Genomic DNA, 47,737 nt, shown 5'->3' with positions numbered 1-47,737 from the left:
CCGCCAAGGCGGCGCGGCAGGCCGCCAAAGGAGCGACACCACGATCACTGGAACGGCTGATCACCAAAAACCCAAACTGGGGAACTTTAACTCGGCACTTCTGGGGAATCTTCGGTCAGCATTGACACATGTTGATCTCCCAGCCTTCACGGCGGAGAAGAACGTGGACGCGGCGATAGCCATAGCGGACGCGCGTCTCGCAGATCTCGCGGATGCGGGCTTCAATGCCGGCCTGCTCGCGGCGACGGGATTTGTAGTGGTAGGTCGAAGTGTCCATCTCCAGAACCCGGCAGGCCTGACGGATCGACACGCCCCAGTCACTGCGAACCCCGTTCACCAGCTCGCGTTTGCGAGCAGGCCTCACAGTTTTCGGCGGATGACGTCCTGCAGCATCTCCTTGTCCAGGGACAGGTCGGCCACGAGCTTGCGCAGCTTTGAATTCTCGTCCTCGAGCTGCTTCAACCGGCGCATGTCTGGCGGCAGCATGCCGTCGTATTTCTTCTTCCAGTTGAAGTAGGTCGCCTAGCTGATGCCTGCCTTGCGGCATATGTCCGCGACCGGAACGCCATCCGCTCCCTGCTTAAGAATGAACGCCTTCTGGGCGTCAGAAAACCTCGATGCCTTCATCGTCCTTCGCTCCTCCCAGCCAGGGAGATTACGGCGAAAAACTCTAACTCAAAGCAATTCAGTTTTCCGGGATCAGATCAATCAGACTGACAAGGGCAACAGATGCCGTCTGGGCGCGCCACGAAGCCGCCAAGCCAGCACGAACACCCCCAGGAACAACATCAGCCAGGTGGCCGGTTCCGGCACGACTGCGGCGGAGGGAAGGATCGCTCCTCCACCGCCACCAAGCGTTCCAGGTGTCAATCCCCCCAACGGCCCAGTCCCGCCCGTGTTTCCACCCGACGACGCCCCGCTTCCGCCCGGGCCGGGAGACCCTGCCAAACCAACGGGACCGCCGGCCGCCAGCACCCCAGGAGCGCCACCATCGGCAGCCGGGGTCAAGGCGGCCACAGTCGGGTCGGTTTCGGTGATCCCGGGGGGCAGCCCCCCGCTCAGCAAACCACCGCGACCAGGAATGCTGCGTCGGATCGTGGCTGGGGCGGTAAAGCGAAAGGGGCTGGTCAACCCACTGGAGCCGGACGTGTTGTTCCCAGCCAGACCGGCGCCCAAGGCAGGTACAGCGCTGGCTGCAAACGCCGACGGTACAAAGCCGTCGGTTAGCATCGTCCGCTGAATGGCCAGGCCGATCGACAGCATCGTCGTCACCAGAATCAGCAGCACCGATAGCCAGCGGCTGGAACGAGCTTCGGCGCGAATGTCAATTTCTGGGGTGGTCATAATCCACGGCTATACACGCCTGCCAAGGTGCCTACAAACTCGGTAACCATAAATTACGGTCTGGGATCAGGCTTGGACCCAACCGGGTCCGCTTCGGCATCTGCCGACTGCGGCTGCGTCATGTTGGTGCGTGTGGCGACGGGATCGGGAATGTCGCCAAAGGCATAATCGAACAAGCGGGATCCGACTGTGCGGTAATGGGCATTCGAATCATAGTAGCGGTCCAGGGGCAGCCGCAGGTCACGGGCCTCAGCCTGCCCCATCGCCGCCAGCAGCGAGAACGCGGCCACGAAGGCATTGCGCTCGGCCGAGGCCAACTGCGTCCGCGCCACCAGGGCCTCTTGTTCGGCATTGAGGATATCAAGGATGGTGCGGGTGCCCGCCCTGTTCTCCGTCTTCACACTTTCCAGCGACAGGACAGCCGAATCCACGGCCTTTCGGTTGGACTCGATCGACGCAAGTGAGGCCCGCCAGCTGGCAAATGCCGACCGTGTTTGCGCAATCACGCCGCGTTCAACTTCCGTGGTGCGCTCGGTCGCAGCAGCCTCGCGGTCGGTTGCCTGGCGCGCCAAGGCCCCGGGCAGTCCACCCTGATAAATCGGGACAGACACGTTTACCCCTGCGAAGGCATCGGTCGTGCGGTTCTGGAATCCGGACAAGATCGCGATCGACGACAGGGTATTGAGATTGTCGACACGGCTAGCGGCGAACACGCCTGAGACCCTTGGGGCAACCCGCCCACGCGCCGAGCGGACATCGAACCGCGCGGCCGCCTGGACCTTGCGTGCTGCCAGAATGTCCGGGTTCTTCTCGATCGCCGTTGTCACCGCATCTTCCACGCTGGCAGGGAGGCCTGTCAGGGGCGCCGGCTTCTGCAGTGCCACTGGGGCCTCCCCAACCAGCTCGACATACCGTTCCTTGCTGCCAATCAACCGAGCTTCCGCGTCCTGCAACTGGGATTCGGCCAGCGCCAGGCGAGATTCCGATTGGGCGACGTCGGTGCGGGTAAGGTCCCCGACCTTGAACCGCTGTGTGCTGGCACGAAGGTTGGCCTTGAGAGCCGATACGTTTTGCTTGTTGAACGAGACTATGGCGCTGTCCCGGATCACATCCATGTAGGCGGCAACGACTTCTGAGTAGACACCGGCCTCGGTGCCGCGCAGGTTATCCTGGCCTCCCTCGGCACGGGTGCGCGCGGCCTTGATGCTATTGCGTACCGATCCCCCGGTGTAGACCGGAACGCTGATCTGACCATTGACGGTCACCACGCGGGACGGCGTCAGCAACGGCTGATTGCGGATCACACGGTTCTGCAAAGACGCTTCCGCACTGACTTGTGGCCGCCCAGCGCTCAGTTCAACCGCAACCTGTTCGTCAACGGCACGTTGCGTAGCCCTTGCTCCGGTCAGCGTTGGATTGTTGTGGTAGGCCTTGACCAGCGCCCCCTCGAGGGTCTCGGCGAGGCCAGGTTGAGCGGCAAGGGCGAGGGCAAGCGCACAAACCGCATGATGCTTGGAAATCTTGACCCGTGTCATAACCCGCCTGGCTATCCCGTTGATAGAGGTGGTCCGCAAGGAACCGGAATTGGGTGAGGTGATAGCTGAAAAGTTAGCAACAATGGTTAACGCGCCAAAAATTTCTGCCTGCGTGCGATTGGCGCAGCGTGGCCTATTCCCAGCCCCTTTACTGGGGGACACGGCGGAAGAGAATCCCCCAAAAACCTTGTCCGAGACAAACTCGTAAACTGGCCGGTAAAGTTTGCTCCCGCATTGCCATCATGCGGACAATCGCCCCGACCGTATCACGGTACCGAGCCCTCTTACTTGAAGCATGAACACCGCGAGGGGGATCAGGCAGTATCCCCAGGCGAGCCCAAGAAGGCTGTTTGCCAGCAACGAGGCCATGACGCCCAGCCCAGCAGTCAGCGTCCAAAGAAAATGCCGGAGATCGAGCCCGATCATTCTGCGGACAAAATACGTCGAGCTGAATGCCGCCACCACCTCGCCCATGATCCCCGTCAGGATCAGCCAAAAGAGGTCTTGGCTGAATACGGTGGCAAGAAAAGCCAAGGGCACAAAAGCCCCGCGCACGATGTTGGCATAAAGCGGATTACGGGTTTCTGCCCGCGCCATAGCGACCACCGCAGGCACAGCCCGGACAAATCGGATCGACTGCATGACGACAAGGAGCAAAAGATAAGGGGCGGCTACCGCATACTTGGGGCCGAACAGCAACAATAGCAGCGGTACCCCCACCAAGGCCGTTCCCAGGGTGAAACACACGGCCAACAGGATGGTTCCGTCCCCAGCGCCATTGAAGAGCCATTGCAAGCGAACCTGATCATCCTGGGCGCGTGACATCCTGGGCAGAAACAGCGTCTGGACCACCCGTGACATCACCAGTGTGGGTGACATAGCCAGCAAGGCGGCCGCACTGAACGCCCCGAGCATTTCGGGCCCGAAACGATTGGACACCACCATGCGATCGCCGTTCATGACGAAGAAAAGAAAAACGCCGTTGAGTAGGATCGGAGCGCCAAAGCGCTTTGCGCGGGCGAGTACCTCAGGATCAGCGGCGAAGCGGATGGGTCGCTCTGCGCCGAGGTGGCTCGCCACAAACGCCACAGTATGGAAAATCAATATGCTCCCGATTGCCGTACGATAATCCCCAAACCACCAATGAAGCGGCCAGATGCTTGCAAGGCTGACCACCTGGGCTGAGAGGGAACGGATGATCATGGGCCAAAACTTGTTTTCCCTTTGCAACCGATACATGTCCAGGTTCTGGAGCGAGCGGAGCACAGGCAGCATAGAAAAGATCAGATAGGCCGCGACCATACCGTGGGTCCCCATCACCACCGAGTAAGGCCAACTGATCGCGAGAATGATCAGGCCGGAGCCGATCCCCATCACAAGTTGTGCTGTCTGCAGGGTTGCTTGTGTTTTGTCTAATTCTCCACTCTTTGCCTGAACTAGCATTCGATCAAGCCCAGCACCCTGAGTTACATCTATGAGCATCATCAGGATCGAAAAACTTGCGGCGATGCCGAACTGTTCGACGCTCAGCAAACGTGCCAACAGCAGATTTCGGCCGAGAGTAAGGGCGGAATCAGCGATCTGGCTGGCGAACAGCAGAGAGCCTTGTCGAACAATAGTCATGGATAAGGCCTGTCAACAAAACGCAATTGCGGTAGATGCTTGGCGCGCACTCAACGCGAATGGGGAGTAGGTCAAGCGAGCCGACGTGATCTCGACGGTTTGCCGCGACTCGGTGTGGACCCGGTCTGTCGCTCGTTCTCAACTCTCGCGGCATCGGGCTGCTGCCCCGTGAACAACCAGATCGTGGCCCCCAGCAGGAAGTTGAGCCAAATGTAGCTTGCGTTCCAGAGATGCACGCTAACCGCAGCAACCATTGTGCCGACGAGGCTGAAGATCATGCCCTGGCGAATTAAGTCGAGTTGCTCATCGCGCAAATCTGCCTTTGCTAGCTGCGTCAATCCAACCAGGAATGCACCTGCATACATCAGAAAGGCTGGAAAACCGTATCGGACGGCTTGCACTAGCCAGAAATTGTCCATGCTCCCGCTCATGAAGCGAGGGCGCTCCCATTCTCCTAGGCCAATTCCAAACCAAAAATGGTTGCGCACACTTTCGGTTCCGTATTGCCATATAAGAATACGGTTGTAGGACGACTGGCTACTAAAAGTGGCATAGTGGACAAAAGTGTGAAATGGAGAGCGGGTTGTAAAAATATCTAACACGAAGTACATTACAAAAACAAAAATCAGCAAAAACTTCCATCTACTTTTAAAGAATTTGAATATTCTTGCGTAAATCATAAGAAAAAACTGAATATTTAATGACAGAAGCGGCCCGGTAGATAGCGTGCAAACCACTCCAATTGAGGAAAGCAATATCGAGGTTGCAAAGCCAATCCGCCTTAGGCTGAACGCGAGAGAATAGGCTGTGATTGACATGAGGCTCGCCACAAAGATTCCCAGCAAGATGGGATGCTCAAAAGATCCCTGCGCACGCGCAAAACCCATTCGCCGGTTCATCTCGACCGGGGGGACGCCCCCGCCAAAAAGCGACATCAACTTCAGCAAAGGCTTGGTGCCCGTTATGGACTCGAAGACGAGAAACGGCGTCAGGACGATTAGCGTGACGAAAATCATGGTCGACAGCCGGTGCCAGGCCGTCCGATCACGAACGAGAACACGCCCCAGCAGATAGGCGCCAAATGAGGAAAGGAAAGCGATTCCGGCTGGCTGGTATGCTTCGGCGCTGCCATGATTTACGATCAGCGCCAAGGCGGACCACAATGAAAACCCGGCGACCAGTAAATCAGATAGAACAATAGAGCCATAACGACGCCTTAGCCATCCAAACGTCATTGGAATTATCATGATAATCAACATGATAATCATCGGGGTCAGCCGAAGTGATGCCATCTTTAACGAAAACGGGATAACAGTAAAAAGGACTGTAAGCAGTAAAGCCAATTTACGCCGCTGGCTTAGCTTAGGAAGCTCTGCAGATTGAGGCGGAACCTCAGAATTCGATGCTGCTGCGGACCCAGCCGCGGGATCTTCCGACGAACGGCGCACGACAAGCTTACCTTGGCGAATAACAGCTGGAGCACGACGGTAACTCATAGATCAATCAACCCGCCAGTAGGGCGTAGTCCTGGGCCTACGTCGATGCATGCAGAGCAAACCGGTCAAGAAATCTTGCACTAGGACCGTACTCCGAAATCGGATCGAAACTGCTCAAGGCATTGGGTCAGTTGCTCGAGTTTCCGTTCTCTCAAGCTGTCTGAACTCAACAACGAGGGTTCCTGGGCTATCGCCTGGAGAAGGTCAGCCAGTGCCTGGCTCCGCGGTCGGAACGCGGCACGAAGCGGAGCGGTCTCCCGCAAGGCATTTATAGCCCGCCATGCCCCGGTCCTTGCGGGTCTGGCCAAAGCCTTCGCCTTGACCTTCATGCGGTACTGCCAAGACACTGGAGTGTGCCTTGCACGGGGCACCTCCGCAAAGTCCGCTTCAACAGCTTCTGGCATGTAACGAACACCGCTGCTCCATTCGTCCTCTGGGGCAGGAACAATCGCACGCTCGATGGAGTCGGTGATCGGAAGATGGATCGGCCTGAAGCGCAGTCCGAGTGATAGACAGAAGTCAAGCCACTTGAAGGACAGCACGCGTTCACCGGTTGCTACCGGAATCCACGGCACGCGATAATAGTCTGCCATTATCGCGCCGTGAAGGGATTCAACGATGGCAAGCTCAGCCCCGGCAATGGAATCAAGAACCGCTGCCCCATCAAGGAATGGGCTGACATACCGAATACCAGCTTCTCGGCACGGTTGACGCCAGTTCGCATAAAGGTCTGTCGTCCAATGTGGGACAAAAACAGTCCCCCGCCGCTCACGCTCGCGAAACCTGAATTCCGGCAGCGAATCCACCAGCCACGCACCATCGACCACGGCCTTTTCCGCGGGCAAACCGAGCATTCGGGCGCTCAAGGGGCCGCGAACACAATAGACTCGCCAGTCGCGTACCTCAGACGGCAGCGGCATCGGTCCGTAACCCGACCCAGTCCCGAACACGATCTTGTTGCCCTGCAGCTTGCCCACATCGGCCTGGATCAATGATCCAATACCGATCAGAACATCATTGCTCTTCTGCGCCAAAAGTTCAGGGATAAGCCGTGGCCAGAGCCACGAATTCATGTGATCACCGAAATTGCTGGTGACCGCATAGTAGAAAACGCGCATAAAAATCTCTTCAGCTGGCGCTCGCGTGCGCGGAAACCGCCTGACACGGGCCGGTCAGCCCTGCGGTGCTTGGTCTGTTACGGGCACACCTTCAATCTTGAATCCGGCGGCTAGCTCTTCGTCCTAGAGGCTTTATGCCACAAATTCACCTTCCTGAAGAGCGCAGTGCCAAACCGGGAAGGTTCTTTGCTGCGTTCCGACATCATGGTCATGGAGTAGCACCTGGGTGGTGATCCGACCCCATCGTCTGGACCACCCGGGGCGGAGTTTCCCGGCCGGGGCCATGGTGACGAGTGGAGTGCGTCACGGGAACGCCTTCTCGGTGACAATAAACCCCGATGCCTTCAGCATCCTTTGCTTCTCCCAGCCAGGGAGACTACGGCGAAGTACTCAAATCAAAGCGATCGTGTTTTCCGGGATCAGATCATCGCCACTAAGGTAATCGGCATGGTACACTTGGCGACCGCCAGGTAATGGATCAGACTTGTCCGGGCCACCTAGTCGCGTTGAGGGTCTTGTAGATCAAGATCTTGCATGATCGACTTGAGCAGTTTGCCCGGACGGTCAGTCAATTCCCGGTGTTGCTGCAGCCACAGCGCCATCCGGGTGCGGGTCTCTTTGCTGCTAGGACTCCTGATCTTGTTGCCTCGTTCTTCGATCTGGCGACTGTCTGTAAACAGGAAGGTTGAAGCGCGGTTGTCGATCACGGTTGCATGGTCCACCGAACTCAGCCTGATCCAGGTTTTTTGCCCTCCGACCGAGATGACTTCATTCGCGATGATTCTGAGGCGCCTGCCGCCCTGTACCGAAATGCCATGGTACATCGATCCGACGATCAGATTGCCGCTGATCTCCAAGTCTTCGAACGGCAGTTGAAGCTTGTTGTCGCGCACGAAAATACCCTGGATAATGCCGCCGTTGCCGCGAAAAATCAGGTTGGCGCGAATGGTGATTGCCCGGGCCGCCTGGGTTTCGTTCGCGGTCCACAGCTGCACCCCGTCGGGGTGGTCGCCGGCATCAGGTTTGAGATTGCTGATAACATTGCCCTGAATCAGCAGATTGCTGACTCCGCCGCCCCGTATCGCATCAGTGCGCAGGTCATGAAACTCGTTACGCTCGATCTGCAAGCTGTCCCCTGACAGGAAGGCCAGCCCATAGCGGAAATGGCTGAATTGGCACGCGATGACCCGGATACTGCGGCTTTTGCGAACCAACATGCCAGTGCCGTTGCCGATCGCTCCGGCCTGCGGCGTCCCAGTCAATGTCACGCCTTCGATTGTGACGTCGCTCGAGCCACGGACGTTAACGGCGGCAAGAGCATCGGCTCCTTTGGTGGCAGCCGCCTCGCTCGAGAGCCGCGATGGCTGGATCACGACGTTGCGCACGATGACATTGCGTGACCCGGCGATGGTCAGCCCTGCCAATCGGGCTGGATCGTCCGCCCTGATCGATTCGATGATCAGAGGGCGCTGCCCCGAATAACTGCGAATAGTGATCGCTGAATAAGCACCCGAGCCAATCCTGATGGTTCCGCCATCGCTTCGGGCGATTGCACGGGCGACGTCATCGTCCGTCAGGGCATCGATGGTTCCGGAGTCGGAGATGGCTGGACTGCAATGGCTCAACCCCAGCAGGCTGGCCAAGCCGAGGGCTGCAGCGGACAGAATCCGCATCAAAGGCCTGGGGAACGTCAGGGTGGTCATCTCAACTCCGCCATTGGCCCCGACGGCTCGGAAATACTCAGAGTTCGTAAGGAGGGCAAGCCATTCTCACCAGGCACTGTTGAACGATCGGATCGGCCGCCTGGTAGCCATCTCGGTCACCGCCGAACGATGGATAATCGTGTCGCGCTTTCGATCGTTCCCATCACCAGGCCGCGACGGCAAAAGCGGCGGATCGAAATCATTGTCTGGGGTACTCCCGAGGCGGTCTTGCCACCAAAGTCCGTGCGGTCATCAACGGCCAAGGCCACCCTGTCCGGCTAGGCCTGACCATCAGACAAAGCCGTTACGAGCGAGTGACCATCCACACCGGATAGCGGTTTGCCCGGCCTCGGCGGGTTTCCCGCAGTCACTCTGTCCCCGGCCCCTGTTCCTGCGCCTCCGCTTCGACCCCCACCAGGTGCAGCACCGCCCGCTCGCCCTCGCCGTCGGTGCCGATCGTGACGGTGACCGGCGCGGCGAGGCGGACTTTCAGACGTTGCGCCTGTCCCGGGTCGAGTTGCACCGCATAGGCGCCGGGCACGACCTTCTCGAACCAGAACGAGCCGTCCGAGCCGGTGCGGGTGCGCGCCGCCGGCTTGCCGTCCGCGCCGATCAGCAGCACGATCACGCCCGAAACGCCTTTCTCGCCGCCCGGCGTGCGGTAGAAGGCCGTCCCGTCGAGCGCCCCCAGCGGCCGCACCGCGAAGGGTTGCACGTGGACATGTCCGGCGCGCGGGGCGAACTCGATCCCTTCGACCGCGGGGGCCAGGTTGATGTCGGGCAGGCTGTCGGAATCGATGCGCACGCTGGTCCGCGGCCCATCGCCGAGCCGCCCGAGCAGCACGTTTCCGGCCGCGTCGGTGGCACGGCTTTCGTTGCCTGCGAAGAAACGGACATCGGCCAGCGGCGGCTCGCCAGGGTCGGGCTGGCCATCGCCGTCGAGGTCACGGAAGGCGTGGATGGCAACCGCGCCGGCACTCGCCAGGCCGGGCGGGCTGAGGAACAGCCGTCCGTCGAGCGGATTGCGCCCGAGGCTCACGCTGAACCGGAGCAGCGCGGAGTATTGCGAGGGCCGCGTCGCATAGGCCGCGTCGAAGGCCAGGGCGAAGCGATCGAACCGGCGGATCGCCGAAAGCCCGAACCGGTCCTGCCGGGCTTCGAAGGTGTGCCCGGCCGAGGCGGTCAAGGTCATGCGATCGCCGATCCGGCGGTCGATCTGGATCGAGGCTGTCGAAATGGCGGCGGTCGGGGCGAGGGTGTAGCCGAGGCTTGCCCGCAGCTGGGTCTTGCCGCGCGAGAGCGAGGCCAGATCGAAGGCGCCGCGCAGTTGGGTGGTGGTGCTGAACAGCGGCTGGCTGGTCCGGTTGAACTCCACCAGGTTCGACAACTGGAGCGCCCGTGACAGCGGCACCGTCTGGTTGAGCGAAGCCGCCAGCACGCGGCGTCCGTCCGCGAAGGCCACGTTGCGGACCAGGCCGTTGGTCGGCAGGATGAACGATGATCCCGCGCCGCCCAGGAGGATCGCGCCGTTGAAGGCCAGCTCGGTCAGGCGGCGCAAGGGCTGGTCGCTGAAGGACCGGACCTCGTCGACGAAGCGGCCGCCATATTCGGCATGGTTCAGCGTGACGCTGAAACCGGCGACCTTGCGGGCGAGGCCCAGCCCGAGCGCACGACCGCCGCGATCGGCCAGCCCGGCGTCGAGCCGCACGGCAAACCCGGCCAGGCCCGTGCGCAGCCCTCCGGTCGCCAGCCAGTGCCGGGTGCCGAACCGTTCGTACCAGGCGGTGCCGAGCGTGCCGGTCAGGCCACTGCTGAAGCCGTACTGGACATCGGCCGTGGCCCGCAGCGCGCCGTCATCCGGACCGGGGATGTAATCGCGTCCCTGGAGGTTGAACAGCGAGCGGTTCTTCTGCACCGCGCTGGCGGCGTAGACCAGCTCGCCGGGGGCAAGCCGGCCATCGCCGACGCTGATCTGCCGCACCGTCTCGCGCCGCTGCCCCTGTGGGCCGTAGAGCACCACGCGGAACACGTTGAGGCCGAATTCCACCGGCACGTTGAGGAAGCGGTACTGGCCGTTTTCCGGGCCCGTGGCCGTGTCGATCAGGATGTTGTTGCGATAGAGCTCGGCCTCGAAGCCGTCGGGCATGTCGCCGCGCAGTTCGATCCGGTCGAACACCGAGGCCCGCTCGAGCGAGCCATTGCCCAGATAGAGGCCGCGCCCGGCGACACTGGCGGGGCCCATGGCCAGCGGGGTCGAGGTGACATCGCCCAGCCCGAAGGCGGTCGCGCCGAGCGGCCCGAGCAGGCCGCCATCGGGATCGCGCCGGCCCAGTTCGAGCCGCGCCGCGGTCACGCCGCGCTGGCTGTCGGCGGTCAGGAACGACCGCGCGGTCAGCCAGGCGAGATCGCCCGCCAGGCGCAGGTCCGTCTCGCTGCGGGTCCCGCGGGTGGTGTCCGATGCCAGGCGCAGCTCGACATCGGCCAGCGGCAGTTCGAGCGGGCGCCAGGGCGTGGCGATCCGGGTGAAGCTGCGCCCGTCGCGCCGGCCCTGGCGGCTTTTCAGCAGATCGCGCGCGGTCTCGCGGGCCAGACGCTGCTCGAAGGGAAAGGGCACCCGGGTCTGCACGGTCACGCTCTGGGCGCGCAGGTTGGTGGTCAGGGTCAGCGGGAAGAGATCGGCAAAGCGATCGGCCCGCAGGTAAAGCTCGCCATCGAAGGCCACGGCGTCATCCGGGCCCAGCTTGCGGGTCTGGCCGTCGACGGTGATCGTGCCTTCACGCAGGTTGATCGTGACCGGCTTGCTCGGATCGACCGCCCAGCCGGTGGCATAGCGGCCGTCGTCGCTGACCGTCACCGCCATGTCGAGGAAGCGCGCGATCTCGCCCAGCGGGAGGTAGGGAATGCCGCGTTGGGTGTAGGCGATGATCGTGCCGTTGAGCTCACGCCGGGCCGTGGTGATCTCGAGGATCAGCTCGTCGTCATCGGAAAAGCCGGTCAGCGGTGCGGCGGGCGCACCGATCCCGCTGGTGCGGGGGCTGGCGGCGGGCAGGACGGCGGCCGGTGGGGGTGAGGACGACGGCTGGTCCAGAACCCCGGCGGATGTTGTCCCGAGGGCAGGCGAGGGTGCCGTGGCCGGCCCGGGCAAAGCGGCTGGCGAAGGGGATGCGGCGGGGCGGGGCGGATCGACGGGGACGATCGGGGCCGCTGGTCCGGTGGCCGGGGTGGCCGCGCCGGCTGCAGGCTCCGGCGGCGGTTCCGGCTCGGCCGGCGGCGGGGAGGGTGCCGGAGGCTGAGCCGGGTACGGAGCGTTCAGCGATGGCTCTGCTGCCGGGGAAGCGAGGTCCGTGGCGGGGGCGGACGTCAAGGCCGGCGGCGGGGCAGGGCCAGGGTTGGTCGCGTCCGGTGCGGCCCGGGGTTCCGCTGCCGCGATAGGGGTGTTGTCGTTGGCCGAGGTCGGCTGCTCGACCGGTTCGGCCGAGCTCGGCGCTGCGGGTGGGGGCGCCACCCCGGGGGGCGGGGCAAGGCCCAGCAGAGGTTCGCGCGGGATGACCGTCGCGGCCAGGCTCTGCAGGCTGCCCGGGGTCGCAGCCGGCCCGTTCACAGGTGCGGCGGCGGACGGCGAGGGGGCTTGCGGCGGCAGAAGGGCGGGCGCCGTGACGCTGTCCGCCCTGGTGGGCTCCTGCACACCCGGTGGCGGTGAGGCGGGGGCAGCAGAGGCGGCATAGGCCGCCTCGGGTGACTGATCGTTCGCGGCCACCAGCGTCGGCCCGGCCCGCGTCGGCAGGGGCGCGACAAGGCCGTGCAGCGAGCGGTCCCCCGGTCCGGCTCCTGTCCGCGGAGCGGCCGGTCGCAGGATCGGGAGCGGATGGGACTCGCGCGGCCTGCTGGCCTGGTGCGGGATGGGCAAGGTGATGCGGGCCGACCCGCGCGGGTCGTGTGTGGTTTCCGTCGGCTGCGGCGCAATCCGCTCGGTATCGCGCCCGCACCGCTCGACCGCCAGCAGAAGGCTGGCGGTGATGACCACCCCGCCGACGCGCAGGGCTGCGCGGCGGCGCGCCGGGGTCACGGCAGGGTGAAGTCTTGCTTGGCCAGCACCTTGCCAGGCGCGCTGTCATCATCGGTGAAGGTGGCGGTCAGCCGCGCGCCGCGCGCCAGAAAGCGCGGATCGGCCTTGGGATTGACCGGTACCTGGACCGTGCGCGATCCGACCTCGGTGTAGACACCCACACCCAGCACTTCGGCGATTGGCTCCTTGCTGCCGGGGGCCAGGACGCGGATATCGCCGAAGGCCGAGCGGGTGCCGTCGCGCGTGACGGTAAGATTGATCACCTTGCCACTCCCGCCTTCGCCGAGCGCGAAGTCCTTCAGGCCGACGTTCAGCGTGGTTTCCCCCACACGGACGATGACCGGGATCGAGATGCCGAAGCGCGGCACGATGCGCACGCCGATCCCCTGGTTCTGGCCCTGGCCGGTGGCATTGTCGATGCTGAGCCCGTCCGCAGCGGGCGGGGCCGAGACGATGGTGAAGTGCGAACGGTACTCGCCCGCCGGAAGATCGGGGGGGACCCGGACCATCACCCGCACGGTCTGGGCCTCGCTGCCGCCCAGCGCCACGCGGCGCGGGGACCAGCGCAGCATGGTTGCGGCCGAGCGGACCCGGGCCCGCATCGCGGGATCGGTCACCGTTTCCAGATCGATCAGGGTGCCTTGCGGGGTCATCAGCTTGTCGCTGACGGTCACGTCGTATTCGCCCGGGGCCGGGCTGCGGTTGTAAAGGCCGATCGTCGCAAGGCGGTTGCGGTCGTCGATCACCACCCGCTTGGGATAGAGATTGACGTCACCCATGCCGCCGACCGATCCGGCTGGCGGCGTCGCGCTGGCGGGAGGCGGTGGTGCGGTCTGGGCCTGCGCCTGGGCCGGGGTTTGTGCGATCGGGCCGATCAGGGCCGCGAGCAGGGCCAGGGATGGTCCTGTCGCGTACGGCCGACGCGGCCCGGGACCTGGCGCGGTGCGGGTTCGGGCGGGCCGATAATGCTGGCTGGTCATGGGCCTCCCAAGTCGGTGCAAGTCGATCCGATTTGGGACGCTATGGGAAATCACGGATTCGAAGGCAATCCTTTGCCGCGATCCGGACTTAGTGATGCACAGTTTGCGCAAGCGGCAGCGGCGCTGGAGCGCCGCGCCAGAGTGACAGTCCCTGCCGAGCCCGGAAGGTTCGGCAGGGACCGCCCCACATGTGACCTTACTGGTAGGTCACCGTGACCGTGTAGCTGCCGGTATAGGCGCCCGCAGCCTGGCCGCTGCCGACCGTCAGGGTGCCACCGACGGCCAGCGCGAAGGTGCCGCCCGCCGTCAGCGAGGCGCTGTTCGCAGCCGAGACGCTGAAGGGCATGGTTGCCGGAGTGGCCCCGCCGGTCGAGACGGTGTTGCTGCTCGAGGCGGTGATGCCGAAGGCGCGGTTGGGAGTGCCGACCACGGTGAAGGCATCGGCTGTCGGGCTCGACCCCGTGACCAACCCGACATCGCCGGTGGCCGAGGCGACACCAGCCGAGGTCACAGTCACTGTGCCGCCGGTCCCAGCCGTGAAGCTGCCGAAGTTGAGCGCAGCGCCAGTGTTGTGGGTAATCTGCAGCGGTCCGACCACTACGGCATTGGCCGTACCGGTGCCGGTCGCGCTGTTGCCGGTGGCGGCCTGGGCCGCGCCTCCGGAAAGTCCGGCCGCCACTGCGGCCACGAGCAGGATCTTCTTCATGTTCCGTTCCCCGATCTGCGCCCCGACCCCAAGCCGGTGTGGAGCGCTCCAGTCCTGCGGAGCCCGGTGCCAGCGGCACGGGACGCCACGCCGGTTCTCTAGCCCGAGGACGGTTAACAGCGGGCTAAGGGCGAATTCCTAAGGAAAATATCCTTAGGTTTTCTACATATAAGACACGATCACCGGGACTTGCGCGGTGTAGCGTCCCTCGGCGGCGCCAGCCGGCAGATGGAGCGTGCCCCCAACCTCGAAGCTGTCGATCCCATCGGGCGAAAGCTCCCCACTATCGCCGATTCGTTGGCTGGCCGTGCCTATGGTCAGGGCATCGATCAGCACCGCATTGCCCGATCCCAGGCCGGGGGGCGTGATTGTCAGGCTGGGCGGAACGGTGACGCGATAGCTGCGGAGCGGTTCGCCGCGCACGGCGAAGCGCGCAGGGTGCGGCGGCGGGCAGGCCAGCAGGCAAATGCCCTGGGCGCTGCCGCCATAGCGCACACTTCCCCCCAGTGGCATCACGGTAACCGTCCCCGAGCCGTTCAGGTCGAGCGCGATGGTGCCGAAGTCGAGGTCTTCCTCGCGGGCCACGGCCAAAGGCGCGATGACCCGGGCCGCAGAGGCGCCGACCGCGGTGGAGCCGGGATCGGCGATCAGCGGCAAGCCCAGCGGGATGCACAGCGGAAGGGCGGTCAGGGCCGTCGCGCCCAGCAAGGCGGCGCGAGACCGAGGCGAGCCGCGGCCGAATGATGAAGGACGGACCATTCTAGAACTCACTGACCAGGCGCGCCGTGACCTGCAGCGGGAAGCTGAACGCCGCCTGTCGGGTGCCGCCGGCCACGGTGAGGGTGCCGCCGACCCGGAAGCTGGTTTCGCAAACGGTCTCGGCGCAGGGGGGCAGGCGCAGGGGGCGCGCCTCGCCCATCACGAGGCCCGGGCCGCCTGGCAGATCGGTGGCCAGCCCGGACAGGCTGCCGGTGCTGCCGGCAACGGTCTGGCTGGCCACGGTCGTGATCGAAACCAGCACCAGTGCGGCGCGGGTGCGCCCGTCCGGTCGATAGCGCAGAACGAACTCGCCCGGTCCTTCCCGGGTACCGGGAACACTGGCCAGGCCGTTGGCGCTGACCACCCCGTCAGGCGTGACCTGCTTGGTCCCGCTGCCGAAGACCACCACCGCTCCGAAATCGAGCGGGCGGCTGGCTACGAGCTCGATCGACCCGGCCCGGGCGGGCGAACTCGTCCCAGCGAGGGCGATCAGCCCTCCCACCAGGCGCAAGGCAGACAGGGCGAGAGGACAACGCAGCATCACGGTTTCCCTGAACGGCTGACCCGAACATAAATCAAGGGCAGCCGCCGTCACGGGAATTCGGCACGCGGACCGGTCGGGGGTGTCAGGGAGCCAACTGCAGGACCCTGACCTCGGCCGGGGGGAGGCCACTGTCCCGGGCCTGGCGGGTCAGCTCCGCTTTGCGGGCCAGCATGCGATCGCGCAGCTCGACGAGATCAACCCCGGCCGCCCGTGCCTGGGCGAACATGCCCTCCTGGCGGCGTTCCTCTTCCTGGACATGGTGGCGGATTTCCTCGCCCAGCACCTTGACCTTGGCCGCATAGAACGTGTCGTCCGGCGATCCGGCGACGATATCGTTGATCAGCACCTTGGCGCCATCGTGCTCGACGAAGGCCTCGGTCCAGGTCTCTTCCTCGATCTTGCCCTGCAGCGCGGGGTAGAAGATTTCTTCCTCAAGCATCGTGTGGATCTTCAGTTCGGCACAGATCTGCTCGGCGATTTTCTGCCGCGATCCGGGCCGGGCTTCCTCGAACTGGTCGAACAGGTCCTCGACCTTGCGATGATCGGCTTTCAGCAGGGCGATGGCGTCGGTGAAGGTGGGGCTGGCCATGGAAAGTCCCTTTCGTGCGCAGCAAGCGCGGTGGGAAAGGGAATGAGCCGGGCGGGATCGGGTTCCGGGCCATCCCCCCGGTAGGCCTACGGCACGACAGACCGCCCCCCGAGGGGAGGCGACACCGAACCCGTTCAAGCGTGATAAGTGGTCGGGGAGAGAGGATTCGAACCTCCGGCCCCTGCCTCCCGAAGACAGTGCTCTACCAGGCTGAGCTACTCCCCGACCGGAGCCCCACCGCAGGGGTGGGACAAGGCAGGAGCGCGCCTATAGTGAGGGTTCCGGCGGGTGGCAAGCGCTCAATCTTGTTCCGGCGCCGAATGTGTCGCGCCCGTGGAAAGGGAGGGTGCGAACGATTGGGGGGGCAGGCTTCGCGGGCTATCGTGGCGAGATGGTCACCCGCGTTCCGCCCGTCCCCGATTCGGCTCCGCGCCATTACGAGTGGCAGTACCTCGATCTGATGCGCCGCATCTGGGAAACCGGCGATCAGCGGGTGGACCGCACCGGCGTGGGCACGCGCTCGGTGTTCGGTGCCGAGCTGCGCTTCGATCTGTCCGAGGGGCAGGTGCCGCTGCTGACCACCAAGCGGGTCTACTGGAAGACCGCCACGCGCGAGTTCCTGTGGTTCCTCACCGGAAACACCAACATCCGTCCGCTCTGTGCCCAGGGGGTGGAGATCTGGACCGACTGGCCGCTGGCCCGGTTCCGGCGCGAGACCGGCGAGGCGATCAGCCGCGAGGACTTCTCCGCGCGGATCGTGGCCGATGCCGATTTCGCCGAGCAATGGGGCGATCTCGGTCCGGTCTATGGCAAGCAATGGGTCGACTGGCCGGTGTTCGAACCGCAGCCCGACGGCAGCTTCCGCAAGGCCGAGCGCGGGATCAACCAGGTGGCCCAGCTTGTCGAATCGCTGCGGAGCAATCCTGGCAGCCGGCGCCACATCGTCGAAGGCTGGAACGTCGCCGAGCTGGACGCCATGGCTCTGCCGCCCTGCCACAAGACCTACCAGTTCCATGTCGCCGATGGCCGGCTGTCCTGCCTGCTGTACCAGCGCAGTTGCGACGTGGCGCTGGGGTTGCCGTTCAACCTGTGGGGCGGGGCACTGTTCACCCGGATGCTGGCGCAGCAGTGCGATCTGGAGCCGGGCGAGCTGGTGTGGATGGGGGGCGACGTCCACCTGTACCTGAACCACGCCGACCTGGTCGCCGCCCAGCTTGATCGCGCGCCCGAGGGCAGCCCCCGGCTGACGATCGCGCGGCGGCCGGAATCGATCTTCGACTATCGGATCGAGGACTTCGCGGTGACCGATTACGCCCCGCAGGGAGCGCTGTCGGCGCCGGTCGCGGTCTGATCGCAGGGAGTCGGGAACCCGATTGACTTTTCAAGGTGGTGAAATAATATAACCGGAACGTGAAATAAATTTCGTGTCCCTCAAGGGCCGTCCGCTGCGGCCCGGAACGCGAGGAGAGAGGCGATTTCCGGTCCTGCCAATCCGCCAGAACCGCCTGCCGCCGGGCGCGGGGGCAATCTCGGTCCGCTGCGTCTGCATGTGCCCGAGCCGCACTATCGGCCCGGCGATGCGGTGGACTTCCGCCATATCGTGGTGCCCCCGGCCGGCGCCCAGCCCCGCCCGGACGAGACCTGTCCGCCGGCCGAGACCTTTGCCCTCTGCAACGACCTGATCCGCGTGCTGGACGAGGCGGGCCGGGCGGTGGGGCCGTGGAACCCCCAGCTCGATCCCGCCACGCTGCGGCGGATGCTGCGGATGATGGCCCTGACCCGCGCCTTCGATGAACGCATGTACCGCGGCCAGCGCCAGGGCAAGACCAGCTTCTACATGAAGTCCGCCGGCGAGGAGGCGACCGCGGTGGCCCCGGCCATGGCGCTGGACTTCGAGGACATGGTCTTCCCGAGCTATCGCCAGCAGGGCATCCTGATCACCCGCGGCTATCCGCTGGTCGACATGATCAACCAGATCTATTCGAACCGGGCCGACCGGCTGAAGGGCCGGCAGTTGCCGATCATGTATTCGGCCCGGTCGCACAACTTCTTCACGATCAGCGGCAATCTGGCGACCCAGTTGCCGCAGGCGGTGGGCTGGGCCATGGCCAGCGCCAGCCGGGGTGACACGCGGATCGCCGCGACCTGGGTGGGCGAGGGTTCCACCTCGGAGGGTGACTTCCACTCCGCCATGACCTTCGCCGCGGTCTACAACGTCCCGGTGGTGTTCAACGTGGTGAACAACCAGTGGGCCATCTCCAGCTTTTCCGGCTTTGCCGGGGCCGAGCGCGCGACCTTCGCGGCGCGGGCGATCGGCTATGGCATCGCTGGCTTGCGGGTGGACGGCAACGATCCCCTGGCGGTCTACGCCGCCGAACGCTGGGCCGCCGACCGGGCCAGGTCGAACATGGGCCCGACCCTGATCGAGCACTTCACTTACCGCGCCGAAGGCCATTCGACCTCGGACGATCCCGGCGCCTATCGCTCCGCCCAGGAACGCAGCGAATGGCCGCTGGGCGATCCGATCGCACGCCTGCGCGATCACCTGATCGCCCTGGGCGAATGGTCCGACGATCAGCAGGCCGCGATGGACCAGGAACTGGCCGAAGCGGTCCGCGCCGCGACCAAGGAGGCCGAAAAGAACGGCATCCTGGGCCACGGCCTGCATCACCCGTTCAAGACGATGTTCGAGGACGTGTTCGAGGAGCTGCCGTGGCACCTGCAGGAGCAGGCCGAGCAGGCCATCCGCGAGCGACGGATCAAGTGGCCGGAGTGGAAGGAATGACCCTGGAGGAAGCGCCCGTATCGCTGCACGACGCCCCGGGGCGGCGCCTGACCATGATCGAGGCGATCAACGAAGCGCTCGACATCATGCTCGCCCGCGATCCCGACGTGGTCATCCTGGGCGAAGATGTCGGCTATTTCGGCGGCGTGTTCCGCGCCACGGCCGGGCTGCAGAAGAAGTACGGCAAGATGCGCGTGTTCGACACGCCGATCAGCGAGGGCGGGATCATCGGCGTGGCCGTCGGCATGGGTGCCTATGGCCTGCGCCCCGTGCCCGAAATCCAGTTCGCCGACTACATCTACCCGGGGCTTGACCAACTCGTCTCGGAAGCGGCGCGGCTGCGTTACCGGTCGGCGGCGGAGTTCATCGCGCCGATGACGGTGCGGTCGCCGTTCGGCGGGGGCATCTTCGGCGGCCAGACCCACAGCCAGAGCCCTGAGGCGATGTTCACGCACGTGGCCGGGCTGAAGACCGTGGTGCCGAGCACGCCGCACGATGCCAAGGGCCTGCTGATCGCCGCGATCGAGGACAACGATCCGGTGATCTTCTTCGAGCCCAAGCGGATCTACAACGGCCCGTTCGACGGCTACTATGATCGCCCGGTCAAGCCCTGGGCCGAGCATCCCGACAGCGTGGTGCCCGAGGGCTATTACGCCACGCCGCTGGGCAAGGCCCGCGTGGTGCGGGAAGGCGATGCGGTGACCGTGCTGGCCTATGGCACGATGGTCCACGTGGCGGGCGCGGTCTGCGCCGAAAAGGGCGTCGATGCCGAACTGATCGACTTGCGCACGCTGGTCCCGCTCGATCTGGACACTGTGCAGAAGTCGGTGGAAAAGACCGGCAAATGCCTGATCGTGCACGAAGCGACCCGCACCTCCGGGTTCGGGGCCGAGCTTTCCGCCCTGGTCCAGGAGCGCTGCTTCTGGCACCTCGAAGCGCCGATCGAGCGCGTCACCGGCTTCGACACCCCTTATCCGCACAGCCTGGAATGGGCCTATTTCCCCGGTCCGGTGCGGATCGGGGAAGCGCTTGACCGTTTGTTGGGACACTGAACGACCATGGGCACCTACACCTTTCGCCTGCCCGACATCGGTGAGGGCATCGCCGCGGCCGAGATCGTCGCCTGGCACGTTGCCGTGGGCGACCGGGTCGAGGAGGACGGCCGTCTGGCCGACATGATGACCGACAAGGCCACGGTCGAAATGGAAAGCCCGGTCGCCGGGCGGGTCGTCTCGCTGGCCGGGGCCGAGGGCGACATGGTCGCCATCGGGGCGCCGCTGGTGGTGATCGAGACCGAGGGCGAGGACATGGCCGACGACACCGCCGGTCCGCCGAGCGCCGCCGCCCCGGTGGCCCACCAGCCGGCCGAGCCGGTTGCGGCCCCGGCGGCCCCGGTCGAGATGACGCCTGCGCCTCCCGCGCCTCCCGCTTCGCCGCCGCCGCCGGTGGCCGAGGTTGCGCCCCCGGCTCCGGCTCCCCGGCCGGAACCGGTGCGCGATGCCGGTCACGCCCAGGTGGCCAAGGTGTTGGCGAGCCCGGCGGTGCGCCAGCGGGCGCGCGAGCTGGGAATCGATCTGGGCCAGGTGCGCCCGGCCGAGGACGGCCGTGTCCGCCACGCCGATCTGGATGCCTTCCTGGCCTACAACGATGCCTATCGCGCCCCTGGCGGCGCGCGGCCGGACCAGCAGGTCAAGGTCATGGGCTTGCGCCGCCGCATTGCCGAGGCGATGAGCGAGGCCAAGCGCAATATCCCGCATTTCACCTATGTCGAGGAATGCGACGTCACCGCGCTTGACGAGATGCGCGCGCAGCTCAACGCGGCGCGCGGGCAGGGGGAGGGCGCCCGGCCCAAGCTGACCCTGCTGCCTTTCCTGATCGTCGCTATGTGCCGCACCCTGCCGCGCTTCCCGATGATGAACGCGCGGTTCGATGATGCCGCCGGCGTGGTCACCCGCCACGGCGCGGTGCATTGCGGTGTGGCCACCCAGACCGATGGTGGACTGATGGTGCCGGTGATCCGCGATGCCCAGAGCCGCAACCTGTGGCAGTTGGCCAACGAGATCAGCCGGCTGGCGGCAGCGGCGCGCAACGGCACGGCGGTCTCATCGGAACTCAGCGGTTCGACCATCACGATCAGCTCGCTCGGCACGCTGGGCGGGATCGTCTCGACCCCGGTGATCAATCGCCCCGAAGTGGCGATCCTGGCGCCCAACCGCATCGTCGAACGGCCGATGTTCGTCCCCGATGGCATGGGCGGCGAACGCGTCGCCAAGCGCAAGCTGATGAACCTGTCGATCAGTTGCGATCACCGTGTGATCGACGGCTGGGACGCGGCCAGCTTCGTGCAGGACCTGCGCCGGGTGCTGGAAACCCCCGTGCTCCTGCTGGCCGACTAGGCGGCTTGGGCGAGCCCGGACAGTCGGGTTGCGCCTGATTGCGGACATCCAGATCCCCTGCGCAAAGAGCTCGCGACCTCCCCCTAAACGTCGCTCCGGCCTTGAGCCGGGGCAGGGCTTGCGTGGCGACGGTGGGGAAGAACAGCCCTGTCCCGGGTCAAGCCCGGGACGACGTTAACCTTGAGGATGGGCCATTTTCCGGGTGTGCGAATGCGTTGAGGGCAGCCTCTGATGCTTCAGACCAACGTCCGCTCCCCACCCCACCCGGAGGTCTCGCCATTCCTCTCCCCTCGTCGCCCCGGCCTTGAGCCGGGGCCCGGCTAACCTTTTAGGCAGCGACGCGAACAAGGAAGCGGGGTCCGGGGTCCCTGACCTCCGTCAGGGCAGGCAAGCCCGGTCCCGGGTCAAGCCCGGGACGACGAAGGCTTTAACGATGTGCCATTGTGCGGGTGCGAGAATGCGTTTTGGGCGGCTTATGCGCGTTTGAGCCCAACCTCCGCCACCCATCATACCCGGTCATTCCCCCGGCATGGCGCTGGGCCAAGCGGCCCGGGCGGCGCTAGCGAACGATCGCGCGATAGGCGATGCGGCCGGCGGGGGCGGGGCTGACGATGTGCCAGCGCACGTGCGTGACGTCGGGCGCCAGGGCCAGTCGTCCGGCGATGCGCAGTTGTCCGAGCTTGCCCCAACTGCGCCCGCCGTCGACCGAAACCTCTTCCGCGCCGTCGGCGGTGCCGTCGAACTGGACGCGGTGGGGCAGCGGATTGACCACGGTGAAGGCCCCTCCTGGGAGGGCGCGGCGCCATGATACGATCGTGACCACGCGATCACCCGGGCGCAGTCGGTCCGATCGTTCCAGGACGCGATTCGCTTCGCCCAGATGCTCGACGAACACGTCGCTGCCGATGGCGACCGAGGCGGGTGCGACCATGGCTGCCCGGGCCGGAGCCGGCGCCCCCATGCAGGCCAGGGCCGTCAGCAGGCTGGCAATGCGCGTCACGATCATGATTCAACCCGATCCACAGGGCCGGAATGGCCCGCCCCCGACCATGCCCGGAACGGTCCCAAGGAATGGTTAACGGCGGGGTTAACCATGATCCGGCGGGGACGTGCACAAGCGTGCCGATCCCCTGTTGACAGCCCGGAACGGCTCCCCTAGAGGCGGCGCTCCCAAGGGGCACGCGGGTGTAGCTCAGTTGGTTAGAGTGCCGGCCTGTCACGCCGGAGGTCGCGGGTTCGAGCCCCGTCACTCGCGCCACCTTGGGAATTTTGCTTCCAGTCGGAGGCACAACAGGGCGCCGGCAACGGCGCCTTTTTTGTTGCTTTCAGGGTCAACCCCAGCGGCCGGTTTCCATCCAGATCAGGAAGCGCCGCAGCGGCAGGATCCAGACGATCCCGAGGACGATATAGACCGGGGTCTGGAGCAGCGCGTGCCAGGTGCCGACCAGTCCCGGCACATAACGGGCGATCAGCAGGCCATAGACCGTCAGACCCAGGATCAGGCCGATGATCCCCACCGGGATGCGCCACGTCGGTTCCTGTCGCATTCAGTCCTGCTCCTCGTAGATCCGGGTCGGCGTGACCACCGCCGCCAGCGGCCGGTCGTGCGGTTCGAGCGGCAGCGATTCGCAGTGCTGGATGTCCCACGCGAGGCCGATCGGCAAGGTGGCCGGATGGTCTGCCAGCCAGCGATCGTAATGGCCGCCCCCCTGACCCAGGCGATGCCCGGCGGCGGTGAAGCCCAGCAGCGGCACGAAGGCGACCGCCGGTTCGCATTCCGCCGCCGTGGCGACGGGCTGGAGCGCGCCCCAGGGGCCGGGCTCGAGATCGGACAGGTCGTAGGGATCGGTCCAGGCGCGGAAGGTCATCGGCGCGGCCCGGTCGGCAAACCAGGGGAGGGCCAGATGGCGGCCGTTCTCGTAGAACCAGCGGGCATAGCCCAGTGTCGGCGCCTCGACCGGGGTGGCATGATAGAGGCCGACCACGCTGCCCTCGGGCACCCGCGCGGCGACGGGGGCCGGAGGACGGTGCAGGATCAGGCCCCGGACCGAATCGGGCAGGGCCGCGACATGGTCCCGGCGGGCCGCGCGCAGCCGGGTGCGGAGCTGGTGCTTATCGTCCAAGGGGCCTCGTCAGGGGTGCAGGAGGGCAAGGCCGCTCATGCGCGGCGATCGGATGCCCGGCCCGCGCTCGGGCAAAGGCGGGGTGACGGGACCACCATGGGCCGTTGCCGGGAAATCCTCTGACGCCTCGACGTCAGGTGGGGACCATGTATCCCGGACCAGGGTCCAGGCAGGGACAGCCCCCATGGATTGCTTATAGCCTCAGGGATTTTCATGCGGCTCGCACCGGGCAGTACCCGTCACCCTTAATCTAGGCGTCGCCGGCCAGAGCCTCAAGGTCCGTCGCGCATTTTTCCAGCCGAACGGCGAGGGTTTCGAGCCGTTCGGCCAGTTTCGGGTCCTCGACCGGCGGTGGCGGCGCGGGAATCGTGCCCTTGGTGCGGATGTCATGAAGCTCGTCGGCCAGCAGCAGCGCAGCGAACAGCAGCATGCGGGTTTCGGTCTGTCCGGCCGCACCACCCATAGCCTGGAGTCGGGAGTCGATCGCGCGGCCCAGGCCGGCGATATGGTCCTCCTCGCCGGCCGCGCAGGCCACGGTGAAGCTGCGCCCGCCGATCTGCAGGGTGACGTTGCTCATGCGCCGTGCCCCTCCCCATAGTCGGATGCGTGGATCAGCGCGTCGAGATCGCGCAGGGTTTCGGCTATGGCCTGCTTGAGCCGATCATTGTGCCGGGCGCGGGCGACGGCCGCCGCCTCGGCCCGGCTCGCCGCCGCGGCAATCCGGCCCAGGGCCTGATCGATGCGTGCAAAGGCTTTTTCCGTTCTTTCGCCGCTCATGCCATTCTCGCTAGCGCAATTGCGCGCCGGGTCAATGCACCCGGGCACAGCCTGTTGAATGGCCCCGGCGCGGCCCGACAGCCGATGCTGCGGAACCCGCCGCAAACTTGACGCGCCTTGGCCCGTCCGCGAAAGGGCGCCTACGAATCGAGGGCACCGATCGGTGCGCCGCAGGAGCCAGATCGCATGAGCATCGACCCGTCCCGGCTGGGGCCCATGGCGAACGCCATCCGTGCGCTTTCGATGGATGCGGTGCAGGCCGCCAACTCGGGCCACCCGGGCATGCCGATGGGCATGGCCGATGTCGCGACGGTGCTGTTCAGCCAGTTCCTGAAGTTCGATCCGGCCGCGCCGAAGTGGTCCGACCGTGACCGTTTCGTCCTCTCGGCGGGACACGGCTCGATGCTGGTCTATGCCCTGCTGCACCTCACCGGCTATGCCTCTCCGACGATCGAGGACATCCGCAAGTTCCGCCAGCTCGACAGCGTCTGCGCCGGACACCCGGAAAACTTCCTGATCCCCGGGGTGGAATGCACCACCGGTCCGCTCGGGCAGGGTTTCGCCATGGCCGTGGGCATGGCCCTGGCCGAACGCCATCTCAACGCCACCTTCGGCGATGAGCTGGTCGATCACCGCACCTGGGTGATCGCCGGCGACGGCTGCCTGATGGAAGGCATCAACCACGAGGCGGTGGGCCTGGCCGGGACGCTCAAGCTCGGCCGCCTCAACGTCCTGTGGGACGACAACAAGATCACGATCGACGGTGACACCTCGCTGTCGACCAGCGAGGACATCCTGGGCCGCTATGCCGCGAGTGGCTGGCATGTCGCGTCCTGCGATGGTCATGACTTCGCCGATATCGCCCGGGCCCTGGCCGAAGCCGCCGCCGACCCGCGTCCGTCGCTGGTCGCCTGCCGCACGGTGATCGGCAAGGGCGCGCCCAACAAGCAGGGCGGGCACAATGTCCACGGCTCGCCGCTGGGGGCCGACGAGGTCGCCGCCGCCCGCGCCTATCTGGGCTGGACCGCCGCGCCCTTCGAGGTCCCGGCCGACATCCTGGCCGACTGGCGCTCGCTGGGGGCCCGCGGGGCCGAAGCCCGGGCCGCGTGGGAAGCCCGCGCCGCCGCCTCGGACAAGGGCGCCGAACTGGCCCGCCGCATGGCCGGCGATCTGCCCGCGGGCGATGACGCGGCCCAGACCTTCGCCGCCTGGCTGGACGGCGCGCAGAAGGTCGCCACCCGCAAGGCTTCGGAAATGGCGCTGGAGGTGCTGACCCCGCTCGTGCCCGAAATGGTCGGCGGCTCGGCCGACCTCACCGGATCGAACAACACCAAGACCAAGGCCACTCCGCCCCTGACCGCAGCGGACTATTCCGGCCGCTATGTCTATTACGGCATCCGCGAATTCGGCATGGCCGCGGCGATGAACGGCATGGCGCTGCACGGCGGGGTGATCCCCTATGGCGGCACCTTCCTGGTCTTTGCCGACTATTGCCGCAACGCGATCCGCTTGTCGGCGCTGCAGCACGCCCGGGTGATCTACGTGCTCACCCATGATTCGATCGGCCTGGGCGAGGACGGCCCGACGCACCAGCCGGTCGAGCACGTGATGTCGCTGCGGATGATCCCCAACCTCAACGTGTTCCGCCCGGCGGACGTGATCGAAACCGCCGAGGCCTGGCAGCTCGCCGTGGCCGCCAGGCACACGCCTTCGGCGCTGATCCTGACCCGGCAGAACCTGCCGCAGTTGCGCGATGCGGCCAATTCGGCCGGGGAACTGCGCAGCGCGCGGGGCGCTTACCGGCTCAAGGCCGCCGCCGCCCAGCGCAAGGTCGTGCTGCTGGCCACCGGGTCCGAGGTTGAGCTGGCCGTAAAGGTGGCCGGCGCGCTCGAGGGGCAGGGCATCGGCGCCGACGTGGTCTCGATGCCGTGCTGGGAGCTGTTCGATGCGCAGGATGCCGCCTACCGCGCGGACCTGCTGCCGGCCGGCGTGCTCAAGGTCTCGATCGAGGCCGGCGTCACCCTTGGCTGGCAGAAGTATGTCGGCGATGGCCTGACCATCGGGCTGGACCGCTTCGGCGCATCGGCCCCGGCCGAGGTCCTGTTCGAACATTTCGGCTTCTCGGTGGAGAAGATCGTTCCGCAGATCCTGGCCCGACTGGCCTAACCGCACCACATCCAAAGCACTGGCAGGAGTTTACAGCATGGCGACCAAGGTTGCGATCAACGGTTTCGGACGCATCGGCCGCAACGTGGCCCGCGCGATCCTCGAGCGGACCGACCATGACCTGGAACTGGTGTCGATCAACGACCTGGCCTCGCCCAAGGCGAACGCGATGCTGTTCCAGCGCGACAGCGTCCATGGCCCGTTCAACGGCACGGTCGAGGTGGACGGCAGCGATCTGGTGATCAATGGCAAGCGCATCCACGTCACCGCCGAGCGCGATCCGGCCAACCTGCCGCATGGCGCGCAGGGCATCGACATCGTGCTGGAATGCACTGGCTTCTTCACCGACCGCGCGAGCTGCGAAAAGCACCTGGCCGCCGGTGCCAAGCGGGTGGTGATCTCGGCCCCGGGCAAGAATGTTGACCTGACCGTGGTCTATGGCGTCAACCACGACAAGCTGACCGCCGATCACGTGATCATTTCGAACGCGTCGTGCACCACCAACTGCCTGGCGCCTTTCGCCAAGGTGCTGAACGACACGATCGGCATCGAGCGTGGCCTGATGACCACGATCCATGCCTACACCAACGACCAGAAGATCCTGGACCAGATCCATGAGGATCCGCGCCGCGCCCGCGCCGCTGCGATGTCCATGATCCCCACCACCACCGGCGCCGCCCGCGCCGTGGGTGAGGTGCTGCCCGAACTGAAGGGCAAGCTGGACGGCTCGGCGATCCGCGTGCCGACCCCTAACGTCTCGGTGGTCGACCTGACCTTCGTGCCCAAGCGCGACACCACCAAGGACGAGGTCAACAGCCTGCTCAAGGCCGCTGCCGAAGGCCCGCTGAAGGGCATCCTCGGCTATTCGGACGAGCCGCTGGTCTCGATCGACTACAACCACTGCGCCAACAGCTCGACCATCGACAGCCTGGAAACCGGGGTGATCGACGGCAAGCTGGTCCGCGTGCTGAGCTGGTACGACAACGAGTGGGGCTTCTCGAACCGGATGGTCGACACCACCGGCGCCCTGGCCAAGTTCCTCTAAGCGGACATGGCGACCGGCCACCTCCGGGGCATCGCGCGGCATGAACGGCGGCGCGGTCCCATGGAGGTGGTCGAACGAATCGCGGTCAGCCGCGCCGCGGGCCTGGCCGGCGACTGCCGCGGGATCATCCCGCCGGGCAAGTCCGGCCGGCGTCAGGTCTCGCTGATCGAGGCCGAGAGCTGGGCGGCCGCCATGGCCGAACTGGGGGCGGACGTGCCCTGGTTCGAACGCCGGGCGAACCTGCTGGTGGTCGGTCTGCGGCTGCCGCGCGAGGCAGGCCGGATCATCGCGATCGGGCCTGACCTGCGGATCGAGACAACCTGCGAATGCAACCCGTGCAGCCGCATGGACGAGATCTCGCCCGGCCTGCGTGCGGCGCTGCTGCCGGACTGGCGCGGCGGTGTGCTGGGCCGGGTGATTGCGGATGGCGAGATTGCCATCGGGGATGAAGTGAGGATCGAGCCATGACCACTTTCAAGACACTCGACGATCTCGGCGATGTGGCCGGCAAGGTCGCGCTGGTTCGCGTTGACCTGAACCTGCCGATGCAGGACGGCGCCGTGACCGACGACACCCGCGTGCGCGCGGCGGCACCGACCATCCTCGAGCTGGCGAGCAAGGGCGCCAAGGTGCTGCTGCTGGCCCATTTCGGCCGGCCCAAGGGTGAGCGGGTCTCCACCCAGTCGCTGTCGATGGTGGTCGATTGCCTGCAGTCGGTGCTGGGCCGCGAAGTGATGTTCGTGCCCGAGATCGCCGGTCCGGTCGTGGCGCAGAGCATCGGCATCCTGGGCAATGGCGGGATCGCCGTGCTCGAGAACACCCGCTTCTGGAAGGGCGAGGAAAAGAACGATCCCGAGCTGGTGCAGGCCATTGCGGCCAATGGCGACTTCTATGTGAACGACGCCTTCTCGGCCGCGCACCGCGCCCATGCCAGCACCGAGGGCCTGGCCCACGTGCTGCCCGCTTATGCCGGCCGCTCGATGCAGGCCGAGCTGGAAGCGCTGGAAAAGGCTCTGGGCAAGCCGGTCAAGCCGGTGGCGGCCGTGGTCGGCGGGGCCAAGGTCTCGTCCAAGCTCGACGTGCTCAAGCACCTGGTCAACCTGGTCGATCACCTGATCATCGGCGGCGGCATGGCCAACACCTTCCTGGCCGCGCGCGGCGTCGATGTGGGGAAGAGCCTGTGCGAGCACGACCTGACCGGCACGGCCGAGGCCATCCTCGACACGGCCGACGCGTCCGGCTGCACCGTGCACCTGCCCTATGACGTGGTGGTTTCGAAGGAATTCGCCGCCAACCCGCCGAGCCTGCGCACCTGCAACGTCCACGAAGTGGCCGTCGACGAGATGATCCTCGACGTGGGCCCGCAGGCGGTCGAGGCGCTGGGCGACGTGCTCAAGACCTGCCGCACGCTGGTGTGGAACGGGCCGATGGGCGCCTTCGAGATGGCGCCCTTCGATGCCGCCACGGTGGGCCTGGCGCGCATTGCCGCGGCGCTCACCAAGGAGGGCTCGCTGGTATCGGTGGCTGGTGGCGGCGACACGGTTGCCGCGCTCAACCACGCGGGGGTGGCCGAAGACTTCAGCTATATCTCGACCGCGGGCGGGGCCTTCCTGGAATGGATGGAAGGCAAGGAGCTGCCCGGGGTGGTCGCGCTGCAACGCTGACCCCGGCGGGCCGTGGGCGGGGGCCTGGAGCGCCTGTCCGCGGTCGCGATCCCGCTTGGTCCGACTTAGCCCGGTCTGCTGTCACCTTGCCGGTTGCAGTGCAGCGAAATCTTGGTATGGGCCTCTGCAGCATACGTATGCGCGATCGCATGTGCGACACGACCGCGCGAGCAGCAGGAAAGGTGGACCGCGATGCAGACTTCCGACATGACCGCCAAGATGGCCGAGGGCCATGGTTTCATCGCGGCGTTGGACCAGTCGGGCGGTTCCACCCCCAAGGCCCTGGCCGGCTACGGCGTGACCGAGGATGCCTGGTCCACCGAGGAAGAGATGTTCGGCCTGATCCACGAAATGCGGGCCCGGATCATCCGCTCGGCCGCGTTCACCGGGGACAAGGTGATCGGCGCGATCCTGTTCGAGCGGACCATGGACGGGACGGTCGATGGCGTGCCGACTCCGGCCGCGCTGATCGCCAAGGGTGTGGTGCCCTTCATCAAGATCGACAAGGGTCTGGAGGACGAGGCCAACGGCGTGCAACTGATGAAGCCGATGCCCACGCTGGACGCGCTGCTGACCAAGGCCAAGGCCCTGGGCGTCTATGGCACCAAGGAGCGTTCGGTCATCAACTCGGCCAACCGCGAGGGCATTGCCGCCGTGGTCGCGCAGCAGTTCGCGGTGGGGCAGCAGGTGCTGGCGCATGGCATGATGCCGATCATCGAGCCCGAGGTGAACATCAAGAGTGCGACCCGCGCCGACTGTGACACCATCCTCTGCGAGGAAATCCTGAAGCAGCTCGATGCCCTGCCGGAAGGCCAGCAGGTGATGCTCAAGCTGTCGCTGCCGGTCATCCCGGGCACGTTCGATGCGCTGGTCGATCATCCCAAGGTGCTGCGCGTCGTGGCCCTGTCGGGCGGCTACAAGCGCCCCGAGGCCTGCGCCGAGCTGGCCAGGAACCGGGGGATCATCGCCAGCTTCAGCCGCGCCCTGCTGGAAGACCTGCGCGCCCAGATGAGCGATGCCGAATTCGATGCCGCGCTGGGCGAGGCGATCGACCAGATCCACGCCGGGTCGACCCAGAAGGCGGTCCCCGTCAACGCCTGAACACCGGATAGGCAGCCGGTAACACCACGCCGGGCCCGTCGGGTCCGGCGTTCGTGTTTGGGCACGGAAACGTGCCGGATCGGGATGGTGCTGAAAGCGGCCGCCGGCCGGACTGGAACGTGGTGAACAATTCGTTACCACCGTGGCCATGGACACCGCAGGCTTCATCATCGGCACGGCCCGCTATGGCGGGACCCGTCATCCCTTCCGCGCCACTCTGCCACGCCGCGTGCTGCGTTCGCTGCCCGAGGTCGAACCCGAGGTCGCCGCGCGACTGGCCTTGGCCGCCGAGGATGCGGCGACAGCGCCGGCGGCCGAAGCCCCCGTGGCCAAGCCGCGGCGCTGGCTGGGTATCACCACCCAGGACGTGAAGGACTTCCTGATCGCCTACATCGCCTGCCTGCTGGCGGTGATGACTTTCCTCGGCTGAGCCCCCGGGTCCTTACCCGAGCGCGGTCCGTTCCGCCCGGTACAGCCAGTAGCCCAGCGCGGCCGAGACCACGCTCATCCCTGCGCTGACCAGCAGTTGGTCGACCAGCGGAATCCCGAACTTGCCCAGCACCAGCGACAGCACCGCGCCGAGGACCATCGCGCCCGAGTTGACGATGTTGTTGGCGGCGATGGTGCGCGCGGTCTGGGACGGGGGCACGAAGGTGGTGAGGAAGGCGTAGAGCGGCACCACGAACATGCCGCCGGCCACCGCAATGCCGAACAGGGCCAGCAGCAGCCAGACCGCCTGCGGATGCGACACGAAGGCGCCGAGCTGCATCAGCCCTTCGCCCTGGTGATCCTGCCAGTGCGAGCAGACGAACCAGAACGCCACGACGAACAGCCCCATGACGACGACTGTCGGAGGGGAGAACCGGGCGGAAACCGTGCCCTTCAGCAGGGCGTTGATCGACATCGAGCCGACCGCGATCCCGATGGAGAAGATCACCAGGAACAGGCTTGCCACCTCCTTGCTGGCATGCAGCACGTTCTTGGCGAGCGGCGGGAACTGGATGAACAGGATCGTGCCCACCGCCCAGAAGAACGAGATCGCCCCGATCGCCAGGGCGACCCTGCGATCATCGGTGGTGTTGCGGATCAGGCGGTAGGCCGAGACAAACTGGTCGGCGATCGCCATCGGCAGCCAGCCCAGCCCATAGGCGAGCTTCGAGCCGGCCCGCGCGTGGAACCAGTCGAGGACGGGGAAAGACACCTTGGTCTCGGTGCCGAGCGGCGGCGCCGGTGGCACCTGCCGGCCGGCGACGTAGCCGATCAGCGCAGTCAGGATCACGCCGACTGCGGCCCACTCGACCGGGATCCAGCCGGCCAGGATCGTTCCGGCCAGAATCGCGATGTAGGTCCCGGCCTCGACCAATCCGGTTCCGGCGAGCACTTCGTCGGGCTTCAGGTGCTGGGGCAGGATGGCGTACTTGATCGGACCGAAGAAGGTGGAATGGATGCCCATGGCGAACAGGGCGGTCAGCATGAGCGGGATCGCGAGGCTTTCGACGGCCCAGTTTTTCCAGGCGAGGAACAGGCCGGCGCCGCCGACCACCATGATGCCCACCTCGCAGGCCTTGACCACCCGAATGATCCCCGCCTTGTCGCGGGTGTCCGCCAACTGGCCCGAGAGGGCCGAGAGGGTGACGAAGGGGATCACGAACAGGGCCGAGGCAATCCCGCTGAACGCGGCCTCCTGGCTTTCCGAGTTGTAGAGGCTGTAGACCGCGAACAGGACCATCGCGTTCTTGAACAGGTTGTCGTTGAACGCGCCGAGCAACTGGGTGACGAACAGCGGCAGGAAACGCCGTTGCCGCAGAAGGTGGGTGGTGGTGGTCATGCGGTTCCCTGGCAGAGGCCCCCCTGTCGAGCCTGACGGTCGAGCCTTGGCGGCCGGCGGACCCTAGCGACGATTGCGGTGCGGACAAGAGCGTTTGCGCCAAGGCAGGATGACAAGCGGTTAATGTGGGGCGCGTGCCGCGTCCGACCGCGTTCCTTGCCCGCACCCTCTCGACAAGCACGCCGCAGAACGGGTAGCTCTTGCCGCGATGCTGTCGTTGCCCAACATGCTCACCCTGTCGCGGATCGTCACGGTCCCGCTGCTGGTCGCGCTGCTGTGGTGGCCGGGCTGGCAGGCAGGCTATCTCGCCGCCTTCGCGGTCTATGCGCTGATGGGCATCACCGATTACTTCGATGGCTATCTCGCCCGCGCCCAGGGCACCGTGTCCAAGCTCGGGATATTCCTCGATCCGATCGCTGACAAGATCATGGTCGCGGCGGTGTTGCTGGTGCTGGCGGCCCAAGGCGTACTCACCGGGCCTTACGTGGGCGATCTCCACGTGATCGCCGGCCTGGTGATCCTGCTGCGCGAGATCGCGGTATCCGGCCTGCGCGAGTTTCTGGGCGGCATCCAGGTGTCCGTCCCGGTCTCCAAGCTCGCCAAGTGGAAGACCACGTTCCAGATCATCTGCCTGGGCGCGCTGATCCTGGGCAAGGGCACGCCGTGGTGGACCGTCACCCTGGCCGGGCAGACCGTCAACCTGCCGCACACGGTCGGGCTGACGACGCTGTGGGCGGCCGCCGTGCTCACCGTGATCACCGGCTGGGACTACCTGCGGGTCGGCCTGAAGCACATGGACTGAGGTCGGACATCGTGCGGCAGGCCGCAGGGCCGCTCCGTTTGCCCTGCCTGGCCCCGCCTCCGCGCCAGCGCAAATGCCCCTAGTCTTCCAGGATCGCAATCGCTCGCGCCGGGCATTGGCTTTCGGCCCGGAGCATCAGATCCTGATCCTCCGGGGCGATGTCATCCAGCACGGCCACGGCATAGCCATCGTCGTGCAGTTCGAACACGTGCGGGGCGATGCCGGTGCAGATGCCGAATCCGGCGCAGATTTCCGGGTTGACCCGAACCTTCATGTCAACCGGCCTCCCGCGCGTCGAATTCCAGTGCGATATGAGTCAGGCCGCGCAGGATGAAGGTGGGCAGGTAGGTGTAGCGGCGCGCATCGGCCGGGCCGTGGACCTTTTCCGAGATGCGGATGTCGCTGGTGCGGTCGAACATGCGGTTGAGGGCGACCACGGTCTCGGCCCGCGCCAGCGGCGCGCCGGGACAGGCGTGACGGCCAGCGCCGAAGCCGACGTGCAGGCGGGCATTCTTGCGTTCAAGCTGGAACTCGCCGGGGTTGTCGAACTTGCGGGCATCGCGGTTGGCCGCGCTGTTGGCGATGAACAGGAAGCTGCCGGCCGGGATCTCGGTCCCGCTCACGCTGGTGGGGCGCTTGGCCAGGCGGAAATCCCCCTTCACCGGGCCTTCCGTGCGCATGCATTCCTCGACGAAGTTGGGAATCAGGCTGCGGTCCTCCCGCAGGCGGCGCTGCATCTCCGGATGATCGCTGATATACTGGAAGGCATAGCTGAGCAGGCGGACCGTGGTTTCCTGTCCGGCGGCGAAGACGTTAGCGGCAATCCGCGCGACATCCATCGGATCGGGCACCGAACCGTCCGGAAAGGTGGCCTTGGCCAGCCCGGTCAGGACATCGTCCCGGGGGTTGGCACGGCGATCGATGATATAGGCGGAGAACTTGTCATAAAGGAATTCCAGCGGCCCGTGCGTGACCTCGCCATCGGTGCCGCCGACCACGGCCCCGCCGCTCTCGCGCTCCACGCGGATCAGGTGCTTGCGGAACTCAACCCGGTCTTCCGCCGGCACACCGAGGAGATCGGACACGACCAGCACCGCGAAGGGCTGGGCGAAGTCGTTCATGAATTCGCATTCGCCTCGGCCCAGGAAGGTGTCGATCTGCTCGTCGGCCAGCCGCCACATGAACTCCTCGTTCTCCTTGAGACGGCGAGGGGTGATCAGCATCATCAGCAGCGAGCGATGGGCCGTGTGGACGGGCGGGTCCATGGTGGGAAGCTGATCATAGAACGGCGTCTTGTCGCGCCACTGCTCGATCAGATCGGAGATGTCCTCGTTGCGGTGCTGGTCCAGCGGGATCGGGCAGCCAGCGAAGGGCCCCGTGGTCGACATGCAGGAGGAGAACCGTTCCGGATCGTTGTAGATCTCCATCGCCTCGTCATAGCCGGTGACCATGAAGATGCCGTGATGCGGCTCGCGGTAGACCGGTGACATGGCCCGCAGGTAGTCGAAATAGGGGTAGGGATTGGTGATCCAGCGGTCGCTGAGGAAGAAGTCGTGCGCCTCGAAATCCTGGGACTCGTCGTTCATGGTCACTCCTTGTCCGGCGCTCGCAGCCGGCGCGCTGGCGGCGCCTCAGCCGGACTCCTGCCCGACAATAGGTCAACCCGGTCGGTTTTGGCATAGCCCGGCCCAAGACATCGCCCGAGCGGCGTGGCGGCCCGGGCTGCGGCGTCCGGGGCGCTGGTCTTGTCGATAAGAGGGCGGGAGCAGGGGCGGTCAATGGCGCCTGCGGTCCGGCCAGGCCCGGGGCCCTGCCGCGCCGGGCGGTCTCCTTCTCACGGCTCGGCCGGGGCAAACTCCAGAGCCTGGATTTCCAGGGCAACGTTCGGCGAACGCTGGACCCGGCCGGTGATCCGGCCATGCTCGCAGGTCCACGCAAACCGCCCCTCCATCCGCGACACCGGCACGATCGGCTCGTCGGCCGGGCAGGTGCCGACTTCGGCCCGCAGGCTTTCGATCTGCGCTCGCCAGCGCTCCGCATCGCGATCAAGCAGCATGTTGTTCGCCAGCGGCGCCGCGGTAATGCTGGCGGTGCGCCAGACCATGGCCGCCGCCGCATAGGCCTGGACCAGGCCGGGATCGGGCTGGGGTGGCGGGGACTTGAGCGCGCCCGCCCTGTGCAGTGCCAGCAGCGCCCGCGTCGCCGGCAGCCCGGGCCCGGCGTAGGTCCGGCTGGCAAAGGCGAAGATGCCCAGGCCTTTCTCCGGCAGCAGCAGCGCAATCGAGCCATAGCCCGGATAGCCGCCCGAGTGGGACAGGAGCATGCCCAGGTCGCAATCGTCGATCGCGCTCCAGCCCATGCCGTACGCAATGGCGCGGCGGCATGGTGCCCCGCCTGCCGCGGCCGCGCGCAGGGTGCCCGTCGCGAAGTTGCTGCCCGTGCCGATCTCGCGCACCGTAGCCCGGCGGACCGGGCCTTGGTCGGGATCATCGCGCGGCGGCCAGGCGGACAGCAGGAAGGCGATCCAGCGGGCATAGTCGTTGGCGCTGGTCTCCACCCCGCCCATCGCGCCGAACGCGCCGTCCTTCATGTCCGGTTCGCGCACCCACTGGTGATCCTGCCAGCGATAGCCGATTGCGCGGCGGGCGGGTGGTGAGGCGAACACGTCATAGGTCGTGGCGAGCATGCCCAGCGGCTGCATGAGCTCCGCCCGGATGTAGTCCTGATAGGGCCTGCCCGAGACGTTCGTGATGATCCGTCCGAGCAGGGCATAGCCCAGGTTGGAATACTCCATGGCCATGCCGGGCGGGCGGGCAAAAGCGACCCCGGTGGTCAGCAGGCGCGAGAACTCCCCTTCGGTCATCACCTGCTGGCGGTCGCCCCAGGGGTTGTCCTCGACGAACCCGGCCGTATGGGTCAGCAGATGCCGGATCGTGATCCGCGGGCTGTCGGCCGTCGGATAACGCCAGGTCTTGAGCTGGGGCACATAGCGTTCGGCCGGGGCATCGAGCGACAGCCTGCCCTCGTCCCGCAGCTTGAGAATGGCCAGCGCGGTAAAGGCCTTGGACATCGAGGCGATACGGAACAGGCTGTCGGCCGATACCGGCGTGTTGGTGTCGGTGTCCTGCACCCCCAGGGCCTTGACATGGACCAGCTTGCCATCGGCGACCACGCCGTAGACCAGCCCCGGGACATGGGCCGACAGGCGCCAGTCGGCGAAGATCCGGTCAACCTCGGCCAGGCTGGCGGGATCGGGTGCTTCCGCATGCGCAGCGGGGGCCAGCATCAGGGCCATCAATCCCACCAGCGCGGTCCGCACATTCATGGCAATCCCCAGCCCCCAAACCGTTGCTGGGGGGGAGGCTATGGCTGGGTATCGATCGTGTCAACGCAGCCCGCGGGGCCACTCCATCACCCCGCCCGCAGTTCCTCGGCGAGCATGCGGAATTCCTCGCCGCGCGGGCTGTTGCGGCGCCAGACCAGGGCGATCTCGCGGTTGGCGGTGGGGGTGTCGAGCGGGCGGGCGACAACGTCGGTGCCGTTGAGGATGCCCGCGTCGATCGCCATTTCGGGCAGCATGGTCAGGCCCAGGCCATTGTCGACCATCTGCACCAGCGTGTGGAGGCTGGTGCCGATCATCGTCGCCGAGGCGCGCAGCTCGGGGCGGTTGCAGGCGGCGAGCGCATGTTCGCGCAGGCAGTGGCCATCCTCCAGCAGCAGCAGGCGGTTCTCGTCGATCAGGGCGGCCGGGATCTCGGCCGGCAGGTCGCGGGGATCGTCCTTGGGAAAGGCGACGAACAGCGCATCCAGCTCGATCGTCTCCTTCTCCACGTCGCCGGTGGGGAAGGGGAGCGCCAGCAGAACGCAGTCGGCGCGGCCGTGCTGCAGCGATTCCATCGCCGCGGCGCTGGTTTCCTCGCGCAGGTAGAGCTTCAGGCTGGGCCGCTCGCGGCGCAGCCGAGGCAGCATGCGCGGCAGCAGGAACGGCGCGATGGTCGGGATCACGCTCATCCGCACCTCGCCGGCCAGCGGCTGCCCGCTCGACTGGACCAGGTCCGACAGCTCCTCGGCCTCGCGCAGGATCCGGTGAGCCTTCGCGACAACGGCATTGCCCAGCGGGGTGAACCTCACCGCGCGCTTGGTCCGTTCGACCAGGACCACGCCGAGCAGGTTTTCCAGATCGCGCAGACCTGCCGAAAGGGTGGACTGCGACACGAAGCAGGCCTCGGCGGCGCGGCCAAAGTGGCCGTGTTCGTGCAGCGCGACCAGATATTGCAGTTGCTTGAGGGTGGGCTGGAAGACGGTCATGTCAACCGATCCTCCCCGTGCCGGGAAGGATCACTCGACGTCCTCCCCCTCGACCGGCTCCCCCTCGACCGGCTCCCCCTCGACCGGCTCCCCCTCGACCGGCTCCCCCTCGACCGGCTCGTCCTCGACCGACACCGGGTTCTGCTGCCCCATTTCCTCGTGGATCTCGTCGATGTGGGTCATCTTCAGCTTGCCGCCCAGCACGGCGAAGGCCAGCTTGCCTTCGACCAGCTCCAGCGCGTCGCGGCCGAACACGTCGAAGCGCCAGCCTTCCAGCAGCGACAGTTTCTTGCGGACGCCGGCCGCCAGCAGCTCCAGATCGTCGCTGCGGGCGAGCAGCCGCGCGGCAACGTCAATCTCGCGCGCGCGGATCTTGAGCAGCAGCTTGAGCAGGTCGGCCACCAGCGCGCCCTCCTTGCCCAGCGGCGCTCCGCGTGGGGTGCGCGGCGGCAGCTCGTCCTCGGTGAGCGGGGCCGAGGCGGCGAGGGCGGCCATCAGGCGCTTGCCGATCTCGTTCTCCTTCCAGCCGGGGGACAGGCCGCGCACCTTGGCCAGATCGGCCTGCTGGCGCGGCGGGTGGCTGGCGATGTCGGCCAGGGTCTCGTCCCGGGCGATGCGGCCGCGCGGGATGTTCTTGTCCTGCGCTTCATGCTCGCGCCAGGCGGCCAGCGCCTTGAGCCGCCCGAGCATGGCCGGATTGCGCCCGCTGGCACGGATCCGTTCCCAGGCGGTGTCGGGATCGTTCCGGTAATTCTCGGGATCGGCGAGCTTTTCCATCTCGGCATCGAGCCACTGGCCGCGGCCGGTCTTGATCAGCCGCTTGAGGATCTTGGGAAAGATCTTGGACAGGTGGGTGACGTCGCCGATGGCGTAATCGATCTGGCGGGCGTCGAGCGGCCGGCGCGACCAGTCGGTGAAGCGGGCGCCCTTGTCGACGCTGATGCCCAGCCAGCTTTCGACCAGGTTGGAATAGCCGATCTGTTCGGACTGGCTGACCGCCATCATCGCGATCTGGGTGTCGAAGATCGGATGCGGGGTCTTGCCGGTCAGGTTGTAGATGATTTCCACGTCCTGCCCGCCGGCATGGAAGACCTTCAGCACGTCCTCGTTGTCGACCAGCAGGTCGAGCAGGGGGGACAGGTCGATGTCCGGGGCCATGGGATCGATCGCGGCCGCTTCCTGGGTGTCCGCGATCTGGATCAGGCAGAGTTCCGGCCAGTAGGTGTTCTCGCGCATGAACTCGGTATCGACGCAGATGAAGTCCGCCTTGGACAGGCGTTCGCACAGGTCGGCGAGGGCAGCGGTGGTGGTGATGAGAGGATGTATCTTCATGGGTCTTTTCTGTATGGACCCGTGCGGGTCCGCGGCTTGACAAACGCCCGGCCATCGCCTGTTAGCCGCGCATCACCGCCCCTGCCTGATCGCGGGCCGAATGGAAAGAGTTTCCGATGCATCCCTATCGCTCCCACACCTGCGGCGCGCTGACCAAGGCCCACGAGGGCGAGACCGTCCGCCTGTCCGGCTGGGTTCACCGCAAGCGTGACCATGGCGGCGTGCTGTTCGTCGACCTGCGCGACCATTACGGCATCACCCAGGTGGTGGCCGACGTGGACAGCGCCGCGCTGCCGCTGCTGGAAGGGCTGCGGGTGGAAAGCGTCGTGACCATCGACGGCGTGGTCAAGGCGCGCAGCGCCGGCACGGTCAACCCCAACCTGGCCACCGGCGAGATCGAGGTCTTCGCCCGTGAGGCCACCGTGCTGAGCCGGGCCGAGGAACTGCCGATGCCCGTGGCGGGCGAGCAGGAATACCCCGAGGACATTCGCCTGCGCTATCGCTTCCTGGACCTGCGCCGCGACACGCTGCACGCCAACATCGTCAAGCGGACCAAGGTCATTTCGGACATGCGCCGGCGCATGGAAGGCGCCGGGTTCACCGAATACTCGACCCCGATCCTCACCGCCTCCTCGCCCGAGGGCGCGCGCGACTTCCTGGTGCCGAGCCGCATCCACGCGGGCAAGTTCTATGCCCTGCCGCAGGCCCCGCAGCAGTACAAGCAACTGCTGATGGTGGCGGGCTTCGACCGCTATTTCCAGATCGCCCCCTGCTTCCGCGACGAGGATCCCCGCGCCGACCGCCTGCCGGGCGAGTTCTACCAGCTCGATCTGGAAATGAGCTTCGTCACCCAGGAAGAGGTGTGGGAGACGATGGAGCCGGTGATCGGCGGCGTGTTCGAGGCCTTTGCCGAAGGCAAGGCCGTCACCCCGATCGGCAGCTTCCCGCGCATCCCCTATGCCGAGGCGATGCTCAAGTACGGTTCGGACAAGCCCGACCTGCGCAACCCGCTGATCATCCGTGACGTGACCAGCGAGTTCGTCGGATCGGGCTTCGGCCTGTTCGACAAGATCGTCAGCTCGGGCGGAACCGTGCGTCTGATCCCGGCGCCGAACACGGCGGGCCTCAGCCGCAAGTTCTTCGACGACATGAACGACTGGGCCCGCTCCGAAGGGCATGCCGGCCTGGGCTATGTCACCCGCAAGGGCGGCGAGTTCGGCGGGCCGATCGCCAAGAACCACGGTCCCGAGAAGATGGCCGCGCTGTTCGACGCGCTGGGCCTGGGCCCCGACGACGGCTGCTTCTTCGCCGCTGGCAAGGAAGAGCAGGCGGCCAAGCTTGCCGGTCTGGCGCGCATCCGCGTCGGCGAGCAGCTCGACCTGATCGACAAGGACCGGTTCGAGCTGTGCTGGATCGTCGACTTCCCGTTCTACGAATGGGACGAGGACAGCAAGAAGGTGGAGTTCAGCCACAACCCGTTCTCGATGCCGCAGGGCGGGATCGAGGCGCTGACCAGCCAGGACCCGCTGACGATCAAGGCCTTCCAGTACGATCTGGTCTGCAACGGCTACGAGATCGCCTCGGGATCGATCCGCAACCAGTCGCCCGAGACCATGGTCAAGGCCTTCGAGCTGGTCGGCCTGAGCAAGGCCGATGTCGAGGAGCGCTTCGGCGGGCTCTACCGCGCCTTCCAGTACGGCGCTCCGCCGCACGGGGGCATGGCGGCGGGCGTGGATCGCATCGTCATGCTGCTGTGCGGTGCGCAGAACCTGCGCGAGATCACGCTGTTCCCGATGAACCAGCGCGCCGAGGACCTGCTGATGGGTGCCCCGAGCCCGGCCGAGCCGAAGCAGCTTCGCGAGCTCCACCTGCGCGTGGTGGAGCCGCCGAAGGGATGACGGGCACCGTCTGTCCGGCCGGCGGGGCGAAGAGCCTCCCGTCCGGCCCGGCGGACGCTGCGTAACGGGCCTGTCCCGGCCTTTTGCCCGGCACGCGCGCAACCACTTGCCAGCGCCGCCACGGCACATTAGGGCACCTTCGAGTTTTTCATCTCCCGTTCACGAGAGGACATTCCATGAGCGACACCGCCGACCGGGTTAAGAAGATTGTGGTCGAGCACCTCGGCGTCGAGGCTGACAAGGTTACCGAGGACGCGAGCTTCATCGACGACCTGGGCGCTGACAGCCTGGACATCGTCGAGCTCGTGATGGCTTTCGAGGAAGAGTTCGGGGTCGAGATCCCGGACGATGCCGCCGAGAAGATCAGCACCGTCTCGGACGCGATCAAGTACATCAACGAAAACAAGGGCTGATCGCCCTTTTCGACAGGCCCTTCGCCCTGAGCTTGCTTGAGGGCACTCCCCGCTCCCATGGCCGGGGCGGGGCAGGGACCCGCATCAGGCTCAGCCCTTTCCCGGGTTGGGCCTGTTGTATTTTCCGCCGCAGCGCGTAGGGGCCGCGCAGACATAGTTTCGGAGCAGTCTATGCGTCGTGTCGTCGTCACCGGTCTTGGTCTGGTCACCCCGCTGGGGGCCGATGTCGAGACCGTCTGGGCCAATCTGATCGCCGGCAAGTCCGGTGCGGGTCCGATCACCCGCTTCGACGCCAGCAACCAGAAGTGCCAGATCGCCTGCGAGGTGAAGCCGGCCGACCATGAGTACGGCTTCGATCCGAACAAGCGCGTCGATCACAAGATCCAGCGCCAGGTCGATCCGTTCATCGTCTATGGCATCGACGCGGCGGGCCAGGCGCTCGAGGACGCGGGTCTGACCGAGATGGACGATGACCTGAAGATGCGCACCGGCTGCTCGATCGGTTCGGGCATCGGCGGTCTGCCGGGGATCGAGAGCGAATCGATCGTCCTGCACGAGAAGGGCCCCGGCCGCGTCTCGCCGCACTTCGTCCATGGCCGCCTGATCAACCTGATCTCGGGCCAGGTCTCGATCAAATACGGCCTGATGGGCCCGAACCACGCGGTGGTCACCGCCTGCTCGACCGGCGCCCATTCGATCGGTGACGCGGCGCGGATGATCAAGGATGGCGATGCCGACATCATGCTGGCGGGCGGCGCGGAAAGCACCATCAACCCGCTGGGCGTGGCCGGCTTCGCCCAGGCCCGCGCGCTGAACTGCAGCTTCAACGACCGTCCGACCGAGGCCAGCCGCCCCTATGACAAGGACCGCGACGGCTTCGTCATGGGCGAGGGCGCCGGGGTGGTCGTGCTGGAAGAGTACGAACACGCCAAGGCGCGCGGCGCCAAGATCTACGCCGAGGTGGTCGGCTATGGCCTGTCGGGCGATGCCTATCACGTCACCGCCCCGCACCCGGAAGGCAAGGGCGCCGAACTGGCCATGCGGATGGCGCTGCGCAAGGCCGGGCTGGCCCCGGGCGACATCGATTACGTCAATGCCCACGGCACCTCGACCATGGCCGACACGATCGAGCTGGCTGCGGTGAAGCGCGTGTTGGGCGACGATCTGTCGGGCGCCTCGATGAGCAGCACCAAGTCGGCCATCGGCCACCTGCTGGGCGGAGCCGGCGCGGTCGAGGCGATCTTCTGCATCCTGGCGATCCGCGACCAGATCGTCCCGCCCACGCTCAACCTCCACACCCCGGACGAGGGCACCGAGGGCGTCGATCTGGTGCCGCTGGTGGCGAAGAAGCGCGAAGTGCGCGCCGTGCTGAACAACTCGTTCGGCTTCGGCGGGACCAATGCCAGCCTGGTGATGAAGAAGGTCTGAGCCGATGCGCGGCCGCGGCAAGCTGATCGCGCTGCTCGCGGCCGCGGCGGCCCTGCTGTGGCTGCTTGGCGGGTGGTACCTGCCCGGGCCGCTCGACAAGGACACCGAATTCGTCGTCGCCCAGGGCGACAGCTTCGGACAGGTCTCGGCCAAGCTTCAGGATGTCGGCGCGACCGATCGGTCCGGCCTGTTCAAGCTGCGCGCCAAGCTGCTGGGCGGCAGTGCACCGATCAAGGCCGGCACCTTCATGCTGCCCAAGGGCGCCAGCCAGGCGACGATCCTGGACATCCTGCAAGGCGGCAAGGTGATCCGCCGCTTCGTGACCGTGCCCGAAGGCATGCCCTCGATCATGGTGAAGGAGCGGCTCGCCGCGCAGGCCAATCTCGCTGGCGAGATCGCCGTGCCCGACGAAGGCTCGGTCCTGCCCGACACTTATGAGATCGGCGTGGGCGAGAGTCGAAAGGCGGTGGTCGCGCGGATGCAGGCGGCGATGGATCGCACCCTCAAGGACCTCTGGGCCAACCGCTCATCCCGCACGGTGGCCCGCACCCCGCGCGAGGCGGTGATCCTGGCCTCCATCGTCGAGAAGGAAACCGGCAAGCCCGAAGAGCGGCGGCTGGTGGCCGGGCTCTATTCCAACCGGTTGCGCAAGGGCATGATGCTCCAGGCCGATCCGACGATCATCTATCCGATCACCCGCGGCAAGCCGCTGGGGCGGCGCATCCGCCAGAGCGAGATCGCCGCGGTGAACGGCTACAACACCTATGCCATGGTCGGCCTGCCAAGCGGGCCGATCACCAACCCGGGGCGTGCCTCGATCGAGGCGGTGCTCAACCCGGCGGACACCGATGCGCTCTACATGGTTGCGGACGGCACCGGCGGCCACGCCTTTGCCGCGACGCTGGAAGAGCACAACCGCAACGTCGCCAAATGGTTCGCGATCCGCCGGGCTCGCGGCGAGCTGTGAGCGAACCGCCTGCGGGGCCCGACCGGGCGCCGTTGATCGTCACCGCCACCCTGCCGACTGACCTGTTCGCCTGGGCCGATGGCCTGCGCCGCGCGCACTATCCGGCCGAGCGGAACGTCCTGCCGGCCCACGTCACCCTGTTCCATGCCTTGCCCCCGTCGGTCGGCCCGGAGCTGACGCGGCTGCTGGCCCGGCTGTGCGGCGATCACGGGCCTGTCCCGGCGGAGGTGTGCGGGCTGCACGATCTGGGGCGGGGGACCGCGATCGCCCTGGTCAGCCCTGGCCTGCTATCCCTGCGCGAGCGGATCGCCGAACACTGCCACGGTCTCCTGACCGCGCAGGACCAGGGCGTTCCCCGGTTGCACGTGACGATCCAGAACAAGGTCACCCCCGCCGCCGCCCGCGCCCTGCAGGAGCAGGTGCGCGGCGCGGTGCCGCACCGTCGCTTCGCCTTTGCCGGCCTGGCCCTCCACCGCTATCGCGGCGGCCCCTGGGAGGGCGTCGGACACTGGTCGTTCCGAGGCAAAAGAGGTGGTTGACCAAGCCCGCAGTGCGCCCTAAGAGCGCCGCCTGCCCGGGACACCCGGGAGCCCGATGGGGCGGAGTAGCTCAGCCGGTTAGAGCAGCGGAATCATAATCCGCGTGTCGGGGGTTCGAGTCCCTCCTCCGCTACCAAAGGCCTGTCCGGAAGCTTCCAGACGCTTCCGCATTTTTCCGAAAAACAGCGGAAAAGTAGAGGGTTGCGGGCGATTCGCGTCCGCATTCGCCCTTGTCCTTCCACATGCAGCCAGATTTGGTGCGGGGGTAGCCGAGGAGCGCGCCAGGAAGGCCTATGCCGCAGTCGATCGTGTCATTGTGTCACGCGTGCCCGCCGCCAAAGGATCGGACTGGAACGATGAGATCAGGGCACGGCAGACCCAGCCCGCGTGACCAAGCGGCCAACTTGCGAGCAACATCAGCTGCCAGGTGGACGCCCGATTGCTCATCATTGCCAAATGGCATTTGTGAGGTTATTTGCTGCCAAATGGAGAATTGCCATGCTGGCTCTACAACCCGTTGATACCGCCGTTCCGGCGTTTCGACCTGATCCCATCACCCAGAACGAGGCAGCCGCCATGTTCAGGGCGGTGCTCGGTCTGTTTGGCCGGTGGGAGCTGAACGATGAGCAGGCGGCAACGCTCCTCGACATGCCAGTCCGCTCCTATCGCCGATGGAAAGCCGAAGGGCCTGGCCGCATCTCGCGCGACGGGTGCGCCCGCCTCTCCAACCTCATGGGCATCCACAAGGCGCTGCGGCTGATCTTTTCCGAGGCTCCGCGCGGTTATGCCTGGATCAAGGCAGCGAACGAGGCGTTCGGCGGCGCAAGCGCGCTTGAGGTGATGCTCGGCGGTGAGCTCACCGATATCATGCGGGTGCGCCGTTACCTCGATGCCGAGCGCGGAGGCTGGTGAGCTCCGCCCCGATCCTGCCGGTCAGTCGCGTTGAGTGGAGAGGGGCGGTGCGGATCATCCGCAGCGCCTATCCGCCCATTGACCTGTACGAAGACATTGCGGACCCGGCCGATTGGCCGCTCCTCATTTCCGCCGAACAGAAAACCAACCCACGGCTCATGGCAACGATCGGCAATCTCGACCTCGTCCCTGCCGAGCGCAGGGTCGGCGGCGCCGGCGCTTCGTTCCTGATGGCGCCCTTTACCCATGTCAGTGCCGACCGACCGAGCCGCTTCACCGATGGCAGCTATGGCGTGCTCTATGTCGGCATCAGCTTCGAGACCGCCCTGTTCGAGACGATCCACCATCATGCCCGCTTCATGCTGCGGACGCGAGAAGCCCCCGGCTGGACCTCGCAATTCCGCGAGATCGTCCTCTCGGTCTCGGCGGACCTCCATGATCTCAGGGGGCAAGCGGATGCTGCCGCGGCGCTTGAGCCCGACAATTACTCGGCGGCGCAAGCGCTCGCGGGCACCCTCAGGGCCGCTGGCTCGAATGGCATCGTCTATCCCAGCGTGCGCCATGCCGGCGGCGAGTGCGCTGCGCTGTTCTATCCGGATGGCGCCGCTAGCCCGGTGCAAGGCCGGCATCTCGACTATCACTGGGACGGGCAGAGGGTGGATCTCGTGCGTGATGCCGGATCCGGCGCGGTGTTTCGCGTGGTCGACCTGCCGGCCGCAGAGTCCTGAGCGGCCTTTATCTAAACGGGCCCAGCGGCCTCATGACCGCGCCCGCCAAGCAGGTCCTCGAGCATCCGGTACCCTGTGTCGCTGATCTCGATGAACGTTCGTCGTCCGTCCGTTTCATCGGCGCGCCGATTTGCCAGGCCATTGCTCACGAGGAGCTCGATCCAGCGCAGTCCCGTCGTTGCAGGCACGCAGCCGGCGATGCACAGGCTCGTTATCGAGATGGACCTGCCGCGCCCTCGTGCGATGAAAAGGTCGAGCAGCATATCCCAGGCGGGGTCGGTAAAGAGCTGCCCGATGCCCTGATGCTCGAGCAGCAGATCCCGTCGTCGCCGAAAGCGGTAGATCGCCTCGGCAATCCCAATGGCATCCATCTCGCAGTCCAATGGAGGGCTGGACAGCTGCGCCGCGAACAGCTGATCCACGCGCCGCAGAAGCCCGCGCGCCTCTTTCCTCCAGTCGCTTTTGCCACCTGCTTTGTCGGGAGGATCAGGTGGGTGGCCGCCAGTCACGTAATGGGTATCGAGGTGCGGTCACCAAGCCAATCTGGGCGCAAGCGCCCTTACAACTAGCCCGTGTTGCCCAGGCCGTCCCTAGCCCAATCGGCACAAATCCAATCCGATGGGGTACCCGGGCAAGAATGGCTTTCGTCTTCGGCCCGGCAGCGGCGGGGCGATAGGCCAGAGAGGGGAGTGGGCTTTGTCCTGGGTGAGCCGGATGGGCGTCGAAGGTCGATGCACCGGGCTCGCAATCAGGAGTGTGTCCCATGATCAAGTCGATCCCGCTCAACAAGCTTGTGCAGTCGCCCCGCAATGTCCGCCGTCATGGCGATCCTGCCGCCGATGCGCAGCTCAAGGCGAGCGTTGCCGCCCACGGCCTGCTGCAGAACCTCATCGTGCGGCCTACGACCAAAGGCAAGTTCGAGGTCGAGGCGGGCGAGCGTCGCCGCCGGGCCATGCTGGCCCTCGCGGATGACAAGGTGCTGCCGCGCGACCACGAGGTCATGTGCCTTGTCCTCGAGGATGCGGCGGAAGAAACGGCCGGAACGAGCCTGGCCGAGAACTTCCATCGCCTCGCGATGAATCCCGCTGACGAGGCCCAGGCATTCGCTGGGCTGGTCGAGACGGGCGCGTCCGCAGAGGAGGTCGCGCGTCGCTTCGGCCTCACCGTCCGGTTCGTGGAGGGCCGCCTGCGGCTCGCGAACCTGGCCCCCGTCGTGTTCGAGGCTCTCGCCGCCGGCGAGATCACCCTCGACCTCGCCAAGGCTTTTGGCGCGACCTCCGATCAGGAGATCCAGGCGCGGGTCTTCGAGCAGATCAATGCCGCCTACTACGCGCCGAATGCCGACAGCGTCCGGCGCATGGTGCTCTCGGGCACGGTGCGCGGCAGTGATCCGAGGGCCCGTCTGGTCGGCCGCGACGCATACATAGCGGCCGGGGGCAGGATCGAGCGCGAACTGTTCGATGATGAGCATAGCGAGGCCTGGTCCGATGTGGCGCTGCTCGAGACCCTCGCCATGGCCAGGATGGAAGAGCACGCGCAGTCCCTGGCCGCCGAGCAGGGACTGGCCTGGGTCAAGCCCACGCTCGATCCCTATACCAGCCACGAGTTCATCGAAGGTCTGGTGCGTCTGCCGGCGCAGCCGGCGCCCCTCACCGAGGCTGACCCAGCCCGTCGCCACCATCGTGTGCAGCTCCTGATGCGAAGCATCGAACATCAGGAGGAACGACCATGCCCGCTACGCTGAACATTGCTCCCATGGGTCTCAAGGCAGATCAGGCCGCCTTCGTGGCAGCCCTGGACCAGGCCCATGCCCGGTCCTTTCACAGCTACTACACGCAGTACATCCTGGCCGACGACGAGGGCGGGTACATCGCCGTCGACGAAGGGGATTACGGCGCGCTGCCGCAGGCCATGCTGGACCGGGTGATCGACACGTGTTGATGCCGGACGTATTCTCCCCAAAAGCGCCGAACGAAAATTCCCCAGTTTGAGGTGAGCGCCCATTCGCTCCGGGGCTAGCCCCGGAGCGAATGGGCAACGCCCCGCACGGATCACTCCTATG

Annotated in this window: 43 protein-coding genes, 3 tRNA genes and 3 pseudogenes; 23 read left to right on the top strand and 26 right to left on the bottom strand. The window is 66.2% G+C overall.

The genetic code is table 11. The annotated features are described in order from the left end of the window. Window positions 1-127: 127 nt before the first annotated feature. The 7 genes and pseudogenes from H7F49_RS14210 to H7F49_RS14180 form a co-directional block, all read right to left on the bottom strand. Window positions 128-627 (bottom strand): annotated as a pseudogene (locus H7F49_RS14210) (transposase); the annotation flags it as partial. An 81-nt stretch (window positions 628-708) separates the two neighbouring features. Continuing rightward, window positions 709-1,344, bottom strand: a complete 636-nt coding sequence (locus H7F49_RS14205) for a PEP-CTERM sorting domain-containing protein (protein WP_185684233.1) — start codon at window positions 1,342-1,344, stop codon at window positions 709-711. A gap of 53 nt (window positions 1,345-1,397) precedes the next feature. Continuing rightward, window positions 1,398-2,879 (bottom strand): TolC family outer membrane protein, encoded by a 1,482-nt coding sequence (locus tag H7F49_RS14200; protein ID WP_185684232.1) that lies wholly within the window; start codon window positions 2,877-2,879, stop codon window positions 1,398-1,400. A 240-nt stretch (window positions 2,880-3,119) separates the two neighbouring features. Further along, window positions 3,120-4,502 carry an oligosaccharide flippase family protein gene (locus H7F49_RS14195; RefSeq protein WP_185684231.1) on the bottom strand — a complete coding sequence of 461 codons (1,383 nt, stop codon included), beginning with the start codon at window positions 4,500-4,502 and terminating at the stop codon, window positions 3,120-3,122. Window positions 4,503-4,573: 71 nt separating this feature from the next. Next, the gene (locus tag H7F49_RS14190) at window positions 4,574-5,998 is read right to left on the bottom strand and encodes an O-antigen ligase family protein (RefSeq protein WP_185684230.1); all 1,425 of its coding nucleotides are present in this window, start codon (window positions 5,996-5,998) and stop codon (window positions 4,574-4,576) included. Between the two features lie 80 nt (window positions 5,999-6,078). Further along, on the bottom strand, window positions 6,079-7,116 hold the full coding sequence (locus H7F49_RS14185) for a glycosyltransferase family protein (RefSeq protein WP_185684229.1): 1,038 nt from the start codon (window positions 7,114-7,116) through the stop codon (window positions 6,079-6,081). 497 nt (window positions 7,117-7,613) lie between these two features. Continuing rightward, window positions 7,614-8,819, bottom strand: a complete 1,206-nt coding sequence (locus H7F49_RS14180) for a right-handed parallel beta-helix repeat-containing protein (protein WP_185684228.1) — start codon at window positions 8,817-8,819, stop codon at window positions 7,614-7,616. A gap of 155 nt (window positions 8,820-8,974) precedes the next feature. Between H7F49_RS14180 and H7F49_RS19600 the strand changes: the two are divergent. After that, window positions 8,975-9,121, top strand: a pseudogene (locus H7F49_RS19600) (IS5/IS1182 family transposase); the annotation flags it as partial. A gap of 65 nt (window positions 9,122-9,186) precedes the next feature. On the opposite strand, the gene H7F49_RS14175 reads toward H7F49_RS19600, so the two are convergent. From H7F49_RS14175 to H7F49_RS14145, 7 genes are all read right to left on the bottom strand, one after another. Next, on the bottom strand, window positions 9,187-12,885 hold the full coding sequence (locus tag H7F49_RS14175) for a hypothetical protein (protein WP_185684227.1): 3,699 nt from the start codon (window positions 12,883-12,885) through the stop codon (window positions 9,187-9,189). Then, window positions 12,882-13,865 (bottom strand): fimbrial biogenesis chaperone, encoded by a 984-nt coding sequence (locus tag H7F49_RS14170; protein ID WP_185684226.1) that lies wholly within the window; start codon window positions 13,863-13,865, stop codon window positions 12,882-12,884. Before H7F49_RS14170 ends, H7F49_RS14175 begins: the two co-directional genes overlap by 4 nt. Window positions 13,866-14,061: 196 nt before the next feature. Further along, window positions 14,062-14,571: a DUF4402 domain-containing protein gene (locus tag H7F49_RS14165; RefSeq protein ID WP_185684225.1), complete on the bottom strand. Its 510-nt coding sequence runs from the start codon at window positions 14,569-14,571 to the stop codon at window positions 14,062-14,064. A gap of 162 nt (window positions 14,572-14,733) precedes the next feature. Next, the gene (locus tag H7F49_RS14160) at window positions 14,734-15,330 is read right to left on the bottom strand and encodes a DUF4402 domain-containing protein (RefSeq protein WP_185684224.1); all 597 of its coding nucleotides are present in this window, start codon (window positions 15,328-15,330) and stop codon (window positions 14,734-14,736) included. 1 nt (window position 15,331) lies between these two features. After that, window positions 15,332-15,871, bottom strand: coding sequence for a DUF4402 domain-containing protein (locus H7F49_RS14155; RefSeq protein ID WP_185684223.1), 540 nt, complete (start codon window positions 15,869-15,871; stop codon window positions 15,332-15,334). Window positions 15,872-15,956: 85 nt separating this feature from the next. Beyond that, the gene (locus tag H7F49_RS14150; protein WP_185684222.1) at window positions 15,957-16,463 is read right to left on the bottom strand and encodes a hemerythrin domain-containing protein; all 507 of its coding nucleotides are present in this window, start codon (window positions 16,461-16,463) and stop codon (window positions 15,957-15,959) included. Between the two features lie 148 nt (window positions 16,464-16,611). After that, window positions 16,612-16,688: transfer RNA gene (locus H7F49_RS14145), tRNA-Pro, on the bottom strand. Between the two features lie 166 nt (window positions 16,689-16,854). Here H7F49_RS14145 and thyA point away from each other — a divergent pair. From thyA to H7F49_RS14125, 4 genes are all read left to right on the top strand, one after another. After that, a complete protein-coding gene (thyA, locus tag H7F49_RS14140) occupies window positions 16,855-17,814 on the top strand; it encodes a thymidylate synthase (protein ID WP_185684238.1) in 960 nt (319 codons plus the stop codon). 123 nt (window positions 17,815-17,937) lie between these two features. Further along, entirely contained in the window at window positions 17,938-19,248 is a 1,311-nt protein-coding gene (locus H7F49_RS14135; protein WP_185684237.1) for a 3-methyl-2-oxobutanoate dehydrogenase (2-methylpropanoyl-transferring) subunit alpha, read from the top strand. Continuing rightward, window positions 19,245-20,300 (top strand): alpha-ketoacid dehydrogenase subunit beta, encoded by a 1,056-nt coding sequence (locus tag H7F49_RS14130; RefSeq protein WP_185684221.1) that lies wholly within the window; start codon window positions 19,245-19,247, stop codon window positions 20,298-20,300. Before H7F49_RS14135 ends, H7F49_RS14130 begins: the two co-directional genes overlap by 4 nt. Window positions 20,301-20,306: 6 nt before the next feature. Continuing rightward, the gene (locus tag H7F49_RS14125; RefSeq protein ID WP_185684220.1) at window positions 20,307-21,644 is read left to right on the top strand and encodes a dihydrolipoamide acetyltransferase family protein; all 1,338 of its coding nucleotides are present in this window, start codon (window positions 20,307-20,309) and stop codon (window positions 21,642-21,644) included. Between the two features lie 559 nt (window positions 21,645-22,203). Here the strand turns inward: H7F49_RS14125 and H7F49_RS14120 are convergent. Then, complete coding sequence (locus H7F49_RS14120; RefSeq protein ID WP_235982179.1) at window positions 22,204-22,650, bottom strand: hypothetical protein; 447 nt, start codon at window positions 22,648-22,650, stop codon at window positions 22,204-22,206. A gap of 175 nt (window positions 22,651-22,825) precedes the next feature. Between H7F49_RS14120 and H7F49_RS14115 the strand changes: the two genes are divergently transcribed. Beyond that, window positions 22,826-22,902: transfer RNA gene (locus H7F49_RS14115), tRNA-Asp, on the top strand. 73 nt (window positions 22,903-22,975) lie between these two features. On the opposite strand, the gene H7F49_RS14110 is transcribed toward H7F49_RS14115, so the two are convergent. The 4 genes from H7F49_RS14110 to H7F49_RS14095 form a co-directional block, all read right to left on the bottom strand. Next, window positions 22,976-23,191 carry a DUF2842 domain-containing protein gene (locus H7F49_RS14110; protein WP_185684219.1) on the bottom strand — a complete coding sequence of 72 codons (216 nt, stop codon included), beginning with the start codon at window positions 23,189-23,191 and terminating at the stop codon, window positions 22,976-22,978. Then, on the bottom strand, window positions 23,192-23,767 hold the full coding sequence (locus tag H7F49_RS14105; RefSeq protein ID WP_185684218.1) for a 5-formyltetrahydrofolate cyclo-ligase: 576 nt from the start codon (window positions 23,765-23,767) through the stop codon (window positions 23,192-23,194). 250 nt (window positions 23,768-24,017) lie between these two features. After that, a complete protein-coding gene (locus H7F49_RS14100) occupies window positions 24,018-24,344 on the bottom strand; it encodes a cell division protein ZapA (RefSeq protein WP_185684217.1) in 327 nt (108 codons plus the stop codon). Then, on the bottom strand, window positions 24,341-24,544 hold the full coding sequence (locus tag H7F49_RS14095; protein ID WP_185684216.1) for a hypothetical protein: 204 nt from the start codon (window positions 24,542-24,544) through the stop codon (window positions 24,341-24,343). Before H7F49_RS14095 ends, H7F49_RS14100 begins: the two co-directional genes overlap by 4 nt. A gap of 186 nt (window positions 24,545-24,730) precedes the next feature. On the opposite strand from H7F49_RS14095, the gene tkt reads away from it, so the two are divergent. The 6 genes from tkt to H7F49_RS14065 all read left to right on the top strand — a co-directional run bounded on the left by tkt (window position 24,731) and on the right by H7F49_RS14065 (window position 30,950). Then, entirely contained in the window at window positions 24,731-26,710 is a 1,980-nt protein-coding gene (tkt, locus tag H7F49_RS14090; RefSeq protein ID WP_185684215.1) for a transketolase, read from the top strand. A 37-nt stretch (window positions 26,711-26,747) separates the two neighbouring features. Continuing rightward, entirely contained in the window at window positions 26,748-27,755 is a 1,008-nt protein-coding gene (gap, locus tag H7F49_RS14085; RefSeq protein WP_185684214.1) for a type I glyceraldehyde-3-phosphate dehydrogenase, read from the top strand. Window positions 27,756-27,761: 6 nt separating this feature from the next. Beyond that, window positions 27,762-28,223: an MOSC domain-containing protein gene (locus tag H7F49_RS14080; RefSeq protein WP_235982178.1), complete on the top strand. Its 462-nt coding sequence runs from the start codon at window positions 27,762-27,764 to the stop codon at window positions 28,221-28,223. Next, entirely contained in the window at window positions 28,220-29,419 is a 1,200-nt protein-coding gene (locus H7F49_RS14075; protein WP_185684213.1) for a phosphoglycerate kinase, read from the top strand. Before H7F49_RS14080 ends, H7F49_RS14075 begins: the two co-directional genes overlap by 4 nt. 192 nt (window positions 29,420-29,611) lie before the next feature. Further along, window positions 29,612-30,520: a fructose bisphosphate aldolase gene (locus H7F49_RS14070; RefSeq protein ID WP_185684212.1), complete on the top strand. Its 909-nt coding sequence runs from the start codon at window positions 29,612-29,614 to the stop codon at window positions 30,518-30,520. 148 nt (window positions 30,521-30,668) lie between these two features. Further along, window positions 30,669-30,950: a hypothetical protein gene (locus H7F49_RS14065; RefSeq protein WP_185684211.1), complete on the top strand. Its 282-nt coding sequence runs from the start codon at window positions 30,669-30,671 to the stop codon at window positions 30,948-30,950. 12 nt (window positions 30,951-30,962) lie between these two features. On the opposite strand, the gene H7F49_RS14060 is transcribed toward H7F49_RS14065, so the two are convergent. After that, window positions 30,963-32,348 carry an MFS transporter gene (locus H7F49_RS14060; protein WP_185684210.1) on the bottom strand — a complete coding sequence of 462 codons (1,386 nt, stop codon included), beginning with the start codon at window positions 32,346-32,348 and terminating at the stop codon, window positions 30,963-30,965. 208 nt (window positions 32,349-32,556) lie between these two features. Between H7F49_RS14060 and pgsA the strand changes: the two genes are divergently transcribed. Next, window positions 32,557-33,150, top strand: coding sequence for a CDP-diacylglycerol--glycerol-3-phosphate 3-phosphatidyltransferase (gene pgsA / locus H7F49_RS14055; protein WP_185684209.1), 594 nt, complete (start codon window positions 32,557-32,559; stop codon window positions 33,148-33,150). A 79-nt stretch (window positions 33,151-33,229) separates the two neighbouring features. Here the strand turns inward: pgsA and H7F49_RS14050 are convergent, their stop codons facing one another. From H7F49_RS14050 to rnd, 5 genes are all read right to left on the bottom strand, one after another. Further along, the gene (locus tag H7F49_RS14050; protein ID WP_185684208.1) at window positions 33,230-33,424 is read right to left on the bottom strand and encodes a ferredoxin; all 195 of its coding nucleotides are present in this window, start codon (window positions 33,422-33,424) and stop codon (window positions 33,230-33,232) included. 1 nt (window position 33,425) lies between these two features. After that, window positions 33,426-34,736, bottom strand: a complete 1,311-nt coding sequence (locus tag H7F49_RS14045; RefSeq protein WP_185684207.1) for a cytochrome P450 — start codon at window positions 34,734-34,736, stop codon at window positions 33,426-33,428. Window positions 34,737-34,984: 248 nt separating this feature from the next. Further along, window positions 34,985-36,445 carry a serine hydrolase domain-containing protein gene (locus H7F49_RS14040; RefSeq protein ID WP_235982177.1) on the bottom strand — a complete coding sequence of 487 codons (1,461 nt, stop codon included), beginning with the start codon at window positions 36,443-36,445 and terminating at the stop codon, window positions 34,985-34,987. A gap of 116 nt (window positions 36,446-36,561) precedes the next feature. Then, the gene (locus tag H7F49_RS14035; RefSeq protein WP_185684205.1) at window positions 36,562-37,458 is read right to left on the bottom strand and encodes a hydrogen peroxide-inducible genes activator; all 897 of its coding nucleotides are present in this window, start codon (window positions 37,456-37,458) and stop codon (window positions 36,562-36,564) included. 30 nt (window positions 37,459-37,488) lie between these two features. Then, window positions 37,489-38,790, bottom strand: a complete 1,302-nt coding sequence (rnd, locus tag H7F49_RS14030; RefSeq protein WP_185684204.1) for a ribonuclease D — start codon at window positions 38,788-38,790, stop codon at window positions 37,489-37,491. Between the two features lie 116 nt (window positions 38,791-38,906). On the opposite strand from rnd, the gene aspS reads away from it, so the two are divergent. From aspS to H7F49_RS13990, 8 genes are all read left to right on the top strand, one after another. Further along, a complete protein-coding gene (gene aspS, locus H7F49_RS14025; RefSeq protein WP_185684203.1) occupies window positions 38,907-40,688 on the top strand; it encodes an aspartate--tRNA ligase in 1,782 nt (593 codons plus the stop codon). 176 nt (window positions 40,689-40,864) lie between these two features. Further along, a complete protein-coding gene (locus tag H7F49_RS14020; RefSeq protein ID WP_185678069.1) occupies window positions 40,865-41,101 on the top strand; it encodes an acyl carrier protein in 237 nt (78 codons plus the stop codon). A gap of 171 nt (window positions 41,102-41,272) precedes the next feature. Then, window positions 41,273-42,529, top strand: a complete 1,257-nt coding sequence (gene fabF, locus H7F49_RS14015) for a beta-ketoacyl-ACP synthase II (protein ID WP_185684202.1) — start codon at window positions 41,273-41,275, stop codon at window positions 42,527-42,529. 4 nt (window positions 42,530-42,533) lie between these two features. After that, window positions 42,534-43,496 carry an endolytic transglycosylase MltG gene (mltG, locus tag H7F49_RS14010; RefSeq protein WP_185684201.1) on the top strand — a complete coding sequence of 321 codons (963 nt, stop codon included), beginning with the start codon at window positions 42,534-42,536 and terminating at the stop codon, window positions 43,494-43,496. After that, on the top strand, window positions 43,493-44,035 hold the full coding sequence (locus H7F49_RS14005; protein WP_328806764.1) for a 2'-5' RNA ligase family protein: 543 nt from the start codon (window positions 43,493-43,495) through the stop codon (window positions 44,033-44,035). The genes mltG and H7F49_RS14005 overlap by 4 nt, the downstream gene beginning before the upstream one ends. Before the next feature lie 59 nt (window positions 44,036-44,094). Next, a tRNA-Met gene (locus H7F49_RS14000) sits at window positions 44,095-44,171 on the top strand. A 362-nt stretch (window positions 44,172-44,533) separates the two neighbouring features. After that, window positions 44,534-44,947 carry an MbcA/ParS/Xre antitoxin family protein gene (locus tag H7F49_RS13995; RefSeq protein ID WP_185684199.1) on the top strand — a complete coding sequence of 138 codons (414 nt, stop codon included), beginning with the start codon at window positions 44,534-44,536 and terminating at the stop codon, window positions 44,945-44,947. Between the two features lie 47 nt (window positions 44,948-44,994). Continuing rightward, window positions 44,995-45,675 carry an RES family NAD+ phosphorylase gene (locus tag H7F49_RS13990; RefSeq protein WP_407940314.1) on the top strand — a complete coding sequence of 227 codons (681 nt, stop codon included), beginning with the start codon at window positions 44,995-44,997 and terminating at the stop codon, window positions 45,673-45,675. 11 nt (window positions 45,676-45,686) lie between these two features. On the opposite strand, the gene H7F49_RS13985 is transcribed toward H7F49_RS13990, so the two are convergent. Next, entirely contained in the window at window positions 45,687-46,097 is a 411-nt protein-coding gene (locus H7F49_RS13985) for a helix-turn-helix domain-containing protein (RefSeq protein ID WP_235982175.1), read from the bottom strand. Window positions 46,098-46,438: 341 nt separating this feature from the next. Between H7F49_RS13985 and H7F49_RS13980 the strand changes: the two are divergent. Together H7F49_RS13980 and H7F49_RS13975 are read left to right on the top strand one after the other, a co-directional pair. Next, window positions 46,439-47,347, top strand: a pseudogene (locus H7F49_RS13980) (ParB/RepB/Spo0J family partition protein); the annotation flags it as partial. 56 nt (window positions 47,348-47,403) lie between these two features. Beyond that, on the top strand, window positions 47,404-47,616 hold the full coding sequence (locus H7F49_RS13975; RefSeq protein ID WP_185684197.1) for a hypothetical protein: 213 nt from the start codon (window positions 47,404-47,406) through the stop codon (window positions 47,614-47,616). Window positions 47,617-47,737: the final 121 nt, after the last annotated feature.

Source organism: Novosphingobium aerophilum, from assembly GCF_014230305.1.
GTDB lineage: Bacteria > Pseudomonadota > Alphaproteobacteria > Sphingomonadales > Sphingomonadaceae > Novosphingobium > Novosphingobium aerophilum.
This window is presented reverse-complemented; position numbering and strand designations above follow the sequence as displayed.

Excerpts from the sequence above, each read along its gene's own strand:
- H7F49_RS14205 (WP_185684233.1), bottom strand. The coding sequence starts at position 1,344 with ATGACCACCCCAGAAATTGACATTCGCGCCGAAGCTCGTTCCAGCCGC.
- H7F49_RS14200 (WP_185684232.1), bottom strand. The coding sequence starts at position 2,879 with ATGACACGGGTCAAGATTTCCAAGCATCATGCGGTTTGTGCGCTTGCC.
- H7F49_RS14195 (WP_185684231.1), bottom strand. The coding sequence starts at position 4,502 with ATGACTATTGTTCGACAAGGCTCTCTGCTGTTCGCCAGCCAGATCGCT.
- H7F49_RS14190 (WP_185684230.1), bottom strand. The coding sequence starts at position 5,998 with ATGAGTTACCGTCGTGCTCCAGCTGTTATTCGCCAAGGTAAGCTTGTC.
- H7F49_RS14185 (WP_185684229.1), bottom strand. The coding sequence starts at position 7,116 with ATGCGCGTTTTCTACTATGCGGTCACCAGCAATTTCGGTGATCACATG.
- H7F49_RS14180 (WP_185684228.1), bottom strand. The coding sequence starts at position 8,819 with ATGACCACCCTGACGTTCCCCAGGCCTTTGATGCGGATTCTGTCCGCT.
- H7F49_RS14170 (WP_185684226.1), bottom strand. The coding sequence starts at position 13,865 with ATGACCAGCCAGCATTATCGGCCCGCCCGAACCCGCACCGCGCCAGGT.
- H7F49_RS14165 (WP_185684225.1), bottom strand. The coding sequence starts at position 14,571 with ATGAAGAAGATCCTGCTCGTGGCCGCAGTGGCGGCCGGACTTTCCGGA.
- H7F49_RS14160 (WP_185684224.1), bottom strand. The coding sequence starts at position 15,330 with ATGGTCCGTCCTTCATCATTCGGCCGCGGCTCGCCTCGGTCTCGCGCC.
- H7F49_RS14155 (WP_185684223.1), bottom strand. The coding sequence starts at position 15,871 with ATGCTGCGTTGTCCTCTCGCCCTGTCTGCCTTGCGCCTGGTGGGAGGG.
- H7F49_RS14150 (WP_185684222.1), bottom strand. The coding sequence starts at position 16,463 with ATGGCCAGCCCCACCTTCACCGACGCCATCGCCCTGCTGAAAGCCGAT.
- thyA (WP_185684238.1), top strand. The coding sequence starts at position 16,855 with ATGGTCACCCGCGTTCCGCCCGTCCCCGATTCGGCTCCGCGCCATTAC.
- H7F49_RS14130 (WP_185684221.1), top strand. The coding sequence starts at position 19,245 with ATGACCCTGGAGGAAGCGCCCGTATCGCTGCACGACGCCCCGGGGCGG.
- H7F49_RS14125 (WP_185684220.1), top strand. The coding sequence starts at position 20,307 with ATGGGCACCTACACCTTTCGCCTGCCCGACATCGGTGAGGGCATCGCC.
- H7F49_RS14120 (WP_235982179.1), bottom strand. The coding sequence starts at position 22,650 with ATGATCGTGACGCGCATTGCCAGCCTGCTGACGGCCCTGGCCTGCATG.
- H7F49_RS14110 (WP_185684219.1), bottom strand. The coding sequence starts at position 23,191 with ATGCGACAGGAACCGACGTGGCGCATCCCGGTGGGGATCATCGGCCTG.
- H7F49_RS14100 (WP_185684217.1), bottom strand. The coding sequence starts at position 24,344 with ATGAGCAACGTCACCCTGCAGATCGGCGGGCGCAGCTTCACCGTGGCC.
- H7F49_RS14095 (WP_185684216.1), bottom strand. The coding sequence starts at position 24,544 with ATGAGCGGCGAAAGAACGGAAAAAGCCTTTGCACGCATCGATCAGGCC.
- tkt (WP_185684215.1), top strand. The coding sequence starts at position 24,731 with ATGAGCATCGACCCGTCCCGGCTGGGGCCCATGGCGAACGCCATCCGT.
- gap (WP_185684214.1), top strand. The coding sequence starts at position 26,748 with ATGGCGACCAAGGTTGCGATCAACGGTTTCGGACGCATCGGCCGCAAC.
- H7F49_RS14080 (WP_235982178.1), top strand. The coding sequence starts at position 27,762 with ATGGCGACCGGCCACCTCCGGGGCATCGCGCGGCATGAACGGCGGCGC.
- H7F49_RS14075 (WP_185684213.1), top strand. The coding sequence starts at position 28,220 with ATGACCACTTTCAAGACACTCGACGATCTCGGCGATGTGGCCGGCAAG.
- H7F49_RS14070 (WP_185684212.1), top strand. The coding sequence starts at position 29,612 with ATGCAGACTTCCGACATGACCGCCAAGATGGCCGAGGGCCATGGTTTC.
- H7F49_RS14065 (WP_185684211.1), top strand. The coding sequence starts at position 30,669 with ATGGACACCGCAGGCTTCATCATCGGCACGGCCCGCTATGGCGGGACC.
- H7F49_RS14060 (WP_185684210.1), bottom strand. The coding sequence starts at position 32,348 with ATGACCACCACCACCCACCTTCTGCGGCAACGGCGTTTCCTGCCGCTG.
- pgsA (WP_185684209.1), top strand. The coding sequence starts at position 32,557 with ATGCTGTCGTTGCCCAACATGCTCACCCTGTCGCGGATCGTCACGGTC.
- H7F49_RS14050 (WP_185684208.1), bottom strand. The coding sequence starts at position 33,424 with ATGAAGGTTCGGGTCAACCCGGAAATCTGCGCCGGATTCGGCATCTGC.
- H7F49_RS14045 (WP_185684207.1), bottom strand. The coding sequence starts at position 34,736 with ATGAACGACGAGTCCCAGGATTTCGAGGCGCACGACTTCTTCCTCAGC.
- H7F49_RS14040 (WP_235982177.1), bottom strand. The coding sequence starts at position 36,445 with ATGGCCCTGATGCTGGCCCCCGCTGCGCATGCGGAAGCACCCGATCCC.
- H7F49_RS14035 (WP_185684205.1), bottom strand. The coding sequence starts at position 37,458 with ATGACCGTCTTCCAGCCCACCCTCAAGCAACTGCAATATCTGGTCGCG.
- rnd (WP_185684204.1), bottom strand. The coding sequence starts at position 38,790 with ATGAAGATACATCCTCTCATCACCACCACCGCTGCCCTCGCCGACCTG.
- aspS (WP_185684203.1), top strand. The coding sequence starts at position 38,907 with ATGCATCCCTATCGCTCCCACACCTGCGGCGCGCTGACCAAGGCCCAC.
- H7F49_RS14020 (WP_185678069.1), top strand. The coding sequence starts at position 40,865 with ATGAGCGACACCGCCGACCGGGTTAAGAAGATTGTGGTCGAGCACCTC.
- fabF (WP_185684202.1), top strand. The coding sequence starts at position 41,273 with ATGCGTCGTGTCGTCGTCACCGGTCTTGGTCTGGTCACCCCGCTGGGG.
- mltG (WP_185684201.1), top strand. The coding sequence starts at position 42,534 with ATGCGCGGCCGCGGCAAGCTGATCGCGCTGCTCGCGGCCGCGGCGGCC.
- H7F49_RS13995 (WP_185684199.1), top strand. The coding sequence starts at position 44,534 with ATGCTGGCTCTACAACCCGTTGATACCGCCGTTCCGGCGTTTCGACCT.
- H7F49_RS13975 (WP_185684197.1), top strand. The coding sequence starts at position 47,404 with ATGCCCGCTACGCTGAACATTGCTCCCATGGGTCTCAAGGCAGATCAG.